Origin of the sequence: Nonomuraea sp. SBT364 (genome assembly GCF_001083785.1) — a bacterium.
In the GTDB taxonomy this organism is placed as follows: Bacteria; Actinomycetota; Actinomycetes; order Streptosporangiales; family Streptosporangiaceae; genus Nonomuraea.
In genome coordinates this window covers 1-45435 of record NZ_LAVL01000064.1, presented here as the reverse complement: position 1 = coordinate 45435, position 45435 = coordinate 1, and the positions used below count along the sequence as shown (strand labels likewise).

Below are 45435 nucleotides of genomic sequence, written 5' to 3'. Positions count from 1 at the left end.
GAGGGCACGGGGGCGGCGCGGCTGGGGGCGGGCGTGGCGGTGCTGGCGATCGTCGACGGCGACCCGCGCGGCCAGGAGGCCGACCTCTACCTCGACCAGAACCTGGGCGCCGAGCGTCACCCGTTCGACGGGGAGCGGCTGGCCGGGGCCGCTTACGTGCTGCTGCGCGACAGCGTCCGCCGCTGCCGCAGGCGGCCCGGCGACGGCGGGCCGCCCCGGGTGCTGTGCTTCTTCGGCGGGACCGACAGCGCCGGGGTGGCGCCGAAGTGGGCGCGGGCGCTCCTGGCCACCGGGGCGCCGTTCGAGGCGACGGTGGTCAGCCCGCGACCGTTCGAGGCCGAGGGGCCCGTCAGCGTCGTCCCGCCGACCGACCGGCTGCCGGAGCTCATGGCGCAGGCCGATCTCGTGGTCACCGCCGCCGGGTCGGCCGCCTGGGAGCTGCTCCACCTGGGCGTGCCCACGGCGCTGACCTGGGTGGCGGCCAACCAGCTCGTCGGCTACGAGGAGCTGGTGGCGGGCGGCCTGGCCGCCGGGCTGGGGCCGGAGCCCGGCGCGGCCGCCGTGGACACGCTGGCCCGCCTGCTCACCGACCCCGTGCTGCGCGAGGAGTACGGGGCCCGGGGCCGCGACCTGGTCGACGGCCGGGGCCGCGAGAGGGTCGCCGACGCGCTGCTGGGGCTCAGACCAGATCCCAGGTGAGCGGCGTGCCGAGCGGCGTGTCGCGGGTGAAGCGGCGGCCCATCACGTGGGGCGCGGCCGCCGGGGGCAGGCCGCCGGCGGGCCGGATGGAGCGCACGTTCTGCTCGGTCACCGGCTCGCCCGCCCGCACGTCGCGCACCACGTACAGGGACCTGCGGAAACGCAGGCCCTCGCGTTCGGAGGGGCGCGGCCCGATGGTGGCGGAGCCGAGCGATTGCCAGGCCCGCTCGCTCTCCACCACCAGCGCCGCCAGCTCGTGCGGCTCCAGCGAGAACGCGGCGTCGACGCCCCCGCCCACCCGGCTCAGCGCGACGTGCTTCTCGATCAGGCACGCCCCGAGCGCGACCGCAGCCAGCGCCGCGCCCAGCCCCGGCGTGTGGTCGGAGACGCCGACGACCGCCCCGGCGATCGCGGCGAGCAGCGGCAGCGCCCGCAGGTTGCTGTCGGCGGGGGAGGCCGGGTAGGAGGCCGTGCACGACAGCACCGCCAGCTGGTCGCACCCCGCCTCCCGGGCGGCCGCGACGGCGGCGTGGATCTCGCCGATGGACGCCATCCCGGTGGAGATGATCAGCGGCTTGCCGGTCGAGGCGGCCAGCCTGATCAGCGGCAGGTCCACGATCTCCGACGAGGCGATCTTGTATGCGGGCGCGTCGAGCTTCTCCAGCAGCTCGATCGCCGTGCGGTCGAACGGCGAGGAGAACGGGATCAGGCCCCGCTCACGCGCCCTGGCGAAGATCGGCTCGTGCCACTCCCAGGGCGTGTGGGCGCGTTCGTAGAGCCGGTATAGCCGCTCGCCGCCCCACAGCTCGTGCCCGGAGCCGATGCGGAACGCCGGGCCGTCGGCGTCGACGGTGATCGTGTCGGGCCGGTAGGTCTGCAGCTTGAGCGCGTGCGCGCCGCTGCGGGCCACCGCGTCGACGATCGACAGCGCGCGCTCCAGGCTGCCGTCGTGGTTGCCGGACATCTCGGCGATGACGAACGGCGGCTCGCCCGCTCCGACGGCCCGCTCGGCGATCCTGATCATGCGTGGTCCTCCCTGGTCAGCTCGATGGCGATGACGTCGCGGCGCAGCCCTTCGACCTCCAGGCCGTGGACGGCCACCTCGGCGAAGCCGAACCGCCGGTGCAGCCGCCTGACGGGCTCGTTGGAGGCCAGCACCTCGCCGCGCAGCCGGGTCAGGCCGAGCGGGCCGAAGGCGTGCGCGATGGCGGCCCGCTCCAGCCCGATCCAGGCGGCCAGCAGCGCGCCCGACCGCTCCAGCCCGTCGAGGTCGAGATAGAAGGCCCAGCTCGCGGTCCGCGTGCCGGCGTCGAGCCCCGAGTAGGACACCACCCCGGCGGCCTCGCCCTCGTGCTCGTAGACGAACACCCGCCTGGCCGGGTCGTCCCTGACCCGGGCCCACCAGCGGGCGTGCTCGGCCGGGCTGATCTCGTGCGTGGTGAAGCTGGACGCCCGGACCTTCGGATGGTTGCGCCAGCGGCGCAGCACGGGCAGTTCGTGCTCGTGGACGCTCCTCAGCATCCTTCCCCCTACACAACGTGCCGGATCACTTGCACAACGTAGCGTAAAGAGGCGACCAGGGGAGCGACAGCCGGGGCATGCTGCCCTCAGCCACCGAAAGGAGTGATCGGCAATGATCCCCCTGCTCAGCATCGTCGTCCCGATCCACGACGTGGAGCCGTACCTGGCGGAGTGCCTGGAGTCGCTGGCCGCCCAGACGCTGAAGGACTTCGAGGTCGTCTGCGTCGACGACGGCTCGCTCGACGGCAGCCGCCGGGTGGCCGAGGAGTTCGCCGGGCGTGACTCCCGTTTCGTCGTGCTGCGCCAGCCGCACCAGGGGCCGGGACCGGCCCGCAACCTCGGCGTGCGGCACGCCCGCGCCCCCTACCTGGCCTTCGCCGACGGTGACGACGTCGTCCCGCCGCGCGCGTACGAACTGCTGGTCTCCTCGCTCCGGGAGACCGGCTCCGACCTGGCGTGCGGCGCGGTGCTGCGGCTGGAGGACGGCGAACTGGCGCCGTCGACGATGCACGAGAAGGTCTTCCGGCGGCGGGTGCTGTGCACGCACGTCATGGACCGGCGCTCGCTGGCCCGGGACCGCACGGTCTGGAACAAGGTCTACCGGACGGCGTTCTGGCGCGAGCGCGGGCTGGAGTTCCCCGCCGGGATCTACGAGGACGTGCCCGTCGCCATCCGCGCGCACGTCCTGGCGGCCGGCGTGGACGTGCTCGACGACGTCGTCTACCACTGGCGCAGGCGCGACGCCGGTGAGGGCTCGATCACCCAGCGGCGCACCGAGCTGCCCAACCTGACCGAGCGCCTGGGCGCCATCCGCTCGGTGCGGGCCTTCCTGGACGAGACCGCGCCGGAGCTGAAGGCCACCTTCGACGACCTGGTGCTGGAGAAGGACATCGTCTTCCTCTTCCAGGCGCTGGAGGAGGCCGCCGACGGCGACTGCGGGCCGGCGCTGGAGGTGGCCGGGCAGTGGCTGGCGGAGCTGGGCCCCGAGGTGATCGCCGCCGCGCCGTCGCTGCGGCGGCTCGAACTCCACCTGGTCGAGCGCGGGCTGGTCAAGGAGTTGCGGCAGGTGCGCGAGTTCAGGCGGGCGGCGGCCGAGGGCACCCGGGTGGTGCCGCGCGGCTGGCGCAACACCGGCTGGTACGGCGACTACCCGTACTTCCGCGACCGCAAGCTGGCCATTCCCGACGAGGTGTACGACGCGCGGGAGGAGCTCAGGCTGGTGGCCAAGGTCGAGGAGTGCGGCTGGACCGGCAGGGAGTATCTGCTGCGCGGGCAGGTGGCGATCCACCGGGTGGAGTGCAAGCCGGGCCGGGTGAGCCTGGTGCTGAGCGATGGCCGGCGCAAGGTGCCGCTGACCGCCAAGCGCGTCGGCCCGCAGGGGCTGGTGGCCACGATCGACCCGCGCTCGCTGGAGGGCGGCGGCCCCACCTGGCGGCTCCAGGCGCGCACCGAGACACGCGGGCTGGTGCTCAAAGGGTGGTTCCGCGACGGCGAGAGCGGCCCCACCTGGCGGCTTTCGGTGGCGGAAGGGTCAAGAAGAGGCATGGACATCCCCCAGTAGTTCCAGAGAGTAGCCGGTCAAACACGGCTCGTCGTCATGCTGTAGTCCATGAGGACCTATTCGCTCGATGACGTCCACGAGACACGCAAGCGGAGAGACTCCTGGTGGACCGTGTACTTCGTGGACCCGGTCGCCTGCCGGGTCGCGCTCGTGGTCGCCAACCGCACCCGGATCACACCCAACGAACTGACCGTGATGTCGCTGGTCCTCGGCATGATGTCGGCCGCGTGCCTGGCGACGGACCGGCTGGTCGCCGGGGCGGTCCTGTTCTATCTGAGTTTCATGATCGATTGTGTCGACGGGAAGATCGCCAGGCTCAAGGGCACGGGGACGCCCTTCGGGCTCTGGCTCGACTACGTCGGCGACCGTGTCAGGGTGGTCTGCTGCGCCGCCGGACTGGCCTACGGGCAGTTCGCGCTCACGGGGGATGTGAGCTGGGTGGTGCTCGGCGCGGTGGTGGCCGTGCTCGACCTCTTCCGGTACGTCAACGCGCCGCAGATGAAGCGGGTCCGCGAGGTCATCAGGGAGGGGCGGGCCGAGACGGAGGCCGGGATCGAGGCCGGCACCGGGGCCGTGGCCGCGGTCGAGGTGCGGCCGGGGCTGGTGCCGGCGCCCAGGGGTGGGCGGACGGGCGGCAGGATGCCGTACTCGCTGCGGCGGCTCAACAGGTTCCTGGCCCGGCGCCGGGTGCGGTCGCACCTCATCAGCGGCATCGAGTTTCACGCCGCGGTGTTCGTGATCGCGCCCCTCATCGGGGCCGAGGCGCTGATCCCGGTCGCGGTGGCCGCCAGCGTCCTGCTTCTCGCCAACGAGATCTTCCTTGTCTACCGGATGTGGCTCTTCGCGCGCAGGCACCCCGTGCCCCAGGAGAGCCGAGAGCACGTTCTCGTCTAAATTTCGGGGGTTAGTACGAAATGTCAGACCGGCCAGTATTCGTGATCGGCTGCCCGCGTTCCGGCACCACGATGCTCCAGCTCATGCTCCACTCGCACCCGCGCCTCGCGGTGCCGCCGGAGACGCGCTTCGTCATGCCCGTCTACTACAAGCGGCGCGCGTTCGGCGACCTGCGGGACGCCGAGCGGCGGCGTGCGCTGGCCGAGTGGATCGCCGGCGACCGCAGCACCAAGTTCCGCGAGCTCAAGCTCGACCGGGACGCCTTCGTCCGGCAGGTCGTGGACGGCCCCGGGTCGCTCGGCTCGGTGATCGGCACCGCCTTCCGCATGTACGCCGAGCGGTTCGGCAAGGCGCGCTGGGGCGACAAGCGGCCCAGCTACGTCAAGCACACCGACCTGCTCCTGCGGCTCTTCCCGGACGCCCAGTTCATCCACCTGATCAGGGACGGCCGCGACTGCGTGGCCTCGCTGAAGGAGATGCCCTGGTACACGCTGGACTCCTTCCACGCGGTCTCCACCTGGGCCGAGGCCATCGACCACGGCGACAAGCTGCGCCGGACGCTGCCGGACGACAGCTACTTCGAGCTGCGGTACGAGGACCTCACCGACGACCCGGTGACCGAGCTGAAGAAGCTCTGCGCGTTCCTGGAGGAGGACTTCTCGCCGTCCATGGTGTCGCCGCGCGAGGCGGCCAGCGTGGCCGTGCCCCAGCACAAGGTGTGGCACAGCAACACGCACGGCGAGGTCACCAGGAGCAGGGTCGGGAGCTGGGCCAAGCGCCTGGACGGCTGGGAGATCGCGCTCTGCGAGCAGGTGCTCGGCGACCGGCTGGAGGCCAACGGCTACGAGCTGACCGGCGCCGCCCCGGCGGCCAAGGAGCACGTGTCGGCCTGCAACAAGACGATGCAGCGCCGCCGCAACAGCCGGATGCGCAAATCCATGCGCGACCGCTTCAACCGGCTGCGCGAGCCCAGCCCGGTGGCGGCCCTGCTGACCACCGGCCAGCTCGCCCTGGCCGGCGTTCCGCAGCAGCGCAGCGAGTCACCGGAACTGGCCGAGCGCACCGGCTGACCGCTCACCGCTGTACGTGGGCGAAGAGCGCTTCCCAGCGGTCGAGCACCGGGTCGAGGCGGAAGCCCTCGGCCCGTTGCCGGGCGGCGGCGCCCAGCCGCCGCCGTTCCGGCGCCGAGCCGATGAGCCGGCCCAGCTCGGCCGCGAAGGCGTCCACGTCAGCCGGCGGGACCAGCGCCGGGGCGACCGAGCGGACCCCGCCCGACACGTCGAACGCCACCGCCGGAACCCCATGCGCCGCCGACTCCAGCAGCACGATCGGCAGCCCCTCGTGCTCGCTGGTGACGGCCACCAGCGAGGCGTCCCGATACTCGGCCGGCATCCGCGCGGCGGGCACCCGCCCCCGGAACACCACCCGGTCGGCCACTCCCTCGCGGGCCGCGTGCGCCCGCAGCCGCTCCAGCTCCGCCCCGTCGCCGATCAGGTGCAGCTCCCACGCCGGCGGTGCGCCCGACCTGGCGAACGCGGTGATCAGCCGGTCGAACCGCTTGACCCCCTCCAGCCGCCCCACCCCCAGCACCCGGGGCGACTCCAGCGGCGACACCCTTCCGGGCCAGGCCGCCAGCGGGTTCGGCAGCGTCCACGTGTTGGGCAGCAGCGCGTTCTCGGAGAACAGCCACGCGTCGTCGTCGCTGAGGAACACCGCCTGGTCCAGCCGCGGATAGTGCCTCCTGATCGATCCCAGGTGCCAGCAGCCCCGGGCGTGCTCGTACGAGCCGTGATACTGGCCGATGGTGCGCAACGAGCCGGGCAGCACCCGTGACAGCCGGGTCACCACGCCGGGCGAGGTCAGCACGGCGAAGCCGGGGCGCATCGGGCCGAGCAGCTCGCGCAGCCGCCGGTCGGCGCGCACCCGGGCCAGCCGGCCCTGCGGACCCACCGGGCCCCGGCCGATCACGTGCTGCCGGTAGCGGGGGCGCTCGACGTACCGGAACGGCGCGGCGGCCCGGTGCAGCCCGACCACGTGCACCTCGTGCCCGCGCCCGGCCAGGCCCTGCGCCAGCGTGTGCGTCACCTGCTGGATGCCGCCGAGCGTGTCGGCGTCCAGGCAGGCGAACACCACGTTCACCGGGCACCCGCCGTGAAGAAGTCCGCCACGATGCGGGCGGCCGCGTCGCCGCGCTCGTCGGCGCACCACAGCTCCCGGAACGCGGCGTAGCGCCCGGCGTGGGCGGCGTGCACGGCGGGCAGGTCGCGCAGCGCCTCGACGAGCTGCTCGGTCGTCGTCACGCACGGCCCGGGGGCGATCGACGGCAGGTCGTGGTAGACGCCGCGCTCCGACAGCCGGTAGTCGTCCCAGTCGTCGATGAAGAACAGCATCGGCTTGCCGGTCAGCGCGTAGTCGCACATCACCGACGAGTAGTCCGTGAGCAGTGCGTCCGAGGCCGCCATCAGGTCGTTGATCTCCGGGTACGACCCGGCCGGGCGGACGAAGTGCCGCAGCCGCTCCGGCGGTCTGTAACGTTCCACCGGATGGGTGCGCAGGATCAGCACCCACTCGTCCGCCAGCTCCGCGGCCAGGTGCTCCAGGTCGACGCGGATCGAGCGGCCGCTGCCCTTGGCCCGGTCGCGGTAGGTGGGCGCGTACAGCAGCACCTTCTTGCCCGGCGGGATCTCCAGCCGCTCGCGCACCCCGTCCGCGGCCGTCCCGCGCACCAGCGCGTCGCAGCGCGGCGTGCCGCAGCGGTAGACGTGACCCGTGTAGCCGTTGGACGGCAGGAAGCAGCGCGAGAACTCGGCGCTCGGCGACACCAGCGCGTCCCAGCGGGCGACCGCCCGGCGCCACTGGGCACGCGGCCCGTCGAAGTCGCCGCGCAGGTCCGGCGCGTCGAAGCCGATCGACTTGATGCCCTGGCCGTGCCACGTCTGCAGGTAGCGGGTGCCGCGCGGCTTGGGGTAGTCCAGCGGGAAGCCGTGGCTGTCGACCCAGTAGCCGGCCCTGGCCATCGTCCACACGTAGGCCCAGCTCCCGCGCCGGACCAGCCGGACGCCGCGCGGGAAGTTGCCGCGTCCCCTGGCCACCGACCACACCGCCTCGATCGGCAGGCCGCTGCGGCGCAGCTCCTCGTAGATGGCGCGCGGGCTGCCCGTGTAGCCCTTGCCGACGTCGGCCTCGAACAGCGCCAGGTTCCTGCGCGGCGGCAGCACCTTGATCAGCGCCTTGTAGACGCGCAGCTTCAGCGCCGGCGTGCTCAGCCGCTTCAGCAGCCTGCGCTTCACCCGCCGCAGCAGCGACCTGCGGGCGGAGACGGCCCGGACACAGAGGTACGCCGCGTACCCCTCGGGAGCGACCGTGCCGCCCGGCAGCTCGATCGGCTTCGTCGAGGGGTCGACCAGCAGCCGGTCGGTGGTGGTGTGGCCGTCGGAGAGCCGGGTGAAGCCGATGCGCGGTTCGCAGCGGCCGCGCGGGGTGAAGGCGACCTCGGTCACGTACGCGCACTCGCCCGACGGCTGCGGCCTGATGGGCACCTTCTCGCCGCCGATCCGCAGGAACGCCTTCCACTCCATCGGCAGCACGCCGAACGGGTCGTAGGTGTGCACGGTCATCCGCACCCGGTCGCCGTCCTGGCCGATCTCGGTCACCTCGTGCCGCAGCCGGGTGGCCGAGTACGGCAGCTCGGCCAGGCGCAGGTCCGTGATGTCCATGCCGGGCGCGACCGTCGTGCCCCAGTACGTCCGGCCGCCGGCCTGCACGGCGGCACGCGGGGCGGCCCCGGGGCCGGTCAGCGACTGGGCGGCGATGCGCAGGTCGTCGATCCGGTCGTCGAGGATGAGCCGGCAGCAGACCCGGTCCATCGGCCCGACCCGGTCGAACACCTCGGGCGCGATCTCCTCCAGGTACGGCCGGACGATCGCGGCGAACTCCTTCACCCACACCCGGTCCATCGTGGGCAGCGGGTTCAGGTAGACGCGCAGGTCCTGCCGCAGGAAGCGGTACTGGCGAGCCGGCACCAGGTCGTCCATGCCGTGGTCGCGCAGGATGTCGTCGCTCAGCCGGGCCGCGACGACCCGGTGGCGCACGTTGTCCATGTCCTTGATGCTGAGCGAGATCGAGGTGCCGCCGCGCGCCCGGTGCCAGTGGTAGACCACCCACGGGACGACGGCGAAGCGGCGCGCGAGCGCGTACAGCTCGGTGGCGAACACGTGGTCCTCGTAGTGGATGTCCTCCGGGAAGCGCAGCAGGCCGTCCCGCAGGAAGCGCACGTCGTAGAGCTTGTTCGTGCTGAAGGAGTCCAGGAACAGCTCGGGTTCCTCGCGGATGCCCTCGACGACCCGCCGCCTGGCGAACAGCGTCGGATAGTACGGCTTGAGCCGGCCGCTCGACTCGTACAGCCGGGAGATCTGGCCGGAGACGAAGTCGGCCCCGGTCCGTTCGATCTCGGCCAGCAGGCTCTTGCACGCGTGCGGGGGCAGCTCGTCGTCGCTGTCGAGGAACATCACGTACGGCGCGGCGGCGGCGTCCAGGCCGTCGTTCCTGGGGGCGCCGCAGCCGCCGCTGTTGACCTCGCGGCGCAGGTAGCGGACGCGGGGGTCGGCCTCCATCAGCTCGGCGGCCACCCGGGGCGTGCCGTCGGTGCTGGCGTCGTCGGCGATGATCACTTCCAGGTCGCGCAACGACTGCCGCAGCACGGAACGCACCGCCCTGGGCAGACGGGCCGCGTCGTTGTAGGTGATCACGACAACGGTGCAGTCCGGCATGCCATCCCCCCGAGTGTGACGACGTGGGGGTAGGCATGCCCGCAGGAAAGTGGATGTGTCTGGACTTGATGGTGTTTTTGCCGAAAATCACCGCGTAAGGCGACGAATCACCCAGGCGATGAGGGCCAGTGCCGCCAGCGCGCCCAGGATCGGCGCGACCCTCTTGAGCAGCGGCGCCCCGGCGATCTCCAGCAGGTCGAGCGCCTCCTCCTCCGCGCTCAGCGCCGTCCGGGCCGTCCCCGCCGGCCGGGCCCCGGCCTCCCCGGGCACTCCCGTCTCCTCGGGCACTCCCGTCTTCTCGGGCACTCCCGTCTTCTCGGGCACGGCTGTCAGGTGCCGTTCGCCGGCGCCCGCGTCCGCGTCAGGCGTGATCTCGACGACGGTCGTGGGCGCGTCCGGGACGGAGGGCTCGATGAGGAGGTCGGCCAGGTTGGCGGCGAACCGGTCGATGAGCTTGCCGCCGACCTCCGCCATCACGCCGCGCCCGAACTGCGCCGGCCGCCCCGTGACGTTGAACGACGTCTCCACGGCGACCGTCGTCGAGCCGTCGCCGGGCGTCAGCCGCGCCTTGACCGTCGCGGCCGCCGTGCCGGAGCCGCGCGCCTCCTTGCCGGCCGCCTGGATGGTCAGCGTGTGCGCGTCCTTGTCCACGTCTTCGAACCTGGCGGTGCCGCGATAGGTGACGGTGATCGGCCCGACCTTGACTTTCATCCTGCCCGTGAACTCTTCGCCCTCGAAGATGTCCAGGGTCGCCCCCGGCAGGCAGGGCGCGACCCGCTCGACGTCGAGCAGCACCGCCCAAGCCTGCTCGACGGGGACCGGGACAGTGAACTCGTGCTCGAACCGCATCGCCATCGATCCGCTCCTTCCCGATGGTTGCGAGCGTACGTCCCGTGGGGGCGCCCCGGAAGAGGCGCGCACCCACGGGACGGCGGGCTCAGGGAGCCCCGGCGGCCGTGCGCACGGCGCGATGCGTCAGCACTCTGGCCAGGTGCCGCCGGTAGTCCGGCTGGGCGTGCAGGTCGGCGGGCGGCGCGGTGCCGGTCGCCGCCTCCCCGCAGGCCTGCCGTACCTGGTCGCCGAGCTCGGTGCCCTGCAGCGCGGTCTCGGCCGCGCGAGCCCGCAGGGGCGTCGGGGCCATGTTGGCCAGCCCGATCCTGGCCTCCTGGATCGCGCCGTTGGAGCGGCGCACGGCGACGGCCACGCCGACGATCGGCCACGCCTGCGCGGTGCGGTGGAACTTCTCGTAGTGGAAGCCCCAGCCGTCACCGAGCTTGGGGATCTTCACCCCGGTCAGGATCTCGCCCGGCCGCAGCGCCGACTCCAGGTAGTCGACGAAGAACCGGGCGGCCGGGATCTCCCGCTCGCCCTCCGCCGACCGCGCGACGAACACGCCGTCCAGCGCCAGCACCACGGCCGGCAGGTCGCCCGCCGGGTCCGCGTGCGCCAGCGAGCCGCCGAACGTGCCGCGATGCCGTACCGCCGGGTCGGCCACCGTGGCGGCGGCGAGCGCCACGAGCGGGCAGCCCTGGCGGACCGCGGCCGAGCGCATGACCTCGTCGTGCGTGGCCAGCGCGCCGATGAACACGTGGTCGTCGCGGTCGTGCACGCCGGCCAGCTCCGGCAGGCGCGCCACGTCGACCAGCTTGGACGGGTACGCCAGCCGCAGCCGCAGCAGCGGAAGCAGCGACTGCCCGCCGGCCAGGACCTTGACGTCCTCGTCGGAGGCCAGTTCCCGGAAGGCGTGCGCGAGCGAGTCGGGGCGGACGTAGTCGAACTGGGCCGGGATCATGACCGCGCTCCTTCCAGGGCGCGCCAGACGCGTTCGGGCGTGCACGGCATCGCGACGTCGTGGATGCCGTGCGGGCGCAGCGCGTCCACGACGGCGTTGACCACGGCCGGGGTCGAGGCGATGCAGCCCGCCTCGCCCACCCCCTTGGCGCCCAGCGGATTGCCGGTCGCCGGGGTCTCGGTCCTGTCGGTGACGAAGTCCGGCAGGTCGGCGGCCGACGGCAGCAGGTAGTCGGCCAGCGTGCTGGTCAGCAGGTTGCCCTCCGTGTCGTACACCGCCTCCTCGAACAGCGCCTGCCCGATGCCCTGGGCGATGCCGCCGTGCACCTGGCCCTCGACGATGAGCGGGTTCACCACCTTGCCGACGTCGTCCACGGCCACGTACGAGCGGATGCGCACCATGCCCGTCTCGGTGTCCACCTCGGCCGCGCACAGGTGGGTGCCGTGCGGGAAGGAGTAGTTGTCCGGGTCGTAGGTGGCCTCGGAGTCCAGCCTGGCCTCCACGCCGTCGGGCAGGTCGTGCGCGGTGAACGCGGCGAACGCCAGCTCCTGGATCGTCGCGCGCGCGTCGGTGCCGCGCACCTTGAACGCGCCGTCGGCGAACTCCAGGTCGTCCGGCGCGCACTCCAGCACGTGCGCGGCCAGCTTGCGGGCCTTCTCCCTGACCTTCTCGCACGCCTGCAGCACCGCCACGCCGCCGATGACCAGCGAACGCGAGCCGTAGGTGTCCATGCCCTTGTGCGCGATGGCCGTGTCACCGTGGATGACCGTGATGTCGTCGAACGGCACGCCCAGCGCGTCGGCCGCGATCTGGCTCCACGCCGTCACGTGGCCCTGGCCGTGCGGCGACGTGCCGGTGATCACCTCCACCTTGCCGGTGGGCAGCATGCGCACCGCGCCGTGCTCCCAGCCGCCCGCCGCGTACCGCGCCTCCTTCAGCAGCCGCGACGGGGCCAGCCCGCACATCTCGGTGTACGTGCTGACGCCGATGCCGAGCTGCACCGGGTCCCCCCGGTCACGCCGGTCGGCCTGTTCGGCCCGCAGCTTGTCGTAGCCGAACAGCGCCATCGCCTTGTCGGTGGCCGCCTCGTAGTTGCCGGAGTCGTAGGTCAGGCCGGAGATCGTCGTGTACGGGAACTCCTCGTGCCTGATCCAGTTGCGCCGCCGCACCTCCAGCGGGTCGGCCTTCAGCTCGGCGGCCAGCTCGTCCATGATCCGCTCGATGCCGAACGTCGCCTCCGGGCGTCCCGCGCCCCGGTAGGCGTCCGTGGGCATCTTCGTGGTGAACACCCCCGTGCAGCCGAACTCGTACGCGTCCATCTTGTAGATCGCGTTGAACATGGACGCGCCCAGCAGCGGGACGCCGGGCGTGAGCAGCATCAGGTACGCGCCCATGTCGGCGAGCAGTTCCACGCGCAGGCCGCGCACCCGGCCGTCGGCGTCGGCCGCGAGCTTGACGCGCTGCACCTGGCCGCGCCCGTGGTGCACGGTCAGGTTGCCCTCGGAGCGGGACTCGTTCCACTTGACCGGCCTGCCGAGCCTGCGGGTGAGCAGCAGGCAGAGCACCTCCTCGGCGGTGACCTGCAGCTTCGAGCCGAACCCGCCGCCCACGTCCGGGGCGACGACGCGGATCTTGTGCTCCGGGATGCCGGTGGTCAGCGCCAGCATCACCCGCAGCACGTGCGGGATCTGGGTGGACGTCCAGATCGTGTACGCGTCGCCGTCGGTGCTCGCCACCACCGCCCTCGGCTCCATGGCCGCGGGGATGAGCCGCTGCTGGTGGTACGTGCGCTCGATGACGATCGGGGCGTCGCGGAAGGCCGCGTCGATGTCGCCCGAGGTGACCTTCATCGTGTACGCCTGGTTGCCCGCCTCGTGCACCTTCGGGCTGTCCTGCGCCAGCGCCTCCTCCAGGTCGAGCACGGCCGGCAGCGGCTCGTAGTCGACCTCGATCGCCTCCAGCGCGTCGGCCGCCAGATAGCGGTCGGTGGCGACCACGCAGGCCACCGCCTCGCCCGCGTAGCGGACCGCCGACACGGCCATCGGCGGGTGGTCCGGGATCACGATGTCCTCGGTGACCGGCCACGCGCACGGCAGGCTGCCCTGCTCGGCGGCCAGATCCTGGCCGCTGAACGCCGCCACCACCCCGGTCATGCCGCGCGCCCCGGACACGTCGACCCTGGTGATCCTCGCGTGCGCCATCGGGCTGCGCAGGAACGCGACGTGCAGCATCCCCGGCTGCCGCAGGTTGTCGGTCCACTGGGTGCGCCCCGTCAGCAGCCGGGCGTCCTCCTTGCGCCTCCTGGCCTTGCCCACCTCGGTCATGACGTCCTCACCGCCTGCCCCATCTCCTGGGCCCCCCGCTTGACCGCGCGGACGATGTTGCAGTAGCCGGTGCACCGGCACAGGTTGCCCTCCAGGCCCTCCCGGATGGCCTCCTCGGACGGCTCGGGCGTGTCCCTGAGCAGGTCGATCGCGGCCATGACCATGCCCGGCGTGCAGTAGCCGCACTGCAGCGCGTGTTCCTCGTGGAAGGCCCGCTGCATCGGGTGCATCGACCCGTTCGCGCCCAGGCCCTCGATGGTGACGACGTCGCAGCCGTCGGCCTGCACGGCCAGCACCGAGCAGCTCTTGGCGCTCTTGCCGTCGAGCATCACGGTGCAGGCGCCGCAGTTGCTGGTGTCGCAGCCGACCGGCGTGCCGGTCCTGCCCAGCCGTTCTCGGAGCAGATGGACGAGCAGGAGCCGCGGCTCGACGTCCTCTTGGTACGTGATCCCGTCGACGGTGACGGTGATTCGGGGCATACGTCCTCCCTCGGAGCAGGGGGAAAGGCGGACAACGCCAACGTACGCCCGGGTTTGTCCCGGTCAAGGGTTACTTGCCGCGGACCACCCTCGCCACGATCGCCACGAGTCCCGCGAAGGCCAGCCCCACCACCATCACCGGCAGCAGGACCAGCGGATCCGTGATCGAGCCCGTCAGGATCAGGATGCCCAGCACGACGAACAGGGACCCGCTCAGCAACGCCATCCAGTCGGTCCTGTGGAGCCTGCGCGGCCTGTCGAGGTCACGCCGCACGCCGCACCTCCAGGTCGCCCACGCCGCCCTTCAGGTTCAGCACGATCGTCGACACCTTGCCCTCCGGTGCCACCTCGGGCTCCAGCACCTTGTCGAACTGGACGTCCACGCCGCCGCGCAGCGACTGATCCACCTTGATGTCACCGATCCTGTTGGTCGCGTACACCTCGACCCTGGCCGTCGGCGGCACGATCACCGCCAGCTCGCCCACCGAGATCGACGCGTCGAACGTCACCTTCGCACCCGGTTCGAGCCGCAGCTCCGACAGGTCCAGCGTGCCGTCGCCCACGCCCGCGTCGTACACCCGCCCGGACTCGGCCGGGTTCGTCACATGCCATAGGGATTCGCCTACCTTGGCCGGTAGGCCGCCGAACATCAGTCCCACCCCGATCAGCAGCGTCACCATGGTGCCCGCCGCCACCAGCCCGGCCCCCCGGCCCCACCAGGCCGCGATCAGCAGCCCGGCGCCGATGGTCACCAGCACCGCGCCCGCGACCAGCGTGGGCTGCACTCCCGAGGGTGATGCGGCCTGCACCGCCACGAGGATCCCTCCAATGATCGTTGCCAGCGCCATGGTGATGGCGCCGATGTACGACTTCGGCCGCCGCTCCCGCGGCACCGGCCGGCCGTACAGTGCCGGGTCGTACGGCGAGTAGCCGGCGCGCCGGGCCGGGTCCAGCGGCTGGTAGTCGCCGTACGGCTCCCGCGATCCGTAGGAGCCGTACGCGCCGTACGGGCCGCTCGGCTCCCGCGACCCGTACGGGCCGTGCGGCGCGAACGGCTCCCCGTGCGCGTGCGCCGCCGTCCGCCGCGTGCTGTCCCCGCCGGGGCGCGCGGTGCCGCCCTCCTGCAGGGGCTCCGCCGCCTCCCGGGGCTGCTCGGCCCTCGGGGGCGCCTCCGCCGCCGGCACCGCGTAGGCCGCCGTACTCGCGAACGGCCTGTCGTCCTCCAGCAGCCGCCGCGCCTCCGGATCCCGCCGCGCCCGCCGCTCCTCCGTCCCGCCGTCCCCCTCCTGGGAGGCCGCCCGGGCACCGGCGCGCTCGGCTTCCGCCTCCTCGGCGGACGCCCCCGCGGCCTGCGTGGTCTCGGGCGTGCGCTCCTGCCCCTCTGCGGGCGTCTGCCCCTCTTGGGGGGAGGCCGCCTGGTCGGCGGACGCCCCTGCGGGGTGTACGGCCTGCGCGGGCGGCTGCTCGGCTTCTGACGGGGGCTGGGGGAAGGCCGGGACGTCCTGGGACGGGGATTCGTCGAGGCCGCCAGGTTGGGGGCGGCGGTTGAGGCGTTCGGGCATCGAGCGGACCAGCGCCAGCAGGTCGACCCCGCCGGCGTGCGCCGCCAGCAGCGCGATGGCCAGGAAGAGGGCGACCACCAGGGTGCCGGCGCCGAGCCAGACGGTCGTCAGGTTGAGGACGAGCCCGAGGGCCAGCACGGCGGTCAGCAACGCCAGCACCGTGTCGGCGTCGAAGTCGCGGTGGGTCCACTGCTCGATGATGCCCGGCTTCCCGTTCGGCTCCTTCATCAGCAGGAACGCCGCGATGTACAGGAAGAACCCGATTCCCGACCCGACCATCAGCAACGCGAACCCGACACGGAACACCACCGGGTCGACGCCGGTGTGCCGCCCCAGGCCGGCGCAGACTCCCATGAGGAATCGTCCCTCACTGCTGCGGCGCAGCGTGGCGGGGGGAGCGGCCGGTTCCCTGGACGGTGCTTCTGTCATGGCACCATCGTCGCCCACGTGGGCCGGTGGTCGCATCGGGGAGACCCCTGAGCCGACCCGGGGGTTGTTCCCTGATGCCCGCGATGCCCGCGACGTGTGAACATGGCGATGTTATGGCTGACCAGAAGACTCTCGCAGAGCCGGGCGCCGCCGCGCCGTACCGCAGGATGACACGCGCCATGGAGGGCCGTCTCGTCAGCGGTGTCGCCCAGGGGCTCGCCACGCAGCTCAAGCTCGATCCCGTCGTGATCCGGCTGATGTTCGTGCTGCTCAGCGTCGTGGAGGGGGTCGGGGTGGTCGCGTACGCGGTGCTCTGGATGCTCACGCCGCAGCAGCCGAACGAGGGCCGTCCGGTGCCGGCCCGCGACTGGAGCCAGCTGGCCGCGTTCTCCGCGATCGGCGTGGCGTTGCTGGCGTTCGGCTGGCTGACGGGCGCCTCGCAGGGCGGGATCGGCATGCTGCCGTTCGCGGTGGGCGGCATCGGCACGATCATCCTGTGGCAGCAGGCCGACCCGGAACGCCGCAAGCACTGGGTGAGCGGGGCCACCAAGAGCATCAGGAAGAACCGGGTGCGCACGCTGCTCGGCGTGCTGCTGGTGGTCGTCGGCGCGATCGGGTTCCTGGCTGTGGAGGGGCAGTTCCAGGAGGCCAGGCCGGGGTTGATGTTCACGGCCGTGGTGGTCGGCGGGCTGGCCGTCATCGCCGCCCCATGGCTGGCCGGTCTGTGGAAGGAGCTCCAGCTCGAACGGCGCGAGCGCATCCGGCAGGAGGAACGCGCCGAGGTCGCGGCCATGGTGCACGACTCGGTGCTGCACACGCTCACGCTCATCCAGCGCGTCTCGCACGACCCGCGCGAGGTCACCCGCCTGGCCCGCGCCCAGGAACGCGACCTGCGCAACTGGCTCTACCAGCCCGCCCAGGACGCCGACGCCACGCTGGCCGCCGCCGTACGCCGGATCGCCGCCGAGGAGGAGGACGCGCACGGCGTGCCCATCGAGGTCGTCTGCGTGGGCGACATCGACCTCGACGCGCAGGGCAAGCTCGGCGCCACGCTCAAGGCCGCCAGGCAAGCCATGGTCAACGCCGCCAAATACTCTGAGAGTCCGTCTATTTCCGTCTATGCGGAGGTGGAGGGTGAAGAGACGACGATTTTCGTGAAGGATCGCGGTAAGGGGTTCGACCTCGACGCGGTGCCGCTGGACAGGATGGGCATCAGGGAGTCCATCATCGGCAGAATGGAACGCCATGGCGGCACGGCTCGCGTACGGACCGAGCCGGGTGAGGGCACGGAAGTGATGTTGACCATGAAGGTGGAAAAACAATGACGCGCGTGCTGATCGTCGACGACCATCGGCTGTTCCGCTCCGGTGTGCGGGCCGAGCTGGGCGACTCGATCGAGGTCGTGGGCGAGGCCGAGGACGTCGACACGGCCGTGAAGGCGATCGCCGACCTGCAGCCCGACGTGGTGCTCCTGGACGTGCACATGCCCGGCGGAGGCGGCCAGGAGGTGCTGCGCCGGGTGCTCGGCTCCGGGTCGCAGGTGCGCTTCCTCGCCCTGTCGGTCTCCGACGCGGCCGAGGACGTCATCGGCGTCATCCGGGGCGGCGCCCGCGGCTACGTCACCAAGAACATCAGCGGCAAGGAGCTCACCGACGCGATCAGGCGGGTCGCCGACGGCGACGCGGTCTTCTCCCCGCGCCTGGCGGGCTTCGTCCTGGACGCGTTCGCCTCCTCCGAGGCGCCTTCCATCGACCCCGAGCTCGATTCGCTCACCCAGCGCGAGCGCGAGGTGCTCAGGCTCATCGCCCGCGGCTACGCGTACAAGGAGATCGCCAAGGAGCTGTTCATCTCCGTCAAGACGGTCGAGACGCACGTGTCGTCGGTGCTGCGCAAGCTGCAGCTCTCCAACCGTCACGAGCTGTCGCGCTGGGCGACGGCCCGCCGCCTGGTGTGATGCCGACCCATGCGCTGGAAGGTCCATTCGGAAGAGCCGCTCTACGCCGATCGCTGGATTGACGTCCGTGTCGCCGACGTGGAGCTGCCGGACGGCAGGCATCTCGATCACCGGCTGATCCGCACGGCGCCCGGGGCCGGTGCGGTCGTCATCGACGGCCGCGGCCGGGTCCTGCTGATCTGGCGGCATCGCTTCATCACCGACACGTGGGGCTGGGAGGTCCCGATCGGCAAGGTGGAGGCGGGCGAGGAGCCCGTCGCCGCCGCCGCGCGGGAGGTCGAGGAGGAGACCGGCTGGCGGCCCGGTCCGCTCCGCCCGCTGCTCTACATCCAGCCGACCAGCGGCATCTCCGACTCCGAGCACCACATCTTCCTGGCCGACAGCGCGCGGCGGATCGGTCCGCCCACCGAGCCGTGGGAGGCCGAGCGCGTGGAGTGGGTCCCGCTGTCCGACATCCGGCGGATGATCGACAAGCGCGACATCGTCAGCGGGACGAGCATGAGCGCCCTGCTGTACGCCCTTACCGAGGTGTAGGCGCGGCCGGCCTGGCTTTGCCGGGCGGGCCGTGCGACATTTCGTGGTATGGGCAGGGACGTGCCGGTAGTGGTGTTCAGCCGGGAGGATCGGCGGAGATACCGGGAGAAGGTGCGCCGATGCCTCGACGTGTTCGCGCAGATGCTGCGCGAATCCCGGTTCGAGGACGACCGGCCGCTGGCCGGGCTGGAGATCGAGCTCAACATCGTGGACGCCGACGGCGAGGCGGCCATGCGCAACGCCGAGGTGCTCGCGGCGATCGAGCGGCCCGACTGGGCGACCGAGCTGGGCCAGTTCAACGTCGAGATCAACATCGAGCCGCAGGAGCTGGGCGGCGACGGGGCGCGCCGGCTGGAGGACGACGTGCGGGCCCGGCTGAACCACGCCGAGGAGCGGGCCAGGTCACGGGGCGGCCACCTGGTGCTGATCGGGATCCTGCCGACGCTGCGCGAGCAGGACATCGGCGAGGGCACGCTGTCGGCCAACCCTCGCTACCGGCTGCTCAACGAGCAGATCTTCGCCGCCCGGGGAGAGGACCTGCACCTGTGCATCGAGGGCGCCGAGCGGCTGGACACCCACGCCGACAGCCTCGCGCCCGAGGCCGCCTGCACGAGCGTGCAACTGCACCTGCAGGTGAGCCCGGGGGAGTTCGCCGCGCACTGGAACGCGGCCCAGGCCATCGCGGGCCCGCAGGTGGCGGTGGCGGCGAACGCGCCGTACCTGTTCGGCAGGGAGCTGCACCAGGAGACCAGGATCACGCTGTTCGAGCAGGCCACCGACACCCGGCCGGACGAGCTGAAGGCGCAGGGCGTGCGGCCGCGCGTGTGGTTCGGGGAGCGGTGGATCACCAGCGTGTTCGACCTGTTCGAGGAGAACGTCCGCTACTACCCGGCGCTGCTGCCGCTGTGCGAGGAGGAGGATCCGCGCGCTGAACTGGCGGCGGGGCGCATCCCGGCGCTGCACGAGCTGACCCTGCACAACGGCACGGTCTACCGGTGGAACCGGCCGGTGTACGCGGTGGTGGACGGCCTGCCGCACCTGCGGGTGGAGAACCGGGTGCTGCCCGCCGGCCCGACGGTGCTCGACATCGCGGCCAACGCCGCCTTCTACTACGGCCTGATGCGCGTCCTGCCGCACGCCGAGCGCCCCATCTGGAGCCAGATGTCGTTCGCCGCCGCCGAGGAGAACCTGACCGCCGCCGCCCGGCACGGCCTGGACGCCCGCCTGTACTGGCCCGGCATGGGCGAGGTGCCGGCGGCCGAGCTGATCCTGCGCCGCCTGCTGCCGATGGCCCGCGACGGCCTGGCCCGGTGGGGCGTGGACGAGGCGGTGGCCGCCAGGCTGCTGGACGTCATCGAGGGCCGCTGCCTGACGGGCCGCACGGGCGCGACGTGGCAGGTGGAGAAGGTCCGGGCGCTCGGCGGCGACCGGCACGAGGCGCTGCGGCGGATGACGCTCGAATACATCATGCGCATGCACACGAATGATCCGGTGCACACCTGGGCAGTCTGAGGCTCGTGACGTCCTCCCGCCGGCTCTGGCCCCTGGCGCTCATCGCCGTGCTGCTCACCGCCTGTGGCGTCCTCGACGTGCCGTCCAGGGACACGCGCGGCGCCGACTCCTTCGCCGACGACGTGCGCGGCGCCAGGACGCTGACCGAGGAGTTCTGGAAGCAGCAGTTCGCCGCCGCGGGCCGCACCTACAGGCCGGTGACCGGCTTCGTCCCCTATTCGGGCGGCGGCGGCCCGAGCTGCGGGGGTGAGCCGGCGGTGCCCGACAACGCCTTCTACTGCCCGCTCGGCCACTTCATCGCCTTCGACCAGGACTGGATGGCGGCCCTGTGGAGCGAGATGGGCGACGGCTCGGTCTACCTGATCATCCCGCACGAGTTCGGCCACGCCGTGCAGGCCCAGCTCCAGACCCGCTTCCAGCTCAACATCGAGGCCGAGCTGCAGGCCGACTGCTACGCGGGCGGCACGCTCAAGGCGCTGGTCGAATCCGGCGCGCTGACGGCGGAGCCGGGGGACGAGGACGAGCTGCTGCTGAACCTGGCAGCCGCCGGCGACCCGACCGACGACTGGCTCAACCCGGCCGCCCACGGCACCGCCGAACAGCGCCAGCGCTCCTTCGCCACGGGCTACACGCAAGGCGTCGGGGCCTGCTGAGGTTGTACACGCGTGTCAACCCAGAGGATGATGCGGCTGATCATGTGCACGTCATAGCGTTGGCGCATGCCATTGGAGGAGATCGGCTGGCTGCGCAAGGGCGCCTGCAAGTCCAGCGACCCTGAGCTGTTCTTCCCGCTCGCGCCCTCGCCCGTCCAGGAGTCCCGGGCCAAGGCCGTCTGCGCGTCCTGCCAGGTGCTGGCCGAGTGCCGCTCCTACGCGTTGCGGGCCGGCGAGGCCGACGGCATCTGGGGCGGCCTGACCCCGGACGAGCGCCGCCGCACCCGATTTCCCGCGGGCTGGCGCGACTCCGCCGCCTCCCGGGCCACGTAGCCTCGAAGGGTGCTGCTCCGCTCGATCGCCGTGCTCGCCGCGGCCAACGTCCTCAACAACAAGGTCGCGCCACGGCTCGGGCCGCTCACCTCGGCCGCCGCGACGGCCGCGTTAGTCGCGATGGCCCGCAGCTCCGGCGTGTCGTGGCAGGAGCTCGGCTTCGAGCGCGGCCGCCGGGGCGCGCTGGTCGGCGGCGACCTGGCCGCCTCCGTCGTGGCCGTCTACACGGCCGGCATCAGCCTGCGCCGCACCCGCCCGTTCTTCCACGACGAGCGCGCGCTCTCCCTCACCCGCGCCCGCGTCCTGGAGGAGGCGCTGGTCCAGGTCCCGTTCGGCACGGTCCTGCTGGAGGAGGTCGGCTTCCGCGGCGCCCTGTACGGCATGCTGCGCCGCTCCCACGGCACCGCCACGGCCACGGCGGTGTCGTCGGCCCTGTTCGGGCTCTGGCACATCCTGCCCGCGATCGACATGGCCCGCGCCAACCCGGCGCTGGGCGCGCTGGCCGCGGGGGAGTCGCCGGCCCATCTCGACACGGCCCGGGTGGTGGCGGGCAGCGTGCTGTCGACGGCCGTCGCCGGAGTGCTGTTCAGCGAGCTGCGGCGGCACAACGGCCTGCTGGCCCCGGCCATGCTGCACCTGGCCACCAATTCGCTGGGCTACCTGTTCGCCCGCCTGGCGGCTCACCGTGACGAGGGGTCGCTACCCTTCGATCATGGTGACGCATGAGCGGGAGATCACGGCTCCCGTCGACCTGTGCCTGCCGGACGGACGGCTCAACCCGGCAGCGGTCGGCTGGACCCGGCGCCCGCTCCACCGGGCCAACCTGCGCGGCTGGGGCCGCGCCAAACGCTGGGAATACTGGGGGATCGTCACCCCCGGCCACGTGATCGGGCTGGTCGCCTCCTCGCTCGACTACGCGGGCGTGCACGGCCTCTACGTGCTCGACCGGGCCACCGGCCAGGAGACGAGCAAGGACGTGGTGGTGCCGCTGGCCCGCGCGACCGCGATGCCCGAGCGCAGCGGCGAGGGCACCGCGTCCGCCCGGGCCGCCGCCCTGCGGATCGACATCCGCCAGCGCCCCGGCGGCACCTCGCTGCGGGCCGTGGCGCCGGGCATCGAGGTCGACCTGGAGGTCCCGCTGCCCGACGGGCACGAGTCGCTCGGCGTGGTCGTGCCGTGGGGCCCCAGGCGGTTCCAGTACACGCTCAAGGACGTGGGCAGGCCGGTGCGGGGGCGGCTGCGGCTGGCCTCCGGCGAGTACGAGGTGGGCGAGCGGGATTCGTTCGCGGTGCTCGACCACGGCCGGGGGCGCTGGCCGTACTCGGTGGTGTGGAACTGGGCGGCGGGCAGCGCGCCCGGGCGGGCGATCCAGCTCGGCGGCAAGTGGACCGACGGCACCGGCATGACCGAGAACGCGCTGTTCGTCGACGGGCGGCTGCACAAGATCGGCGAGGAGCTGGCCTGGCACTACGACCGCGACGACTGGCTGCGGCCGTGGCGGATCACGGGGACGCGGGTGGAGGCGGAGTTCGCCCCGTTCCACGAGAAGATCGCGCGCACCGAGCTGGGGATCGTGGGCTCGGAGACGCACCAGTGCTTCGGCCACTTCAGCGGCAGGGCGCAGGCCGACGACGGCGCCTGGATCGACCTCGACGGCCTGACCGGGTGGGCCGAGGAGGCCCGGCAGCGGTGGTGAGCCTCCGCGCAGCAGCGCGCTGACCGCCCGGATCCGCCCCCAGGGCCCCTGTCGCGCCCGCCGAAGACGGCCGGCCTCGACACCAGCGGCCTGATCGCCAGCACCGGCTCCACCCACTGCGAGGAATGCTGATGCTCACGTCATCGGCTCTCGCGCGACCATGGGGGCCTGCGGGTGGCCCAGGAGGAGCTGGGGACGGGCACGATGAAGGAGACCGTGCACGCCGCCCTGACGGAGGTCGCCGAAAGGGCCAGGCGGCGGGAAGCGTTCGAGTACTGGACCTCGCGGGACAATACGGACCTGCTGGACCCGGAGATCATGAAGCATGCGTGGTAGCCACGGGCGTGGTCTACCTGATCGACAAGAGCGCTCTGGCGCGGATGCCCCACCCCGCCGTCGGGCGGGCTACTAGCGGGCACTCGACGTCCAGGCCCTCCTGGTGGAAAAGTCCCAGCACCGGGGCATCAGCACCGCCGACCTGCTCATCGCGGCCTGCGCCGAGGTACACGGAGCCACCGTGCTGCACTACGACCGCGACTACGACCGCATCGCCGAGGTCACCGGGCAGCCCGCGCTGTGGGTGGCGCCGCCCGGGTCGGTGCCGTGACGGGACGTGACTACGCGGTCGGCACGACCTGGAAGCCCTCCGCGTAGTGCCCCTCGGGGAAGCCCGCCTCCTCGGCCCAGGCGGCGAAGCGGCTTCTGACGAAGTCGGCGAACCCCTCGACATGCGCCACCTGGCTGGCGTGCGACTGCAGCGCCGCCAGCTTGCGGTCGACGACGGCCGTGATGTCCACGAAGTGGTTGGGCGTCGAGCCGCCGGTCAGCCACACCTCACGCACCGTCCACGCCTCCAGGCCCTCCTCGGTGAACAGCTCCGGGAAGGCGTACGGGTTGCGCGCGTCGGGGTAGACGGCGTCCAGCGTGGCGCCGCCGACCGCGCGGTGGTCGGGATGGCTCGGCGCGACGAACTGGTAGTTGCGGTCCGGGTGATGCGTGATGACCAGGTCGGGCCGCACCTGCCTGATCACCCGGGCGATCTCCCTGCGCAGCTCCAGCGAGGGCACCACGGTGCCGTCGGCATGGCCCAGGAAGCGCAGGTCGGTGACGCCGACGCACTTGGCCGCCGCCGTCTGCTCCGTACGGCGGAGCTCGGCCATGCCCGAGTTGTCCAGCGTGCGCTCGTTCCCGCCCGCGTCACCGTCGGTGACCAGCAGGTACGTGACCTCCACCCCGGCATCGGCGAACAGGGCCACGGTGCCGGCGGCCCCGAAGTCGGCGTCGTCCGGATGCGCGGACACGACGAGGATCCGGTTGATCTCGTTCTCGGGCAGCATGCCGTCCCCTTTCTGATCGTCGTACGGGACAACCGAAGCCCGGCTACTCGCATTCCGGGCGCCGATTGTCGGTGGAGCGTCTTAACCTAGGTGGGTGCCGACCCACGTCTCTGTTGACCACCCCTTGCTCGATGGCCTCAACCCGCAGCAGCGCGAGGCCGTGATCCACCATGGCAGCCCCCTGCTGATCGTGGCGGGGGCGGGCTCCGGAAAGACGCGGGTGCTCACCCACCGCATCGCCTACCTGCTGGCCGAGCGCGACGCCCATCCGGGCGAGATCCTGGCGATCACCTTCACCAACAAGGCCGCCAAGGAGATGAAGGAGCGCATCGACAAGCTCGTCGGGCCGCGCTCGCGGGCGATGTGGGTGATGACCTTCCACAGCGCGTGCATGCGCATCCTGCGGCGGGAGGCCAAGCGGCTCGGCTTCCCGTCCAGCTTCTCCATCTACGACCAGGCCGACTCCCAGCGCCTCATGGCCATGGTGTGCCGCGAGATGGAGCTCGACCCCAAGCGCTACCCGCCCCGCTCGTTCTCGGCCCAGGTCAGCAACTTCAAGAACGAGCTGATCGACTACGAGACCGCCGTCGACCGGGCCGGCTCCCACCTGGAGAAGACGCTCGCCCAGGCCTACAAGAGCTACCAGCTCAAGCTCACCGAGGCCGGCGCGATGGACTTCGACGACATCATCATGAACACGGTGACGCTCTTCCAGCTCTTCCCCGAGGTGGCCGAGCACTACCGGATGCGCTTCAGGCACGTCCTCGTCGACGAGTACCAGGACACCAACCACGCCCAGTACATCCTGATCCGGGAGCTGGTCGGCCATCCCGAGGTGCGCACCGCCGACGGCGACGTGGTGCGTCCCGGGGCCGACATGTCCGAGCTGTGCGTGGTCGGTGACGCCGACCAGTCGATCTACGCCTTCCGCGGCGCGACGATCCGCAACATCCTGGAGTTCGAGCGCGACTACCCGGACGCGCGCACGATCCTGCTGGAGCAGAACTACCGCTCCACCCAGAACATCCTGGCCGCCGCCAACGCGGTCATCTCGCGCAACGAGTCGCGCAAGCCCAAGAACCTCTGGTCCGACCAGGGCGACGGCCCCAAGATCGTCGGATACGTGGCCGACAACGAGCACGACGAGGCCGTGTTCGTCGCCCAGGAGGTGGACCGGCTCAGTGACGAGGAGGGCGTCAAGGCCGGCGACGTCGCGGTCTTCTACCGCACCAACGCCGCCTCCCGCGTGTTCGAGGAGATCTTCATCCGCACCGGCCTGCCGTACAAGGTCGTCGGGGGTGTGCGCTTCTACGAGCGCAAGGAGGTCAAGGACCTGCTGGCCTACCTGCGGCTGCTGGCCAACCCGCTCGACGTGGTGTCGCTGCGGCGCATCCTCAACGTCCCCAAGCGCGGCATCGGCGACCGGGCCGAGGCCATGGTCGAGGCGTTCGCGAGCCGTGAGCGGATCCCGTTCTGGGACGCGCTGCGGCGGGCCGACGAGGCGCCGGGCATGGCGACCCGCTCGCTCAACGCGATCAAGGAGTTCGTCGCGCTCGTCGAGGAGCTGATCGTCAAGGGCGAGGGCATGCCGCCGTCGGCGCTGGCCGAGGAGGTGCTGGTGGCCACCGGCTACCGCGCCGAGCTGGAGGCGTCCGAAGACCCGCAGGACGAGTCGCGGCTGGAAAACCTCAACGAGCTGATCTCCGTGGCCTCCGAGTTCGAGGAGGCCAACCCGGAGGGCACGCTGGTGGAGTTCCTGGAGCAGGTGTCGCTGGTCGCCGACGCCGACCAGATCCCCGACGCCGACGGCGGACAGGGCGTGGTGACGCTCATGACCCTGCACACCGCCAAGGGCCTGGAGTTCCCGGTGGTGTTCCTGACGGCCATGGAAGACGGCGTCTTCCCGCACATCCGCTCCCTCGGCGAACCGAAGGAGCTGGAGGAGGAGCGCCGCCTGGCCTACGTCGGCATCACCCGGGCCCAGCAGCGCCTCTACATCACCCGTGCCGCCGTGCGCAGCTCGTGGGGGGCGCCGTCGTTCAACCCGGCCTCCCGCTTCGTCAGCGAGGTGCCGGGCATGCTCATCGACTGGCGTACGGATCCGAGCAAGTCGGCCTGGAGCGCCGCGACGCGCCGGGAGCCCACGCCCGCCGTGGCGCCGAAGAAGAGCGGCGGCCGCACGGTGCCCACGCTCAACCCCGGCGACCGGGTCACGCACGACGCCTTCGGGCTCGGCACCGTGGTGACGGTCGACGGGGTGGGCGACAAGACCAAGGTCAAGATCGACTTCGGCTCCGGCGGCGAGAAGACGTTGCTGCTGGCCTACGCGCCGCTGGAGAAGCTCTAGAGGGCGCTGCCCTGCTTCCACTGCGTCCAGTTGAGCTGCCAGTAGCTCCAGCCGTTGCGCCAGTCGAGCTTGCGCTTGGTGCCGGTGATCTTCACGACGTCACCGCGCTGGGCGATGCCGTAGAACCACTTGGCGCCGGCCGGGGTGGCGCGCACGCAGCCGTGGCTCTGGTTGGAGCGGCCCAGGAACTGGTAGTCGCCGTAGCTCTGGTGGACGTACTCGCCGCTGTCGGAGATGCGGACCGCCCACGGGATCTGCTCCTTGTAGTAGCGCGGGTCCTTGGGGTCGGTCACGCCCATCCAGGACGAGGTCATGGTCTCCACGGCCTTCTTGCCCATGGTCAGGTGGACGCCGCTGGTGGTCAGGTAGACGTCGACGCCGTTCCTGACCAGGCCGCCCCGGCCGGCGCTGATCGCGATCTTCTTGGCCAGCTTGCCGTTGCGGTAGACCTTCATCACGTGCTTGCGGGTGTCGACGACGGAGATGTTCTGCGCGCCGACGGCGAAGCGGCGGCTGACGTTCTTCGCCGCCTCGTTGCCCGGGATCTCGCTGAGCAGGGCCTTGAAGAGCACCTTCTGGTTCGGCTTCCAGTAGGTCTTGGTGCGGTAGACGACCTTGTTGTCGGCCACCCACCGCCAGGCGCCCTCGACGGGCCTTTCGGCCTCCACCCGCAGCACCGATTCGGCCGCCGCCCGGTCACGCACCTTGCGGTCGAACGTCACGATGATCGGGAAACCGACGCCCACCTTCTCTGATTTCTCCCCCATGGGGGTGATGTCTGAGATGCCGAGCCTGGCCTTCTTCGGCGCGGCCTCGGCGGGGGCTGCCAGCGCCATGCAGACGGCCACGGCGACCAGGGCGGTCACGGCCGGCATCCGGGGGAAGAGCTTCACGGGTCGTACTCCTGGACTATGTGCTTGACGCGTTCCATAGATGTGACAGCTGAGGCCCGTGATTCGTCGTCCAGGAGGGCGTCACGATGTCATAACGGTTCAATTTTGTACATTCTGGGCCGGCCGTGGCGGCGCCACGGCCGGCCTCAGGGGTTACTTGCGCGCGATGCCGTTGAGCTTGCCGAACTCCTCGACGGCCTTCTCGCCGCCTTCCTCAAGGTCGGTGGTGACCTCGTCGGCCGACGGCGCCTTGATCGTCAGCTTGCCGCCCCAGCCGGTGAAGCGGGTGTCGATGCTCAGGTTCCCGCCGTCCAGGGACAGCGCGCTCCCCGCGAACGTCGTCACCAGGCGCGTGGGCAGACCCTTGGCGTCCACGGTGAGCCGCCAGTTGATCGGGGCCTTCAGCGTCTTGGCCGAGTCCTTGGCCCCCATCCTGGAGGCGCGGAACCACGCGGACGCCTTGCGGAGCTCACCGACGGTGATCTTGCCCTTGTAGCCGCCGGTGGCCGGCTTGGCGTTCTTGAACAGGGCCTTGAGCGTGGCCGGCTCCGCGATGTTCACGGGCTGGCCGAACATGCCGAGCATGCCGGCGGGCGGGCCGTGGGGGACCTTGTACCAGGTCTCGCCCTCCGGCACCACACTCGCCCAGATGCCGCCCGACAGGTAGGACGTGGTGCCGACCCTGATCGTGCGCTCGGACTTGGTCAGCGCCGCCAGCAGCGAGTCCTCCTCGGCGTCCAGGTCGTCGGCGTTGATGGCCAGCTTGCCGGTGATGTCGGACGCGACGACGCCCGACCGGCCGAACGCGAAGCTGCCGGTGCGCCGCAGGAAGACGGCACCCTCGCCGTCCTCGATGATGGTGGTGCGCTCGGTGAACTTCACGCCCTTGCCGGGGGCGATGTGCTTCTTGACCGCAGCCACCGGGTTCTTGGGCGCCGCGGCCTGCGCGGGCGTGGCCGTCACGAGGGCGGCGGCCGACGCCAACGCCAGGCCGGTGATGATGCGCTTCATGGGGATTTCCTCTGTTTTCGGTAGTCGTTTCGGTGGTGCCCGCGGGTCCCAGTCCTGCGACTAGGAGGCGACCTCGCCGGCCGGCGGAGCCTTGATCGAGACCTTCGCTCCCCAGCCCCGGAAGGTGGTGTCCTGCTTGACCGTGATGTCCTGCCAGGCGCCGACCAGCCCCTCGCCCGAGTAGGAGGAGGTCAGGCGCTGCGGTACGCCGCTGCGGCTGACCGTGAGCCGCCACGACACCTTGGTGCCGCCCTCCATGAAGACCGGGATGCTGGTGCGGAACCAGGGCGAGACCTTCTTCAGCTGGTCGAACGTGATCGTGCCCCGGTAGCCGTTCGACGTGCGCTCGGCCCTGGCCAGCAGCTTCTTCAGCGTGGCCGGCTCGACCGGGTTGATCGGCTGGGCGAACCAGCTGCTCAACGCCGCGTGCTTGGACCTGCGCCAGGTCGTGTCCCCGGGCAGGTCCTTCTCGTACATGTCGCCCGACACGTACGCCGTCTTGCCGACCACGATCGTGCGGTCGTCCTTGAACAGCTCGTCCGGCTTCTTCGCGTCGTACGTCGTGGCCATGTCGGCGGCCGCGATCCTGCCCTTGCCGAACATGAGCTTGCCCTTGCGCTTCATGAACGGCTCGGAGCCGTCCTCGCGCACGAGCGTGGTGGTGTCGGTGAAGCTCACGCCCTTGCCGGCGACGAGCTGCTTCTTGACCGCCGCGACGGGGTCCTTGGGCGCCGCCTGGGCGGGGGTGGCGAAGGCGAGGGCGGCGGCCGAAGCCACGGCCACGCCGGCGATGAGGGTTCGCATGGGGGGTGCCGTTCTGGTGAGGGGTCCGTGTGCCGGCGGGCTCACCCGGAGGAGGGCCCGCCGGACGTCACTCCGCCGAGACCTGGCCGGCGGGCGGAGCCTTGATCGAGACCTTCGCGCCCCAGCCTCGGTACGCGGTGTCGATCTTGAACGTGCCGGGCCAGCCCCGGACCAGCCCGCCGGCCGGGTAGGACGTGACCAGCCGCTTCGGCAGGCCGTCACGGCCGACCGTGAGCTTCCAGGTCACCTCGGTCCCGCCCGCGCTCCAGATCGGCACGCTCAGGTTGAACCAGGGCGAGACCTTGCCCAGCTGGTCGAACGTGATCGTGCCCTGGTAGCCGTTCGACGTGCGCTCGGCCTTGGCCAGCAGCTTCTTCAGCGTGGCGGGCTCGGCCGGGTTGATCGGCTGCGCCCAGTTGTTGCTCAGCGCCGCGCCGTCGGACTTGAGCCACGTCTTACCCTCGGGCAGCTGCTTCCGGTAGTAGCTGCCGGACAGATAGGCGACCTTGCCGACCAGGATCGTCCGGTCGTTCTGGAAGGAGTCCAGCCCCCGCTGGAGGGTCTCCTTCGGGTACGTGCTCGCCATGTCCGTCGCGGCCACCGTGCCCTTGCCGAACATGAGCTTGCCCTTGCGCTTCAGGTACGGCTCGGTGCCGTCGTCCTTCAGCCAGGTGGTGGTGTCGGCGAAGCTGACGCCCTTGCCGGCGACGAGCTGCTTCTTGACCGCCGCGACGGGGTCCTTGGGCGCCGCCTGGGCGGGGGTGGCGAGGGCGAGGGCGGCGGCCGAAGCCACGGCCACGCCGGAGATGAGGGCTTTCACCTGCCTACCGCTGGCCCAGGGAGTGGATGCCCTTGCCGGGGAGCTCGGACGGCACCTCGGTGTCGGCGCCCAGGTCGGCGAGGTCGACCCACTCGGACTCCGGCGGAGCGACGATCTTGACCTTGGCGCCCCAGCCGGTGTAGCGGGTCTCGATGACGGACTCGGTCTTGCCGAGGAGACCGAAGTCGAAGGTCCAGCCGCTGACCACGCGCTTGATCAGGCCCTTGGAGTCGACGTCCAGCAGGTACGAGACCTTGACCTTGCCGACCTTGCCGGAGATCGGCTGGCCCAGGGCCTTGCCCAGCTCCTTGACCGTCAGCGAGCCGCGGTAGTCGCCCTTGACGACCTTGGCCTTGGCGACCACCGTCTTGAGCACCTTGGCGTTGAAGACGTCGATCATCTGATCGGTGCCCGTGGCCTGGACGCCCTGGTAGCGCACCCACTTCTTGCCCTCGGGCAGGTCGTCGCTGAAGAGCCCGCCCTGCATGTAGGTGTCGCCGCCGACGCTGAGCGAGCGGGCGTTGGACATGCCGCGCAGCAGGGCGGCGACGTCCTCCGAGGTGCCCTTCGGGATTTCGGTGCGGGTCTTCAGGTCCACCGCGACCACTCCGGACCTGCCGAATTCGAGCACGCCGGTGGTCTTGGCGGACATGCTCTCTTTACCGTCGGTGATCGTCCGGCTCGTTTCGGAAACACGTACACCATGACCGGGCTTGAACTGCTGCTTCAGCGTCTTGACCGGGCTGAGGGGCGCTGCCTGCGCTGGTGCCGCCGTGACCAGCGTCGACATGGCGGCCACTGCCAGCCCGGCAATGATTCGCTTCATTGCGATCCCTTTGAAGTTGAGTATTGAGGGGTATGGATCATGTCAATTGAAGATCACAGGAATATCTCGGCGAAACTGGTTATTAACGGCGAATCGGTGCACTTTCCGTGCAGCGTGCGCATCGGCGAAGTGAGATCACCGTCACATCGCGGGATATCTGCTACCCGATGACCTGGTCAGGTCAAGCTTGGGGCTAGGCTTCACTGGCGGAAAACGCCCGGCACACGGGGTGGACCGGGCCGTCGAACATCAGTCGGAAATGAGCAAGGACGGACCCTCGTGGACCTGTTCGAACATCAGGCGAAGGAGCTCTTCGCGGACTACGGCATCCCGGTGCCTCGCGGCATCGTCGCCCACACCGTGGAGGAAGCGCGGGCGGCAGCGGAGCAGCTGACCGGTCGCGTCGTCGTCAAGGCCCAGGTAAAGACCGGCGGGCGCGGCAAGGCCGGCGGAGTGAAGGTGGCCGACGACGCCGCCGACGCCGTCGAGAAGGCCACCGCCATCCTCGGTATGGACATCAAGGGCCACACGGTCCACAAAGTGCTCGTGGAGGAGGCCAGCGCGATCGCGGAGGAGTACTACTTCTCCTTCCTGCTCGACCGCGCCAACCGCACCTTCCTGGCGATCTGCTCGGCGGCGGGCGGCATGGACATCGAGGAGGTCGCCCACAGCACGCCCGAGAAGGTCGCCAAGGTGCCCGTCTCGGCGCTGACCGGCGTCGACCGGGCCAAGGCCCGCGACATCGCGGTCGCCGGCGGCCTGCCGGAGAAGGCCCTCGACGGCGCCGCCGAGCTCATCGAGAAGCTCTGGTGCGCGTTCGTGGACGAGGACGCCACGCTCGTCGAGGTCAACCCGATGATCCTGGCCGCCGACGGGCAGGTGAAGGCGCTCGACGGCAAGGTCACCCTCGACGACAACGCCACCTTCCGCCAGTCCGACCACGAGACCTACGCCGACAAGGCGGCCGAGGACCCGCTCGAGGCCAGGGCCAAGGAGAAGGACCTCAACTACGTCAAGCTCGACGGCGACGTCGGCATCATCGGCAACGGCGCCGGCCTGGTCATGTCCACGCTCGACGTGGTGGCCTACGCCGGTGAGGCGTTCCCGGGCAAGCCCTCCCCGGCCAACTTCCTCGACATCGGCGGCGGCGCGTCGGCCGAGGTCATGGCGGCCGGCCTGGAGATCATCATGTCCGACCCGTCGGTCAAGTCGATCTTCGTGAACGTCTTCGGCGGCATCACCGCCTGCGACGCCGTGGCCAACGGCATCGTGTCGGCGTTCAAGCTGCTCGAAAGCCGCGGCGAGGCCGTCACGCACCCGCTGGTGGTCCGCCTCGACGGCAACAACGCCCAGCTCGGGCGGCAGATCCTGGCCGACGCCGCGCTCCCGCGCGTCGAGCTGGTAGACACGATGGACGACGCGGCCAAGCGGGCCGCCGAGCTCGCTGCGGCAGGTGTGTGACACATGGCTATCTGGCTGACCGAGAACAGCAAAATCATCGTCCAGGGCATGACCGGCGGTGAGGGCACCAAGCACACCCGCCGCATGCTCGCCTCCGGCGCCCGCGTCGTCGGCGGCGTCAACGCCCGCAAGGCCGGCACCACCCACGAGGGCCTGCCCGTGTTCGGCACGGTCAAGGAGGCCATCGAGAAGACCCGCGCCGACGTGTCGGTCGTCTTCGTGCCGCCCGCGTTCACCAAGGACGCCGTCAAGGAGGCCATCGACGCCGAGATCCCGCTCTGCGTGGTCATCACCGAGGGCGTGCCGGTGCACGACTCCACCGAGTTCTGGGCGTACGCGGTCGCCAAGGGCAACAAGACCCGCATCATCGGCCCGAACTGCCCCGGCATCGCCTCGCCCGGCGCCTCCAACGCCGGCATCATCCCCGCCGACATCACCACCGCCGGCCGCATCGGCCTGGTGTCCAAGTCGGGCACGCTGACCTACCAGCTCATGTACGAGCTGCGCGACTTCGGCTTCTCCACGGCCGTGGGCATCGGCGGCGACCCGGTCATCGGGACCACGCACATCGATGCGCTCCAGGCGTTCCAGGAGGACCCGGGCACCGACGCGATCGTCATGATCGGCGAGATCGGCGGCGACGCCGAGGAGCGGGCGGCCGCGTACATCGAGGAGCACGTCACCAAGCCGGTCGTGGCCTACGTCGCGGGCTTCACCGCGCCCGAGGGCAAGACGATGGGCCACGCCGGCGCCATCGTGTCCGGTTCCGCCGGCACCGCCCAAGCCAAGAAGGAGGCGCTGGAGAAGGTCGGCGTCCGCGTCGGCAAGACGCCCTCCGAGACGGCCCGGCTCATGCGCGAGATCATGCAGTCGCGCTGACCCGCTTTCACGGCCGAAGCCCCGCGCACATCCGCGCGGGGCTTTCGCTTTCCGGGGCCAGGGGCCTGCCCGCCGGGACCAGACCGGCGACCGTGAGGCGCGACCGCGCCCTGGGGGATCTCGCTCGACCGGTCGAAGGACGCCATCAGCCCGTTGCACAAGGCGGCGGCGGAGTTCCGCGCTTTCGCCCCGGGCAATCTCGGGTGGGAGCTACAGGCTTCGGGGAAGGCCGGCGTCGCCTCCGGGAGGCCGAGGCGCTTCTGGACGCGGACGGCGTCACGGAGAACTCCGTGCGGGTGCACCGGTTGAGCCCGCCCGCGCCTTGAACGGCACGGGTTCGCGTCCCGCTCCTGTCAGCCGGGAGGACGGGTGTCCGGGGGTTTGGAGATCCTTGATCTTGCCTTCGACGACTATTGATCTTGAAACGGCTCACAAACTGGGCGGGGGCGGCGCGTCAACCAAGCGCTGGTCGGGAAAGATTGAGAAAATCGCTTGTTGTGACGGCGATACTCGACCAGCTGCGGACCGCCCCCCGGTCGGTCCTCGGCAAGCTCCCCGGGGTCTCGAGTGACGATGACGAGACGCGCCGGCCGCTACCCGTGTCCGGGATGCTGGCCGCCGCGTGCACGCTGGGCGTCGGGCTGGCCGTGCTCACCACGCTCACGCTGGTCGGCTGGATCGCCGCGCCACGCGGCACGCTCGGTTCCGGGCTGCCGGGGGTGTTCCGCACGGCGGCGCAGATCTGGCTGGCGGCCCACCACGCGGGGTTCGAGATCCCCGGCGGCCGGGTGGGGCTGCTGCCGATCGGCCTGATGGTGCTGCCCGCCGTGCTGCTGTACAAGGCGGGGCGGTGGATGGCCCGCGACGCCGACCTGCGGCTCCGGCTGCCGGCACGGCTGCCGAAGAACAGCCCGCGCGAGAAGGCCGCGGCCCGGCGCCGGGCGCAGCTGCTGCTGGTGGCCCAGGCCGGCGTGTCGCTGGCCGCGCCGTACGCGCTGCTGGCCGGGCTGATCGCGCTGGTCACCGGCAACGAGATCACCCAGCCGTACATCGGCGAGGCGCTGCTGAGTCACTTCCTGCTGGCGTTCGCGGTGGGCACGGTGGCGACGGCGCGGACGATCGGGCCGTGGCGGGCGATGCTGCGGCTGCTGCCGGAGCGGGTGCGGGCGCTGACCGTCGGCACGGCGGTGGCCACGGCGCTGCTCGTGCTGTTCGGGCTGGGGCTGGTGCTGGTCGCCGTGGCGATCAACTTCGACCAGGTGCGGGCGCTGTCCGACGTGCTCTCGCCGGGGGTCGTCGGCGGGCTGCTGCTCCTGCTGGTGCAGGCGCTCTACCTGTTCAACGTGGTCATCTGGGCCTCGTCCTACATCGCCGGGCCGGGGTTCGCGATCGGCGCCGACACGCTGGTGGCGCCCACCGGGGTGCAGCTCGGCACGGTGCCGAGCCTGCCGCTGCTCGGCGCGCTGCCGGAGAGCGGGCCGGTGCCGGCCTGGATGATGGCGGTGATCGCGCTGCCGTTCGCGGCGGGCGCGGTGGCCGGCGTGGTCGTGGCCAGGATGTCGCCCTCTCCCGCGTACGAGGCCGCGCCGCTGTGGGGTTTCCTGACGGGCGTGACGTCCGGGCTCGTCGCGGGGCTGCTCGCGGCGCTGTCCGGCGGGCCGATCGGCGGGGGGCGGCTGACGGCCGTCGGGCCTTCGGCGTGGGAGGTCGCGCTGTCGGTCGCGCTGGAGGTGGGCGTGGCGGCGGGTATCTCCGCCGGTGTGACGAACCTGCTGCTGCTCAACCGCAAGGTCCGGGCGCCGCTGGACAGGGCGGCGGCGCCGGTGCGCAAGGCCGGGGCGGCCATCGCCCGGGTCGCGGGCAAGGTGGGGCTGGCCGAGGCCGACACCCGCCCGCTGCCCGGTCACTGGATGGACGCCACCGAGGCCGACACCCAGCCGATCCCGGTCATCCGCGACGACTGGCAGGACGAGCACGCCTCGGCCGCGGCCGAGACGCTCTCGCAGGCGCGCCCGCGCCCGCCGATGGACCAGGCGGTGCCGGCGCGTCAGGACATCGTGGACGAGTCCGACGACCGCGGGGGCCACGTCATCTACGTCGACCCCTACGCGTGGGACCGTGACTAGGGCGTGGTGCCCAGCAGCTCCAGCACGTCGGCGGGCAGCTTCTTCTCCGCCGCGTCCCTGAACTGCACGTAGCACTCGCCCTGGGAGGACACGGTGCCCGCGCCCTTCATGCATTCCTGGTAGGCGGAGTGCTCGTCCATCAGGTAGAGCTGCATGGCCGTGGCTCCGGCCGACAGCAGGAGCGCGACGGTGGACACGGCGATGCCGCCCGCCGCCGAGCCCGTGGGCTTGCCCGCGTTTCGTAGGAGCGGGAGCGCGCGAATCCCCGCCACGAGCGCGAACACCGCCAGAACCAGCCCGGCCGCGGGCAGCATGATCGTCATCGCCAGCGCTGCGATGGACAACCAGATCGCTCGGCGGCCCGCGGACTCCGCGGGCTGCTGACCGGCCGGTGCTTGCACCGGTGTCGACACCTGACCTCCTCTGCGTCACCGTGACCGGGAACAGATACGCTGGCAGCCCCAACCCGGAATCCCCATGGGAGTGTGCGTGTCCAAGGCTGCGCGGCTTGTCGTCCTCGTCTCCGGCTCTGGAACAAACCTACAGGCCCTCCTGGACGCTTCCGCCGATCCGTCGTACGGAGCACGGGTCGTGGCAGTCGGTGCGGACCGGGATGGCATCGAAGGGCTGGCTAGAGCATCTCGCGCAGGTATACCCACTTTTGTCCGAAAATTGGGTGACTACCCATCGCGGGCCGGATGGGACGCCGCGCTCGCGTCCGAGATCGCCTCGCACAAGCCGGACCTGGTGATCTCGGCCGGCTTCATGAAGATCGTCGGAGCTCCGACCCTGGAGGAGTTCCCGCTGCTCAACACCCATCCCGCGCTGCTGCCGGCGTTCCCCGGCGCGCACGGGGTGCGTGACGCGCTGGCCCACGGGGTGAAGGTGACGGGGTGCACGGTCATGCTGGCCGACGCCGGGGTCGACACCGGGCCGATCGTCGCGCAGGAGGCCGTGCCGGTGCTGCCCGGTGACGACGTGGCGACCCTGCACGAGCGCATCAAGACCGTCGAGCGCCGCCTGCTCGTCGACGTCGTCGGCCGGATGGCCCGGGAGGGCTGGACGGTCAGCGGACGCACTGTCCGCATCGGTAACCCATCAGGAGGGGAAAGCACGTGACTCGCATCGCCATCCGGCGCGCTCTCATCGCCGTCTACGACAAGTCGGGGCTGGAGGAGCTGGCCAGAGCCCTGGACGAGTCGGGGGTGGAGATCGTCTCGACGGGCGGCACGGCGGCGGCCATCGCCTCCTACGGGATTCCGGTCACCAAGGTCGAGCAGCTCACCGGCTTCCCCGAGTGCCTCGACGGCCGGGTCAAGACCCTGCACCCGCGCGTGCACGCCGGCATGCTGGCCGACCTCAACAAGCCGCACCACGTGGCGCAGCTCGACGAGCTGGAGATCGACCCCTTCCAGCTCGTGGTCGTCAACCTCTACCCGTTCCAGCAGACGGTGGCCTCGGGCGCGTCCGACGCGGAGTGCGTGGAGCAGATCGACATCGGCGGGCCCGCGATGATCCGCGGCGCCGCCAAGAACCACAGCACCTGCGCCGTCGTGGTCGACCCCGCCGCCTACGGCGCCGTGCTGGCCGCGCTCGGCCAGGGCGGCTTCACGCTCACCGAGCGCAGGCGGCTGGCCGGCGCCGCCTACGCGCACACCGCCGCCTACGACGTCGCCGTGGCCTCCTGGTTCGCCAACGGCTACGCCGAGCAGGGCACCTGGCCGGAGTTCATGGGCGCCACCTGGCAGCGCAAGTCCGAGCTGCGCTACGGCGAGAACCCGCACCAGGCCGCCGCCCTCTACAGCGCGGGCGGCGACGGCCTGGCCAACGCCGAGCAGCTGCACGGCAAGGAGATGTCCTACAACAACTACCTCGACGCCGACGCCGCCTGGCGCGCGGCCTGGGACTTCACCGGTCCCTGCGTGGCCGTCGTCAAGCACCAGAACCCGTGCGGCATCGCCGTCGGCGCGGACGTGGCCGAGGCCCACCGCAAGGCGCACGCGTGCGACCCCGTCTCCGCCTACGGCGGCGTGATCGCGGTCAACGGCGCGGTCACGGCCGAGCTGGGCCGGCAGATCGCCGAGGTGTTCACCGAGGTCGTGGTGGCGCCCTCCTACGAGCCCGAGGCGCTGGCCGTACTCACCCAGAAGAAGAACATCCGCCTGCTGGTCTGCCCGAGCGGGCCGGTCAACCCGGCCGAGTTCCGCCGTATCGACGGCGGGCTGCTGGTGCAGCAGGTGGACCGGGTCGACGCCACCGGCGACGACCCGGCGACCTGGCAGCTCAAGGCGGGCGAGCCGGCCTCGCCGCAGATGCTGGCCGACCTGGCGTTCGCCTGGCGGGCGGCACGCTCGGTCAAGTCCAACGCGATCCTGCTGGCCAGTGACCAGGCCACGGTCGGCGTCGGCATGGGCCAGGTCAACCGCGTCGACTCCTGCCGGCTGGCGGTCACGCGCGCGGGGGAGCGGGCGGCGGGCTCCGCGGCGGCGTCCGACGCGTTCTTCCCCTTCCCCGACGGGCCGCAGGTGCTGATCGAGGCGGGCGTCAAGGCCATCGTGGAGCCGGGCGGCTCGGTGCGCGACCAGGAGGTCATCGACGCCGTGGAGAAGGCGGGCGTGACCCTCTACTTCACGGGCACGCGGCACTTCTTCCACTGAGCGCGGTTGGGTGGCCCGTCGGGGCGGGTCACCCAAAAGCGGGTCAAGCATCCGCATCGTGCGGTTAATCTGAGGGCTTCCGTCGCGTGATTGTTCCCCCGGAGTCCTTATGACACTGCTCGACGCATCCCTGCAGGCATTCCTCGCCGTGAACGGGTTCGCGACCAGCCCCTTCGTGCTCATCCTGCTCGCGTTCGTCGGCGCCTACCTCGGCGGGCGTGTCGTCGAGCTCATCCCGTTCACCCGCCGGATCATCGAGCGGCGCGAGGCTCAGCCGGCCGAGCGGGAGTAGTCCCAGGCCAGTTTGGCGGCGCCGGCCAGCCCGGCCAGCACCCCCAGCGTCGTCGGCCGCACCCGCACCGCCCTGACGAACGCCAGCCCGCCGACGTCGTCGAGCGCCCGTTCCAGCGGCTCGAACAGCACCGCCCCGGCGCCCGACACACCGCCGCCGACGACCACGGTGCTCACCTCGGCGGCGGCGGCCGTGGAGGCGATCATCCCGGCCAGCGCCCCGGCCCCGCGCTCGAACGCGGCCACGGCGACCGGGTCCCCGGCCGCCGCGTCACGTGCCAGCATCCGGGCGTCGGCCTGCTCCGCGCCGGGGCTCCAGCCGTTCTCCAGGGCCCAGCGGGTCATGTTCGGCCCGCTGGCGTACCGCTCGACGCAGCCACGGCCGCCGCATTCGCAGCGCTCGCCGTACGGGTCGATCGTCATGTGGCCGACGTGCCCGGCGTTCCCGGTGGGGCCGAGCAGCGGCCGCCCGTCGATGACCAGGCCGCCGCCGATGCCCGTCGAGACCACGACGCCCAGCAGCGCCGAGCTGCCCCGGCCGGCCCCGAGCCAGTGCTCGCCGAGCGCCATGCACTGGGCGTCGCCGGCCAGCACGGTCGGCAGCCCGGTCAGCGCCCGCACCTCGTCGCACAGCGGGAAACCGCGCCAGCTCGGCATGTTCACCGGGCTGACGGTCCCCCGGTCCAGCGGACCGGCGCAGCCGATCCCCACCGCCACCGGGGCGGGGCCGCCGCCGGTCACCTCCTCGATCAGGCCGCCGAGCGCGGCCATCACCTCCTCACGCGGCGTGGGCCGGGTCGCGGAACGCAGCACGGAACCCTCCTCGTCCACCAGCGCGGCGGCGAGTTTGGTTCCTCCGATGTCAATGGCGAGTACGTGTGTCATCAGTGTTTGTGGTGGTTGTCGGGCTGGCGGGGATCGCCAGGGTGTTCCAGTCCGGGCACGAGCTCTACCTGTGCGGCGCGCTGCTCGTCGAGCCACCGCGCGAACGCCAGCCGCCGCGCGGCGCCGACCGGCGCCTCGGGCGTCCGTTCTGGAGGCTGGTCGAGCTGTGCGCTCGCCACCGCGACATGCCATCCGAGCGCGTCCCGCACCGGGCCGGTCAGCGTGCCGTACGGGTTGCTCCGCAGCGCGGCGGCCAGTGCCGACGGCAGCGACTCCAGCGTCACCTCGCCCAGCGGTTCGAGCTCGTCCGCCCGCGCCCGTACGGCTTCCGCGCGGCTGGGGAACAGCCGGTGCGACACGAGATGGCAGACCTCCACGGGCCCGGCCCGGCCGCCGGGAACCCAGCCTGCCGGGATCGCGGCCGTCGCCGCGACGTGCGCGAACATGGCCCGCACCCACGGGCTCCCGGCGTAGGCGGCGGCGTTGACCGACCCCAGCTCCACAGCGGCCACCCGCCCCAGCGGCCCAGCCGCTTCAGAAGCGAGGGCCGGTTCCCGGTCCAGTGATTCGCTCGGCTCCGGGGGGAGGCCGCGTGCTCGGGCCTCGGCTTCGCAGAGGGTCTCGGTGAGGATGACCTGGGTGAGCCAGCGGGCGAGCTGCCGGTCCTCGGCGGTGCCCGGGGCGGGCAGCGCGGCGGCTGAGGGACCGTCGCGCAGTTCGGCGATGCGCCGGTCGAGCAGGTCGCGCCCCACCGGCCGGCCGCCCACGAAGCCGATCACCGTCTCCACCGGGCGGGTCACCGGATCACCTCCAGGCGGACGGCGGCCCCGTACTGGCAACGGCCGAACCACATGACCTTGGGGAGCGCCCACCAGTGACCGCCCGGCGCGTCCCCGGGAACCCGTACGGGGAACGCCACGTCAGCCGTCGCGCCGGGCGGCACGGTGAAGGGCAGCAGCGGGGACGGGAGCAGCTCCCACGAGCCCCAGGGGGCGGCGAGCTGGGCCTCGCCGCGGATCTCGCCGGCGGTGCCGTTCGCGAGCCGCACCACGAGCGCGGCGGCGTCGCCCGGCCGCAGCGTGAGGGCGCCGTGCGGGATGGACAGAGACAGCCCCGTGGGGTGGCCCTCGGCGGCGGTGGTGCCCTGGATGACGGGCGCGGGCGCCGGCCCGGGAACGGGCAGCTCCGGGACGTCGCCCAGCGCGACGGTGGTGACGTCCTCGATCAGCTGGCCGCCGGCGGCGGTCCGGGCGGCGACGAAGTGCAGCCCCCGGCCCGGCGCGGGCGTCACGGTGACGGGGAAGCGGAGATGGCCGCCCGGTTCCAGCCGGTAGGGCCGGTGGGCGGGCGTGGCGGTCCACCCGGCGGGCACCGCCATCTCGACGATCCCCTCGTGCGCCGCGTCCACCAGGTGTGACGCGACGACCACGGCCACCTCGAAAGCGGCCCCGTCGGCGGGCGTGACGAGCCCCGGCGACACGGTCACGGACACCGGCAGGTAGCCGAGCGGAGCGGGCCCCTTGTTGTGCAGCCAGTAGCGGCTGTAGACGGGCTGAGCCGGCTCCGCGACCGCGCCGAGCTCGGGGCCGGGGCCCAGCGGGACGCCGGGTGAGAGCAGCGTGACGACCTCGGCGCCCGCGAGCTCCACCACCCGCTCGGGGACGGGACGCGCGAGCCGTTCGAGCAGGTCGGCGCGCGTCCACGGGCCGGGGAGGAGCGGTGAGGCGATCCGCGCCGCGCTGCCCAGCCCGGTGGCCTCGATCAGCCGCAGCGTCACCCCGTCGGCGGGCGCGTGGGCGTGGCCGTGGGCGTGCGGGTTGCCGGTGGCCTTGAGCGTGCTCACCAGGACGTCCCGGTACGGCCGCACGCCCAGCAGGGAGTGCGTCGGCGGCAGCTCACCGCCCGGCCCGTCGGCGACGCGCGCCAGCAGCGGGGTGACGAACTCCTGCCCGGCCGCCGGAGCCTGGACGGCCCGCCAGTCGCCGTCGCCCGCCACGAGCGCGTAGGCGAACTCGTGCGTCCAGTGCTGGAGCTGGAAGGCCGACCCGTCGGGGCTGGTCCGGCGCGGCGGATCGAGCCACACCCCCGACGGCCAGCCCGTGCAGGACCGCATGAGCGACAGGTGCAGCGCCCCCGACGGGTCGACCGCGAACCCCGGCAGCCCGTACGCCAGCAGCGCCACCGTACGCTCGTCGAGCCGTTCCGTCCCGGCCGGGCACACCGCCGTGACGACCCCGTCGGCCAGGTCCGCCACCAGGTCGGCGACCGGCCCGGTGACGATCAGCGCGGGCAGGGCGCGTACGTCGCGCAAATCGGCGCCGGGCCGCCACACCTCGGTCAGCGGCCGCTCGGCGGGCACCCACACGAGGGGCGCGCCCGACTCGACGGCCTCCCGGAAGGCCGGCCCGGCCCGGTCGAGCAGTTCGGCGGCGACCGGGTTGACGGCCGGGCCGCCGAGGACGATGCGCGCGTCCGGCAGGTTCGAGTCCACCTCCAGCCACCCGTAACGGGCCCAGGACGCGGCGGACGTCGTCGCGGTGACCCCGGCGCGGGCCAGCGCCGCCACGAGGTCGCGGGCCGATGGCGCGTCCTCCAGCCGGGGCACCACGATCTCGGCCACGCCGAGCGCCCGCGCGCCCGCCGCGCCGAGGTCGACCCGGACCGTGCTGGACAGCCCGAACCAGGTGCCGGCCGGGTTGTCGAGCGTCCACGGGTGCTCGGCGGAGTCGACGTCGGGCAGCGCGAACCCGCGCCCGACCACCGCCCCGGCCACGTCCGACACCGGCAGCGCGCCCTCGACGGCGGCCGGGAAGCGGACGCGCAGCAGCCGGTCGGCGCCGCTGTGGTCGAGCACCCGGGTGACGCAGTCGACCCGGTCCGAGCCCGCCCACAGCGTCACGACCTGCTCGTAGGCGACCTCGCCCAGGTGCCCGCGCACGACGAGCCGCTGCCCGGCCGGGCAGCTCTGGGCGCGCACGGAGAGCGCGGGGGAGTCGCCCGACCCGAGCACCTGCCCGGTGGGCATGAGGTGCCAGGGGCCCTCGCCCATGTCGGGATGCTGCGGGTACTCCTCGTACAGGCGCAGCTCGTTGCCCAGCCCGGTGAGCAGCTCGCGGCCCCGGTCGAGGACGGAGACCAGCCCGCCGCCCCGCGCCGGGTCGGCACTCACCCGCCAGCGGGCGTTCTCGATGGTGTGTCCGGGCAGGTCCGCCCAGCTCCCGGCCTCGCCGGGCACCACCCGGTAGGCCCGCCAGCCCGTCGGCGGGACGTCGCGGGCCAGGAAGGACAGCGTCCCGTCCGCCGCCACGGCCTCGGCTCCCTCGACGGTCAGGCCGGGGCCGAGCCGTACCCGGACAAGCCCGTCGCGCGGGAACGGCAGCGTGTTCGTCACCACGACGCTGCGCCGGTCGAGCGCGATGCGGCCGGTCAGCGCGTCCAGCGCCCGGTCGCGGGCGCCGGTGGCCAGGTCGTACGCCTCGCGCCAGCCGGTCAGCAGGTCGATGTAGACCTGGTCGGACTCCGAACCGGTGATCGCGTCGTGGTGTGCCCCGTAGGCGAGCTGCCGCCACGCCTTGTCCAGTGCCGTGTGCGGGTAGCCGCCCAGGCCGAGCAGGGCCGCGAACGCCGACAGCCGCTCGGCGTCCAGCACCGCCACCTCGGCGGCCCGTTGCGCCTGCTTGGTGTCGATGTACGAGACGTCCTTGCCGGTGTAGATGGGGTTCATGTCCCGGGATTGCGGGCTGAAGGATGAAGTTTCGCCCCGCACCGCGTCCAGGAAGTCCCGCGGCGTCCCGCACACGAACCTCGGCCACACGTACCGCTCGTTCCACGTCCGGTGGATCTCGGTGACCCACTTGTTCGGCGGCGTGTAGTCGGTGCCGACCGGCAGCAGGATGTTGCGCGTCGCCGCCACGGGCTTCAACGACCGGTACAGGTCGTACACCGCCTGGCAGGCGGCCTCCAGCGTCGGCGAGGAGTCCATCCACCAGCCCGCCGAGTAGTGGCCGGGCATGTAGTGGGTGAGCACGCCCCGCCCCGACGGCGAGATCCACTCGAACTCGCTGGGGAACTGCATGACCGTGGCGTCGGCCTTGGCCTCGCGGAAGTTCTTGCTGATCGGCCCCCACTGGTGGAACGGCCCGCGGGCCCACGCGCTGCCCGTCAGCCCCGCCGCCGCCAGGTAGCCGGGGAACTGCGGGTCGTGCCCGAACACGTCGAGCTGCCAGGCCGTGCGCGGGTCGCCGCCGAGGATGTCGCGCTGGTAGCCGATGCCGTGGACGAGGTTGCGGATCGTGCTCTCGGCGCCGGTCAGGTTCGTGTTGGGCTCGTTGTACGTGCCGCCGACCAGCTCGGCACGGCCCTCGGCGAGCAGGACGCGCAGGTCGGCCCGGCGCTCCGGGCGGGTGTCGAGGAACGGCTTGAGATAGTCGACCTCGGCCAGCACGAACCGGTAGTCGGGGTCGCGCAGAGCCAGCTCGATGTGCGCCTCGACCAGCGCGAACGCGTTGCGTTCCCAGAGCGGCCTGGTCGAAGGCCCGGCCGACAGCAGTTCCCACGGGCTGGTGTAGGCCGCCTGGGTGTTCCACCAGACGGGGTCGTAGTGGAAGTGCGACACCATGAACATCGTCCAGCCGGGCGCCTCGGCGGTGACGTCCACGGCGAGGGTCTCGTCGCCGAGGCGCACCGCGCACGGCACCACGGTCCCGGCCGGCACGTCCACGGTCAGCGGCACCTCGACGGTCCCGCCTCCGGCGGGCACCCGCAGGCCGCCGCGGACGCCCTCGCCGGTGACCGCGAGCTCGGCCTCGTCGCCCGGCCCCACGGTCATCCGCAGGACCTGGCGCGGTTCGGCGCGCGTGCCCAGGAACAGATCGGTCGGCTCCGCGGACAGCAGGCGAGCAGACATGACCACCACCTCGGGGAGCACGACTCCGGCGAATGTCACCATATGCCGTCCAAAGTCCGATGACAACGATGTCATTCGGGTCGCGGACGTCCGGGACCCGGAGCGTGGAAGGATTGACCGCATGAGCGCAGTGAGACTCGACGGCAAGGCGACGGCAGCGAAGATCAAGGCAGACCTGGCGGGCCGGGTGACCGCGCTCGGCGAACGCGGCATCACGCCCGGCCTCGGCACCGTGCTGGTCGGCGACGACCCCGGCAGCCAGATCTACGTGGCGGGCAAGCACCGCGACTGCGCCGAGGTCGGCATCTCCTCCATCCGCGTCGACCTGCCCGCGACCGCCACCCAGGCCGACGTCGAGGCCGCCATCGACGAGCTCAACGCCTCGCCCTCCTGCACCGGCTACATCGTCCAGCTCCCGCTGCCCAAGCACCTTGACACGATGGCGCTGCTGGAGCGCATGGACCCGGCCAAGGACGCCGACGGCCTGCACCCGGTCAACCTGGGCCGCCTGGTCCACATGGTCGACGCGCCGCTGCCGTGCACGCCGCACGGCATCGTGCTGCTCCTGCAGGAATACGGCGTGCCGATCAAGGGCGCCGAGGTGGCCGTGGTCGGCCGAGGCATCACCGTGGGCCGCTCACTCGGCCTGCTGCTGACCCGCCGCAGCGAGAACGCCACCGTGACCCTCTGCCACACCGGCACCGAAGACCTGGCCGCGCACGTGCGCCGCGCCGACATCGTGGTGGCCGCCGCCGGCGTGCCCGACCTGATCACCCGCGACATGGTCAAGCCGGGCGCCGCCGTGCTCGACGTCGGCGTCTCCCGCGTCCACGGCAAGATCGCCGGTGACGTGGCGGCCGACGTCGAGGACGTCGCCGGCTTCCTCACCCCCAACCCGGGCGGCGTCGGCCCGATGACCCGCGCCCTCCTGCTGTCCAACGTGGTGGAGGCCGCCGAGCGCACATCCGTCATCTGACGGACGCCACGGGCCGCTCGTCGGCCCAGGATGGTCCTCAAAGCTCCTACCAGGGCATACGCCGGTAGGGAGGGAGGACCATGGAGCTCGAAGGACTGGTCGCCGCCGTCACCGGCGGCGCCGCCGGCCTCGGCGCCGCCATCGTCGACGGCCTCCGCGCGCGCGGCGCCCACGTCGTCTACGGCGATCTGCGCGACGACCGGCCGTCCCCGCCCGGCACCCGCTACCAGCACCTGGACGTACGCGACCGCGACTCCTGGGACACCTTCGCCGAGACCGTCCGCGCCACCCACGGCCGGCTCGACATCCTCGTCAACAACGCCGGAGTCAGCGCCCGCGCGGACCTGCTCGACACCACGGACGACGACTGGGACCGGGTCCTGCGCACCAACCTGTGGGCGCCGTGGACCGGCATCCGCGCCTTCGCCGCCGAACTGACCGCCAGCCCGCACGCCAGCGTCGTCAACATCGGCTCCGTCTACGGCCAGGTCCCCCCGCCCGCCC

At 72.0% G+C, this 45435-nt stretch carries 43 protein-coding genes; 23 read left to right on the top strand and 20 right to left on the bottom strand.

The window, feature by feature from the left end; all coding sequences use genetic code 11:
- Positions 1-699: hypothetical protein (locus ADY59_RS51630; protein ID WP_049566743.1), on the top strand; the 699-nt coding region annotated here is incomplete at its 5' end.
- Here ADY59_RS51630 and pseI read toward each other — a convergent pair.
- Positions 680-1723, bottom strand: coding sequence for a pseudaminic acid synthase (pseI, locus tag ADY59_RS25840; RefSeq protein ID WP_049566728.1), 1044 nt, complete (start codon positions 1721-1723; stop codon positions 680-682). The two genes, ADY59_RS51630 and pseI, sit on opposite strands and share 20 nt — an antisense overlap.
- A complete protein-coding gene (pseH, locus tag ADY59_RS25835) occupies positions 1720-2220 on the bottom strand; it encodes a UDP-4-amino-4,6-dideoxy-N-acetyl-beta-L-altrosamine N-acetyltransferase (RefSeq protein ID WP_049566726.1) in 501 nt (166 codons plus the stop codon). Before pseH ends, pseI begins: the two co-directional genes overlap by 4 nt.
- Positions 2221-2332: 112 nt before the next feature.
- On the opposite strand from pseH, the gene ADY59_RS25830 reads away from it, so the two are divergent.
- Genes ADY59_RS25830 through ADY59_RS25820 form a run of 3 tightly spaced genes read left to right on the top strand, consistent with a single transcriptional unit; the run spans position 2333 to position 5745 of the window.
- Positions 2333-3781: a glycosyltransferase family 2 protein gene (locus ADY59_RS25830; RefSeq protein WP_049566724.1), complete on the top strand. Its 1449-nt coding sequence runs from the start codon at positions 2333-2335 to the stop codon at positions 3779-3781.
- Positions 3782-3829: 48 nt separating this feature from the next.
- Positions 3830-4675, top strand: coding sequence for a CDP-alcohol phosphatidyltransferase family protein (locus ADY59_RS25825; protein WP_231618884.1), 846 nt, complete (start codon positions 3830-3832; stop codon positions 4673-4675).
- A gap of 20 nt (positions 4676-4695) precedes the next feature.
- Entirely contained in the window at positions 4696-5745 is a 1050-nt protein-coding gene (locus ADY59_RS25820) for a sulfotransferase family protein (protein WP_049566720.1), read from the top strand.
- Between the two features lie 4 nt (positions 5746-5749).
- Here the strand turns inward: ADY59_RS25820 and ADY59_RS25815 are convergent, their stop codons facing one another.
- From ADY59_RS25815 to ADY59_RS25780, 8 genes are all read right to left on the bottom strand, one after another.
- Positions 5750-6814: a glycosyltransferase gene (locus ADY59_RS25815; protein ID WP_049566719.1), complete on the bottom strand. Its 1065-nt coding sequence runs from the start codon at positions 6812-6814 to the stop codon at positions 5750-5752.
- Positions 6811-9444 (bottom strand): bifunctional glycosyltransferase/CDP-glycerol:glycerophosphate glycerophosphotransferase, encoded by a 2634-nt coding sequence (locus tag ADY59_RS25810; protein WP_049566716.1) that lies wholly within the window; start codon positions 9442-9444, stop codon positions 6811-6813. The genes ADY59_RS25815 and ADY59_RS25810 overlap by 4 nt, the downstream gene beginning before the upstream one ends.
- 87 nt (positions 9445-9531) lie before the next feature.
- Entirely contained in the window at positions 9532-10299 is a 768-nt protein-coding gene (locus ADY59_RS25805) for an SRPBCC family protein (protein WP_049566715.1), read from the bottom strand.
- A gap of 82 nt (positions 10300-10381) precedes the next feature.
- On the bottom strand, positions 10382-11236 hold the full coding sequence (locus tag ADY59_RS25800; protein WP_049566712.1) for an FAD binding domain-containing protein: 855 nt from the start codon (positions 11234-11236) through the stop codon (positions 10382-10384).
- The gene (locus tag ADY59_RS25795) at positions 11233-13560 is read right to left on the bottom strand and encodes a xanthine dehydrogenase family protein molybdopterin-binding subunit (RefSeq protein WP_049566709.1); all 2328 of its coding nucleotides are present in this window, start codon (positions 13558-13560) and stop codon (positions 11233-11235) included. The genes ADY59_RS25800 and ADY59_RS25795 overlap by 4 nt, the downstream gene beginning before the upstream one ends.
- Positions 13557-14039: a (2Fe-2S)-binding protein gene (locus ADY59_RS25790; protein ID WP_049566706.1), complete on the bottom strand. Its 483-nt coding sequence runs from the start codon at positions 14037-14039 to the stop codon at positions 13557-13559. The genes ADY59_RS25795 and ADY59_RS25790 overlap by 4 nt, the downstream gene beginning before the upstream one ends.
- Positions 14040-14109: 70 nt before the next feature.
- The gene (locus ADY59_RS25785; protein ID WP_049566703.1) at positions 14110-14313 is read right to left on the bottom strand and encodes a hypothetical protein; all 204 of its coding nucleotides are present in this window, start codon (positions 14311-14313) and stop codon (positions 14110-14112) included.
- A complete protein-coding gene (locus tag ADY59_RS25780) occupies positions 14303-16030 on the bottom strand; it encodes a PspC domain-containing protein (protein WP_197093850.1) in 1728 nt (575 codons plus the stop codon). Before ADY59_RS25780 ends, ADY59_RS25785 begins: the two co-directional genes overlap by 11 nt.
- Before the next feature lie 113 nt (positions 16031-16143).
- On the opposite strand from ADY59_RS25780, the gene ADY59_RS25775 reads away from it, so the two are divergent.
- The 10 genes from ADY59_RS25775 (at position 16144) to ADY59_RS48970 (ending at position 23319) form a co-directional block, all read left to right on the top strand.
- Positions 16144-17355, top strand: coding sequence for an ATP-binding protein (locus tag ADY59_RS25775; RefSeq protein WP_049566697.1), 1212 nt, complete (start codon positions 16144-16146; stop codon positions 17353-17355).
- Positions 17352-17984 (top strand): response regulator, encoded by a 633-nt coding sequence (locus ADY59_RS25770; protein WP_049566694.1) that lies wholly within the window; start codon positions 17352-17354, stop codon positions 17982-17984. The genes ADY59_RS25775 and ADY59_RS25770 overlap by 4 nt, the downstream gene beginning before the upstream one ends.
- Before the next feature lie 9 nt (positions 17985-17993).
- On the top strand, positions 17994-18518 hold the full coding sequence (locus ADY59_RS25765) for an NUDIX hydrolase (RefSeq protein WP_049566691.1): 525 nt from the start codon (positions 17994-17996) through the stop codon (positions 18516-18518).
- Between the two features lie 48 nt (positions 18519-18566).
- Positions 18567-20030 (top strand): glutamate--cysteine ligase, encoded by a 1464-nt coding sequence (locus ADY59_RS25760; RefSeq protein WP_049566689.1) that lies wholly within the window; start codon positions 18567-18569, stop codon positions 20028-20030.
- Positions 20031-20035: 5 nt separating this feature from the next.
- Entirely contained in the window at positions 20036-20683 is a 648-nt protein-coding gene (locus ADY59_RS25755) for a neutral zinc metallopeptidase (RefSeq protein ID WP_049566686.1), read from the top strand.
- A gap of 66 nt (positions 20684-20749) precedes the next feature.
- Positions 20750-21016, top strand: a complete 267-nt coding sequence (locus tag ADY59_RS25750; RefSeq protein WP_049566685.1) for a WhiB family transcriptional regulator — start codon at positions 20750-20752, stop codon at positions 21014-21016.
- Positions 21017-21025: 9 nt separating this feature from the next.
- On the top strand, positions 21026-21742 hold the full coding sequence (locus ADY59_RS25745; RefSeq protein ID WP_049566682.1) for a CPBP family intramembrane glutamic endopeptidase: 717 nt from the start codon (positions 21026-21028) through the stop codon (positions 21740-21742).
- Positions 21729-22712 (top strand): DUF2804 domain-containing protein, encoded by a 984-nt coding sequence (locus ADY59_RS25740; protein ID WP_197093849.1) that lies wholly within the window; start codon positions 21729-21731, stop codon positions 22710-22712. Before ADY59_RS25745 ends, ADY59_RS25740 begins: the two co-directional genes overlap by 14 nt.
- Before the next feature lie 174 nt (positions 22713-22886).
- Positions 22887-23048 carry a type II toxin-antitoxin system VapB family antitoxin gene (locus tag ADY59_RS50300; protein ID WP_156325734.1) on the top strand — a complete coding sequence of 54 codons (162 nt, stop codon included), beginning with the start codon at positions 22887-22889 and terminating at the stop codon, positions 23046-23048.
- A 103-nt stretch (positions 23049-23151) separates the two neighbouring features.
- Positions 23152-23319 (top strand): PIN domain-containing protein, encoded by a 168-nt coding sequence (locus tag ADY59_RS48970; protein ID WP_231618883.1) that lies wholly within the window; start codon positions 23152-23154, stop codon positions 23317-23319.
- 10 nt (positions 23320-23329) lie between these two features.
- On the opposite strand, the gene ADY59_RS25730 is transcribed toward ADY59_RS48970, so the two are convergent.
- Positions 23330-24049 (bottom strand): PIG-L deacetylase family protein, encoded by a 720-nt coding sequence (locus ADY59_RS25730; RefSeq protein ID WP_049566679.1) that lies wholly within the window; start codon positions 24047-24049, stop codon positions 23330-23332.
- A gap of 124 nt (positions 24050-24173) precedes the next feature.
- Between ADY59_RS25730 and pcrA the strand changes: the two genes are divergently transcribed.
- Complete coding sequence (pcrA, locus tag ADY59_RS25725) at positions 24174-26396, top strand: DNA helicase PcrA (protein ID WP_049566677.1); 2223 nt, start codon at positions 24174-24176, stop codon at positions 26394-26396.
- On the opposite strand, the gene ADY59_RS25720 is transcribed toward pcrA, so the two are convergent.
- The 5 genes from ADY59_RS25720 to ADY59_RS25700 all read right to left on the bottom strand — a co-directional run bounded on the left by ADY59_RS25720 (position 26393) and on the right by ADY59_RS25700 (position 30750).
- Positions 26393-27289: a L,D-transpeptidase gene (locus tag ADY59_RS25720; RefSeq protein ID WP_053175159.1), complete on the bottom strand. Its 897-nt coding sequence runs from the start codon at positions 27287-27289 to the stop codon at positions 26393-26395. The genes pcrA and ADY59_RS25720 overlap by 4 nt on opposite strands.
- A gap of 153 nt (positions 27290-27442) precedes the next feature.
- On the bottom strand, positions 27443-28300 hold the full coding sequence (locus ADY59_RS25715; protein ID WP_049566674.1) for a hypothetical protein: 858 nt from the start codon (positions 28298-28300) through the stop codon (positions 27443-27445).
- A 60-nt stretch (positions 28301-28360) separates the two neighbouring features.
- Positions 28361-29104, bottom strand: coding sequence for a hypothetical protein (locus tag ADY59_RS25710; RefSeq protein WP_049566671.1), 744 nt, complete (start codon positions 29102-29104; stop codon positions 28361-28363).
- Between the two features lie 67 nt (positions 29105-29171).
- Positions 29172-29924 carry a hypothetical protein gene (locus tag ADY59_RS25705; protein WP_156325733.1) on the bottom strand — a complete coding sequence of 251 codons (753 nt, stop codon included), beginning with the start codon at positions 29922-29924 and terminating at the stop codon, positions 29172-29174.
- A 4-nt stretch (positions 29925-29928) separates the two neighbouring features.
- The gene (locus ADY59_RS25700) at positions 29929-30750 is read right to left on the bottom strand and encodes a hypothetical protein (RefSeq protein WP_156325732.1); all 822 of its coding nucleotides are present in this window, start codon (positions 30748-30750) and stop codon (positions 29929-29931) included.
- Between the two features lie 279 nt (positions 30751-31029).
- Here ADY59_RS25700 and sucC point away from each other — a divergent pair, with 279 nt between their 5' ends.
- The 3 genes from sucC (at position 31030) to ADY59_RS25685 (ending at position 35216) form a co-directional block, all read left to right on the top strand.
- Positions 31030-32211, top strand: a complete 1182-nt coding sequence (gene sucC, locus ADY59_RS25695) for an ADP-forming succinate--CoA ligase subunit beta (protein WP_049566661.1) — start codon at positions 31030-31032, stop codon at positions 32209-32211.
- A gap of 3 nt (positions 32212-32214) precedes the next feature.
- The gene (gene sucD / locus ADY59_RS25690; RefSeq protein WP_049566658.1) at positions 32215-33090 is read left to right on the top strand and encodes a succinate--CoA ligase subunit alpha; all 876 of its coding nucleotides are present in this window, start codon (positions 32215-32217) and stop codon (positions 33088-33090) included.
- A gap of 497 nt (positions 33091-33587) precedes the next feature.
- Positions 33588-35216 carry a cell division protein PerM gene (locus ADY59_RS25685; RefSeq protein ID WP_049566657.1) on the top strand — a complete coding sequence of 543 codons (1629 nt, stop codon included), beginning with the start codon at positions 33588-33590 and terminating at the stop codon, positions 35214-35216.
- Here the strand turns inward: ADY59_RS25685 and ADY59_RS25680 are convergent.
- Entirely contained in the window at positions 35213-35629 is a 417-nt protein-coding gene (locus tag ADY59_RS25680; protein WP_231618882.1) for a hypothetical protein, read from the bottom strand. The two genes, ADY59_RS25685 and ADY59_RS25680, sit on opposite strands and share 4 nt — an antisense overlap.
- 64 nt (positions 35630-35693) lie before the next feature.
- Here ADY59_RS25680 and purN point away from each other — a divergent pair, with 64 nt between their 5' ends.
- The 3 genes from purN (at position 35694) to ADY59_RS25665 (ending at position 38165) form a co-directional block, all read left to right on the top strand.
- Positions 35694-36335 (top strand): phosphoribosylglycinamide formyltransferase, encoded by a 642-nt coding sequence (gene purN, locus ADY59_RS25675; RefSeq protein ID WP_049566655.1) that lies wholly within the window; start codon positions 35694-35696, stop codon positions 36333-36335.
- The gene (purH, locus tag ADY59_RS25670) at positions 36332-37873 is read left to right on the top strand and encodes a bifunctional phosphoribosylaminoimidazolecarboxamide formyltransferase/IMP cyclohydrolase (protein ID WP_049566652.1); all 1542 of its coding nucleotides are present in this window, start codon (positions 36332-36334) and stop codon (positions 37871-37873) included. The genes purN and purH overlap by 4 nt, the downstream gene beginning before the upstream one ends.
- Positions 37874-37982: 109 nt before the next feature.
- Entirely contained in the window at positions 37983-38165 is a 183-nt protein-coding gene (locus tag ADY59_RS25665; protein ID WP_049566649.1) for a hypothetical protein, read from the top strand.
- On the opposite strand, the gene ADY59_RS25660 is transcribed toward ADY59_RS25665, so the two are convergent.
- Genes ADY59_RS25660 through ADY59_RS25650 form a run of 3 tightly spaced genes read right to left on the bottom strand, consistent with a single transcriptional unit; the run spans position 38144 to position 43955 of the window.
- Positions 38144-39049: an ROK family protein gene (locus ADY59_RS25660; RefSeq protein ID WP_082310392.1), complete on the bottom strand. Its 906-nt coding sequence runs from the start codon at positions 39047-39049 to the stop codon at positions 38144-38146. The genes ADY59_RS25665 and ADY59_RS25660 overlap by 22 nt on opposite strands.
- A complete protein-coding gene (locus tag ADY59_RS25655) occupies positions 39049-39849 on the bottom strand; it encodes a DUF7158 domain-containing protein (RefSeq protein WP_049566647.1) in 801 nt (266 codons plus the stop codon). The genes ADY59_RS25660 and ADY59_RS25655 overlap by 1 nt, the downstream gene beginning before the upstream one ends.
- Positions 39846-43955: an NEW3 domain-containing protein gene (locus ADY59_RS25650; protein WP_049566730.1), complete on the bottom strand. Its 4110-nt coding sequence runs from the start codon at positions 43953-43955 to the stop codon at positions 39846-39848. The genes ADY59_RS25655 and ADY59_RS25650 overlap by 4 nt, the downstream gene beginning before the upstream one ends.
- 121 nt (positions 43956-44076) lie before the next feature.
- On the opposite strand from ADY59_RS25650, the gene ADY59_RS25645 reads away from it, so the two are divergent.
- Positions 44077-44931, top strand: a complete 855-nt coding sequence (locus ADY59_RS25645; RefSeq protein WP_049566644.1) for a bifunctional methylenetetrahydrofolate dehydrogenase/methenyltetrahydrofolate cyclohydrolase — start codon at positions 44077-44079, stop codon at positions 44929-44931.
- An 80-nt stretch (positions 44932-45011) separates the two neighbouring features.
- A partial coding sequence (locus ADY59_RS25640; protein WP_049566641.1) for an SDR family NAD(P)-dependent oxidoreductase occupies positions 45012-45435 on the top strand: 424 nt, incomplete at its 3' end.

Bases quoted from the DNA above. Each gene is read 5' to 3' on its own strand.
- pseI (WP_049566728.1), bottom strand. From the start codon at position 1,723: ATGATCAGGATCGCCGAGCGGGCCGTCGGAGCGGGCGAGCCGCCGTTC.
- pseH (WP_049566726.1), bottom strand. From the start codon at position 2,220: ATGCTGAGGAGCGTCCACGAGCACGAACTGCCCGTGCTGCGCCGCTGG.
- ADY59_RS25830 (WP_049566724.1), top strand. From the start codon at position 2,333: ATGATCCCCCTGCTCAGCATCGTCGTCCCGATCCACGACGTGGAGCCG.
- ADY59_RS25825 (WP_231618884.1), top strand. From the start codon at position 3,830: ATGAGGACCTATTCGCTCGATGACGTCCACGAGACACGCAAGCGGAGA.
- ADY59_RS25820 (WP_049566720.1), top strand. From the start codon at position 4,696: ATGTCAGACCGGCCAGTATTCGTGATCGGCTGCCCGCGTTCCGGCACC.
- ADY59_RS25810 (WP_049566716.1), bottom strand. From the start codon at position 9,444: ATGCCGGACTGCACCGTTGTCGTGATCACCTACAACGACGCGGCCCGT.
- ADY59_RS25805 (WP_049566715.1), bottom strand. From the start codon at position 10,299: ATGGCGATGCGGTTCGAGCACGAGTTCACTGTCCCGGTCCCCGTCGAG.
- ADY59_RS25800 (WP_049566712.1), bottom strand. From the start codon at position 11,236: ATGATCCCGGCCCAGTTCGACTACGTCCGCCCCGACTCGCTCGCGCAC.
- ADY59_RS25795 (WP_049566709.1), bottom strand. From the start codon at position 13,560: ATGACCGAGGTGGGCAAGGCCAGGAGGCGCAAGGAGGACGCCCGGCTG.
- ADY59_RS25790 (WP_049566706.1), bottom strand. From the start codon at position 14,039: ATGCCCCGAATCACCGTCACCGTCGACGGGATCACGTACCAAGAGGAC.
- ADY59_RS25780 (WP_197093850.1), bottom strand. From the start codon at position 16,030: ATGACAGAAGCACCGTCCAGGGAACCGGCCGCTCCCCCCGCCACGCTG.
- ADY59_RS25775 (WP_049566697.1), top strand. From the start codon at position 16,144: ATGGCTGACCAGAAGACTCTCGCAGAGCCGGGCGCCGCCGCGCCGTAC.
- ADY59_RS25770 (WP_049566694.1), top strand. From the start codon at position 17,352: ATGACGCGCGTGCTGATCGTCGACGACCATCGGCTGTTCCGCTCCGGT.
- ADY59_RS25765 (WP_049566691.1), top strand. From the start codon at position 17,994: ATGCGCTGGAAGGTCCATTCGGAAGAGCCGCTCTACGCCGATCGCTGG.
- ADY59_RS25760 (WP_049566689.1), top strand. From the start codon at position 18,567: ATGGGCAGGGACGTGCCGGTAGTGGTGTTCAGCCGGGAGGATCGGCGG.
- ADY59_RS25750 (WP_049566685.1), top strand. From the start codon at position 20,750: ATGCCATTGGAGGAGATCGGCTGGCTGCGCAAGGGCGCCTGCAAGTCC.
- ADY59_RS25740 (WP_197093849.1), top strand. From the start codon at position 21,729: ATGGTGACGCATGAGCGGGAGATCACGGCTCCCGTCGACCTGTGCCTG.
- ADY59_RS25730 (WP_049566679.1), bottom strand. From the start codon at position 24,049: ATGCTGCCCGAGAACGAGATCAACCGGATCCTCGTCGTGTCCGCGCAT.
- ADY59_RS25715 (WP_049566674.1), bottom strand. From the start codon at position 28,300: ATGAAGCGCATCATCACCGGCCTGGCGTTGGCGTCGGCCGCCGCCCTC.
- ADY59_RS25710 (WP_049566671.1), bottom strand. From the start codon at position 29,104: ATGCGAACCCTCATCGCCGGCGTGGCCGTGGCTTCGGCCGCCGCCCTC.
- ADY59_RS25700 (WP_156325732.1), bottom strand. From the start codon at position 30,750: ATGAAGCGAATCATTGCCGGGCTGGCAGTGGCCGCCATGTCGACGCTG.
- sucD (WP_049566658.1), top strand. From the start codon at position 32,215: ATGGCTATCTGGCTGACCGAGAACAGCAAAATCATCGTCCAGGGCATG.
- purN (WP_049566655.1), top strand. From the start codon at position 35,694: ATGGGAGTGTGCGTGTCCAAGGCTGCGCGGCTTGTCGTCCTCGTCTCC.
- ADY59_RS25665 (WP_049566649.1), top strand. From the start codon at position 37,983: ATGACACTGCTCGACGCATCCCTGCAGGCATTCCTCGCCGTGAACGGG.
- ADY59_RS25660 (WP_082310392.1), bottom strand. From the start codon at position 39,049: ATGACACACGTACTCGCCATTGACATCGGAGGAACCAAACTCGCCGCC.
- ADY59_RS25650 (WP_049566730.1), bottom strand. From the start codon at position 43,955: ATGTCTGCTCGCCTGCTGTCCGCGGAGCCGACCGATCTGTTCCTGGGC.
- ADY59_RS25645 (WP_049566644.1), top strand. From the start codon at position 44,077: ATGAGCGCAGTGAGACTCGACGGCAAGGCGACGGCAGCGAAGATCAAG.